The 56,285-nt window shown below is 67.2% G+C and carries 56 protein-coding genes (1 of these 56 running past the window's edge); 48 read left to right on the forward strand and 8 right to left on the reverse strand.

Annotation, left to right across the window (positions count from 1 at the left end; genetic code table 11):
- From Q0L94_RS00135 to Q0L94_RS00150, 4 genes are all read left to right on the forward strand, one after another.
- A partial coding sequence (locus Q0L94_RS00135; RefSeq protein ID WP_296748919.1) for a S1 RNA-binding domain-containing protein occupies window positions 1–414 on the forward strand: 414 nt, incomplete at its 5' end.
- Window positions 411–1,178, forward strand: coding sequence for a 23S rRNA (guanosine(2251)-2'-O)-methyltransferase RlmB (rlmB, locus tag Q0L94_RS00140; RefSeq protein WP_296748921.1), 768 nt, complete (start codon window positions 411–413; stop codon window positions 1,176–1,178). The genes Q0L94_RS00135 and rlmB, both read left to right, overlap by 4 nt.
- Before the next feature lie 40 nt (window positions 1,179–1,218).
- Window positions 1,219–1,452, forward strand: coding sequence for a hypothetical protein (locus tag Q0L94_RS00145; protein ID WP_296748923.1), 234 nt, complete (start codon window positions 1,219–1,221; stop codon window positions 1,450–1,452).
- 12 nt (window positions 1,453–1,464) lie between these two features.
- Window positions 1,465–2,466 carry a lipase family protein gene (locus Q0L94_RS00150; RefSeq protein ID WP_296748925.1) on the forward strand — a complete coding sequence of 334 codons (1,002 nt, stop codon included), beginning with the start codon at window positions 1,465–1,467 and terminating at the stop codon, window positions 2,464–2,466.
- Here Q0L94_RS00150 and Q0L94_RS00155 read toward each other — a convergent pair.
- From Q0L94_RS00155 to ycaO, 4 genes are all read right to left on the reverse strand, one after another.
- On the reverse strand, window positions 2,463–5,126 hold the full coding sequence (locus Q0L94_RS00155; RefSeq protein WP_296748927.1) for a phosphatidylserine/phosphatidylglycerophosphate/cardiolipin synthase family protein: 2,664 nt from the start codon (window positions 5,124–5,126) through the stop codon (window positions 2,463–2,465). The genes Q0L94_RS00150 and Q0L94_RS00155 overlap by 4 nt on opposite strands.
- Entirely contained in the window at window positions 5,123–6,043 is a 921-nt protein-coding gene (locus tag Q0L94_RS00160) for a metallophosphoesterase (RefSeq protein WP_296748929.1), read from the reverse strand. Before Q0L94_RS00160 ends, Q0L94_RS00155 begins: the two co-directional genes overlap by 4 nt.
- Before the next feature lie 142 nt (window positions 6,044–6,185).
- Complete coding sequence (locus Q0L94_RS00165) at window positions 6,186–7,034, reverse strand: PA4780 family RIO1-like protein kinase (protein WP_296748931.1); 849 nt, start codon at window positions 7,032–7,034, stop codon at window positions 6,186–6,188.
- Between the two features lie 9 nt (window positions 7,035–7,043).
- The gene (gene ycaO, locus Q0L94_RS00170) at window positions 7,044–8,762 is read right to left on the reverse strand and encodes a 30S ribosomal protein S12 methylthiotransferase accessory factor YcaO (protein WP_296748933.1); all 1,719 of its coding nucleotides are present in this window, start codon (window positions 8,760–8,762) and stop codon (window positions 7,044–7,046) included.
- Between the two features lie 62 nt (window positions 8,763–8,824).
- Between ycaO and Q0L94_RS00175 the strand changes: the two genes are divergently transcribed.
- Window positions 8,825–9,532: a tetratricopeptide repeat protein gene (locus Q0L94_RS00175; protein WP_296748935.1), complete on the forward strand. Its 708-nt coding sequence runs from the start codon at window positions 8,825–8,827 to the stop codon at window positions 9,530–9,532.
- A gap of 3 nt (window positions 9,533–9,535) precedes the next feature.
- Here Q0L94_RS00175 and senB read toward each other — a convergent pair whose 3' ends face one another.
- Entirely contained in the window at window positions 9,536–10,540 is a 1,005-nt protein-coding gene (senB, locus tag Q0L94_RS00180; RefSeq protein WP_296748937.1) for a selenoneine biosynthesis selenosugar synthase SenB, read from the reverse strand.
- Between senB and Q0L94_RS00185 the strand changes: the two genes are divergently transcribed.
- Window positions 10,539–11,318 (forward strand): RNA methyltransferase, encoded by a 780-nt coding sequence (locus tag Q0L94_RS00185; RefSeq protein ID WP_296748939.1) that lies wholly within the window; start codon window positions 10,539–10,541, stop codon window positions 11,316–11,318. The genes senB and Q0L94_RS00185 overlap by 2 nt on opposite strands.
- Window positions 11,319–11,344: 26 nt before the next feature.
- On the opposite strand, the gene Q0L94_RS00190 is transcribed toward Q0L94_RS00185, so the two are convergent.
- Both Q0L94_RS00190 and ppsR read right to left on the reverse strand, forming a co-directional pair.
- Window positions 11,345–13,357, reverse strand: a complete 2,013-nt coding sequence (locus Q0L94_RS00190) for an EAL domain-containing protein (RefSeq protein ID WP_296749071.1) — start codon at window positions 13,355–13,357, stop codon at window positions 11,345–11,347.
- A gap of 243 nt (window positions 13,358–13,600) precedes the next feature.
- On the reverse strand, window positions 13,601–14,377 hold the full coding sequence (ppsR, locus tag Q0L94_RS00195) for a pyruvate, phosphate dikinase/phosphoenolpyruvate synthase regulator (protein WP_296748941.1): 777 nt from the start codon (window positions 14,375–14,377) through the stop codon (window positions 13,601–13,603).
- Window positions 14,378–14,388: 11 nt separating this feature from the next.
- Between ppsR and ppsA the strand changes: the two genes are divergently transcribed.
- The 42 genes from ppsA (at window position 14,389) to galU (ending at window position 54,984) form a co-directional block, all read left to right on the forward strand.
- The gene (gene ppsA, locus Q0L94_RS00200) at window positions 14,389–16,725 is read left to right on the forward strand and encodes a phosphoenolpyruvate synthase (protein WP_296748943.1); all 2,337 of its coding nucleotides are present in this window, start codon (window positions 14,389–14,391) and stop codon (window positions 16,723–16,725) included.
- Window positions 16,726–17,230: 505 nt separating this feature from the next.
- The gene (locus Q0L94_RS00205; protein WP_296748944.1) at window positions 17,231–17,557 is read left to right on the forward strand and encodes a sulfurtransferase TusA family protein; all 327 of its coding nucleotides are present in this window, start codon (window positions 17,231–17,233) and stop codon (window positions 17,555–17,557) included.
- Between the two features lie 51 nt (window positions 17,558–17,608).
- Window positions 17,609–19,060 (forward strand): YeeE/YedE family protein, encoded by a 1,452-nt coding sequence (locus Q0L94_RS00210; RefSeq protein WP_296748946.1) that lies wholly within the window; start codon window positions 17,609–17,611, stop codon window positions 19,058–19,060.
- 47 nt (window positions 19,061–19,107) lie between these two features.
- On the forward strand, window positions 19,108–19,359 hold the full coding sequence (locus Q0L94_RS00215; RefSeq protein ID WP_296748948.1) for a sulfurtransferase TusA family protein: 252 nt from the start codon (window positions 19,108–19,110) through the stop codon (window positions 19,357–19,359).
- Window positions 19,360–19,362: 3 nt separating this feature from the next.
- Window positions 19,363–19,674, forward strand: a complete 312-nt coding sequence (locus Q0L94_RS00220) for a hypothetical protein (RefSeq protein WP_296748950.1) — start codon at window positions 19,363–19,365, stop codon at window positions 19,672–19,674.
- 9 nt (window positions 19,675–19,683) lie between these two features.
- On the forward strand, window positions 19,684–19,944 hold the full coding sequence (locus tag Q0L94_RS00225) for a hypothetical protein (protein ID WP_296748952.1): 261 nt from the start codon (window positions 19,684–19,686) through the stop codon (window positions 19,942–19,944).
- On the forward strand, window positions 19,941–20,126 hold the full coding sequence (locus Q0L94_RS00230; RefSeq protein WP_296748953.1) for a hypothetical protein: 186 nt from the start codon (window positions 19,941–19,943) through the stop codon (window positions 20,124–20,126). The genes Q0L94_RS00225 and Q0L94_RS00230 overlap by 4 nt, the downstream gene beginning before the upstream one ends.
- A gap of 163 nt (window positions 20,127–20,289) precedes the next feature.
- Window positions 20,290–21,774 carry a hypothetical protein gene (locus Q0L94_RS00235; RefSeq protein ID WP_296748955.1) on the forward strand — a complete coding sequence of 495 codons (1,485 nt, stop codon included), beginning with the start codon at window positions 20,290–20,292 and terminating at the stop codon, window positions 21,772–21,774.
- Between the two features lie 72 nt (window positions 21,775–21,846).
- A complete protein-coding gene (locus Q0L94_RS00240) occupies window positions 21,847–23,070 on the forward strand; it encodes a multiheme c-type cytochrome (protein ID WP_296748957.1) in 1,224 nt (407 codons plus the stop codon).
- Window positions 23,071–23,137: 67 nt separating this feature from the next.
- Complete coding sequence (locus Q0L94_RS00245) at window positions 23,138–23,695, forward strand: hypothetical protein (RefSeq protein ID WP_296748959.1); 558 nt, start codon at window positions 23,138–23,140, stop codon at window positions 23,693–23,695.
- Window positions 23,676–24,179 carry a hypothetical protein gene (locus tag Q0L94_RS00250; protein ID WP_296748960.1) on the forward strand — a complete coding sequence of 168 codons (504 nt, stop codon included), beginning with the start codon at window positions 23,676–23,678 and terminating at the stop codon, window positions 24,177–24,179. The genes Q0L94_RS00245 and Q0L94_RS00250 overlap by 20 nt, the downstream gene beginning before the upstream one ends.
- Before the next feature lies 1 nt (window position 24,180).
- Window positions 24,181–25,350, forward strand: coding sequence for a selenite/tellurite reduction operon porin ExtI (gene extI, locus Q0L94_RS00255; protein WP_296748962.1), 1,170 nt, complete (start codon window positions 24,181–24,183; stop codon window positions 25,348–25,350).
- 47 nt (window positions 25,351–25,397) lie between these two features.
- On the forward strand, window positions 25,398–26,891 hold the full coding sequence (locus Q0L94_RS00260) for an ATP-binding protein (RefSeq protein WP_296748963.1): 1,494 nt from the start codon (window positions 25,398–25,400) through the stop codon (window positions 26,889–26,891).
- On the forward strand, window positions 26,888–28,306 hold the full coding sequence (locus Q0L94_RS00265; protein ID WP_296748965.1) for a sigma-54 dependent transcriptional regulator: 1,419 nt from the start codon (window positions 26,888–26,890) through the stop codon (window positions 28,304–28,306). The genes Q0L94_RS00260 and Q0L94_RS00265 overlap by 4 nt, the downstream gene beginning before the upstream one ends.
- Window positions 28,307–28,462: 156 nt before the next feature.
- Entirely contained in the window at window positions 28,463–29,245 is a 783-nt protein-coding gene (locus Q0L94_RS00270; protein WP_296748967.1) for a type II secretion system protein N, read from the forward strand.
- A 13-nt stretch (window positions 29,246–29,258) separates the two neighbouring features.
- Window positions 29,259–31,316 carry a type II secretion system secretin GspD gene (gene gspD, locus Q0L94_RS00275; RefSeq protein WP_296748969.1) on the forward strand — a complete coding sequence of 686 codons (2,058 nt, stop codon included), beginning with the start codon at window positions 29,259–29,261 and terminating at the stop codon, window positions 31,314–31,316.
- 5 nt (window positions 31,317–31,321) lie between these two features.
- On the forward strand, window positions 31,322–32,827 hold the full coding sequence (gene gspE, locus Q0L94_RS00280) for a type II secretion system ATPase GspE (protein WP_296748971.1): 1,506 nt from the start codon (window positions 31,322–31,324) through the stop codon (window positions 32,825–32,827).
- Window positions 32,828–32,840: 13 nt separating this feature from the next.
- Window positions 32,841–34,058: a type II secretion system inner membrane protein GspF gene (gspF, locus tag Q0L94_RS00285; RefSeq protein WP_296748973.1), complete on the forward strand. Its 1,218-nt coding sequence runs from the start codon at window positions 32,841–32,843 to the stop codon at window positions 34,056–34,058.
- 33 nt (window positions 34,059–34,091) lie between these two features.
- On the forward strand, window positions 34,092–34,538 hold the full coding sequence (gene gspG, locus Q0L94_RS00290) for a type II secretion system major pseudopilin GspG (protein ID WP_296748975.1): 447 nt from the start codon (window positions 34,092–34,094) through the stop codon (window positions 34,536–34,538).
- Entirely contained in the window at window positions 34,526–35,014 is a 489-nt protein-coding gene (gspH, locus tag Q0L94_RS00295) for a type II secretion system minor pseudopilin GspH (RefSeq protein ID WP_296748977.1), read from the forward strand. Before gspG ends, gspH begins: the two co-directional genes overlap by 13 nt.
- The gene (gene gspI, locus Q0L94_RS00300) at window positions 35,011–35,385 is read left to right on the forward strand and encodes a type II secretion system minor pseudopilin GspI (protein WP_296748979.1); all 375 of its coding nucleotides are present in this window, start codon (window positions 35,011–35,013) and stop codon (window positions 35,383–35,385) included. The genes gspH and gspI overlap by 4 nt, the downstream gene beginning before the upstream one ends.
- Window positions 35,382–35,972 carry a type II secretion system minor pseudopilin GspJ gene (gene gspJ, locus Q0L94_RS00305; RefSeq protein ID WP_296748981.1) on the forward strand — a complete coding sequence of 197 codons (591 nt, stop codon included), beginning with the start codon at window positions 35,382–35,384 and terminating at the stop codon, window positions 35,970–35,972. Before gspI ends, gspJ begins: the two co-directional genes overlap by 4 nt.
- Complete coding sequence (gene gspK, locus Q0L94_RS00310; RefSeq protein WP_296748983.1) at window positions 35,969–36,883, forward strand: type II secretion system minor pseudopilin GspK; 915 nt, start codon at window positions 35,969–35,971, stop codon at window positions 36,881–36,883. The genes gspJ and gspK overlap by 4 nt, the downstream gene beginning before the upstream one ends.
- A gap of 20 nt (window positions 36,884–36,903) precedes the next feature.
- On the forward strand, window positions 36,904–38,145 hold the full coding sequence (gspL, locus tag Q0L94_RS00315) for a type II secretion system protein GspL (RefSeq protein WP_296748984.1): 1,242 nt from the start codon (window positions 36,904–36,906) through the stop codon (window positions 38,143–38,145).
- Window positions 38,142–38,627, forward strand: coding sequence for a type II secretion system protein GspM (gene gspM / locus Q0L94_RS00320; RefSeq protein ID WP_296748986.1), 486 nt, complete (start codon window positions 38,142–38,144; stop codon window positions 38,625–38,627). Before gspL ends, gspM begins: the two co-directional genes overlap by 4 nt.
- A 23-nt stretch (window positions 38,628–38,650) precedes the next feature.
- Window positions 38,651–39,403, forward strand: coding sequence for a type II secretion system protein N (locus Q0L94_RS00325; protein WP_296748988.1), 753 nt, complete (start codon window positions 38,651–38,653; stop codon window positions 39,401–39,403).
- Window positions 39,404–39,538: 135 nt separating this feature from the next.
- Window positions 39,539–40,156 carry a cytochrome c biogenesis heme-transporting ATPase CcmA gene (gene ccmA / locus Q0L94_RS00330; RefSeq protein WP_296748990.1) on the forward strand — a complete coding sequence of 206 codons (618 nt, stop codon included), beginning with the start codon at window positions 39,539–39,541 and terminating at the stop codon, window positions 40,154–40,156.
- 58 nt (window positions 40,157–40,214) lie between these two features.
- Window positions 40,215–40,883 carry a heme exporter protein CcmB gene (ccmB, locus tag Q0L94_RS00335; protein ID WP_296748992.1) on the forward strand — a complete coding sequence of 223 codons (669 nt, stop codon included), beginning with the start codon at window positions 40,215–40,217 and terminating at the stop codon, window positions 40,881–40,883.
- Window positions 40,884–40,886: 3 nt separating this feature from the next.
- The gene (locus tag Q0L94_RS00340) at window positions 40,887–41,621 is read left to right on the forward strand and encodes a heme ABC transporter permease (RefSeq protein ID WP_296748993.1); all 735 of its coding nucleotides are present in this window, start codon (window positions 40,887–40,889) and stop codon (window positions 41,619–41,621) included.
- On the forward strand, window positions 41,618–41,791 hold the full coding sequence (ccmD, locus tag Q0L94_RS00345) for a heme exporter protein CcmD (RefSeq protein WP_296748995.1): 174 nt from the start codon (window positions 41,618–41,620) through the stop codon (window positions 41,789–41,791). The genes Q0L94_RS00340 and ccmD overlap by 4 nt, the downstream gene beginning before the upstream one ends.
- A 25-nt stretch (window positions 41,792–41,816) precedes the next feature.
- Window positions 41,817–42,263: a cytochrome c maturation protein CcmE gene (gene ccmE / locus Q0L94_RS00350; RefSeq protein WP_296749073.1), complete on the forward strand. Its 447-nt coding sequence runs from the start codon at window positions 41,817–41,819 to the stop codon at window positions 42,261–42,263.
- 73 nt (window positions 42,264–42,336) lie between these two features.
- Window positions 42,337–44,316, forward strand: a complete 1,980-nt coding sequence (locus Q0L94_RS00355) for a heme lyase CcmF/NrfE family subunit (protein WP_296748997.1) — start codon at window positions 42,337–42,339, stop codon at window positions 44,314–44,316.
- Window positions 44,317–44,319: 3 nt separating this feature from the next.
- Complete coding sequence (locus tag Q0L94_RS00360; protein WP_296748999.1) at window positions 44,320–44,841, forward strand: DsbE family thiol:disulfide interchange protein; 522 nt, start codon at window positions 44,320–44,322, stop codon at window positions 44,839–44,841.
- Entirely contained in the window at window positions 44,838–45,305 is a 468-nt protein-coding gene (locus Q0L94_RS00365) for a cytochrome c-type biogenesis protein (protein ID WP_296749000.1), read from the forward strand. Before Q0L94_RS00360 ends, Q0L94_RS00365 begins: the two co-directional genes overlap by 4 nt.
- Window positions 45,302–46,582: a c-type cytochrome biogenesis protein CcmI gene (gene ccmI, locus Q0L94_RS00370; RefSeq protein WP_296749002.1), complete on the forward strand. Its 1,281-nt coding sequence runs from the start codon at window positions 45,302–45,304 to the stop codon at window positions 46,580–46,582. The genes Q0L94_RS00365 and ccmI overlap by 4 nt, the downstream gene beginning before the upstream one ends.
- A gap of 111 nt (window positions 46,583–46,693) precedes the next feature.
- Window positions 46,694–48,334 carry a CTP synthase gene (locus Q0L94_RS00375; protein WP_296749004.1) on the forward strand — a complete coding sequence of 547 codons (1,641 nt, stop codon included), beginning with the start codon at window positions 46,694–46,696 and terminating at the stop codon, window positions 48,332–48,334.
- On the forward strand, window positions 48,331–49,173 hold the full coding sequence (kdsA, locus tag Q0L94_RS00380; RefSeq protein WP_296749006.1) for a 3-deoxy-8-phosphooctulonate synthase: 843 nt from the start codon (window positions 48,331–48,333) through the stop codon (window positions 49,171–49,173). Before Q0L94_RS00375 ends, kdsA begins: the two co-directional genes overlap by 4 nt.
- 86 nt (window positions 49,174–49,259) lie before the next feature.
- Window positions 49,260–50,543 carry a phosphopyruvate hydratase gene (gene eno, locus Q0L94_RS00385; protein ID WP_296749007.1) on the forward strand — a complete coding sequence of 428 codons (1,284 nt, stop codon included), beginning with the start codon at window positions 49,260–49,262 and terminating at the stop codon, window positions 50,541–50,543.
- Window positions 50,521–50,865 (forward strand): cell division protein FtsB, encoded by a 345-nt coding sequence (gene ftsB, locus Q0L94_RS00390; protein WP_296749009.1) that lies wholly within the window; start codon window positions 50,521–50,523, stop codon window positions 50,863–50,865. The genes eno and ftsB overlap by 23 nt, the downstream gene beginning before the upstream one ends.
- Entirely contained in the window at window positions 50,858–52,015 is a 1,158-nt protein-coding gene (locus Q0L94_RS00395; RefSeq protein WP_296749011.1) for a cell division protein ZipA C-terminal FtsZ-binding domain-containing protein, read from the forward strand. Before ftsB ends, Q0L94_RS00395 begins: the two co-directional genes overlap by 8 nt.
- On the forward strand, window positions 52,015–54,090 hold the full coding sequence (gene ligA / locus Q0L94_RS00400; RefSeq protein WP_296749013.1) for an NAD-dependent DNA ligase LigA: 2,076 nt from the start codon (window positions 52,015–52,017) through the stop codon (window positions 54,088–54,090). The genes Q0L94_RS00395 and ligA overlap by 1 nt, the downstream gene beginning before the upstream one ends.
- 24 nt (window positions 54,091–54,114) lie before the next feature.
- Entirely contained in the window at window positions 54,115–54,984 is an 870-nt protein-coding gene (gene galU / locus Q0L94_RS00405; RefSeq protein ID WP_296749015.1) for a UTP--glucose-1-phosphate uridylyltransferase GalU, read from the forward strand.
- Between the two features lies 1 nt (window position 54,985).
- Here galU and Q0L94_RS00410 read toward each other — a convergent pair whose 3' ends face one another.
- Window positions 54,986–56,285 carry the 3' portion of an NAD(P)H-hydrate dehydratase gene (locus tag Q0L94_RS00410; protein ID WP_296749017.1) on the reverse strand. 95 nt of this gene lie beyond the right edge of the window, so only the last 1,300 of its 1,395 coding nucleotides appear in the window; its start codon lies off the right edge, out of view — the gene reads right to left on this strand; the stop codon is at window positions 54,986–54,988.

Consider the following 56,285-nt stretch of genomic DNA (forward strand, 5'->3'; position numbering starts at 1 on the left):
CGCCGCGCCGACGATGCCACCCGCGACGTCGACGCCTGGCTGAAAACCTATTTCATGCGCGACCGCATCGGCGACGAATACAACGGCACCGTGAGCGCGGTGACCAGCTTCGGCATGTTCGTCGCGATCGACGATATTTTCATCGAGGGTCTGGTTCACGTCTCCGAACTTGGCCAGGATTATTTCCACTACGACCAGGCCAAGCACATGATGCTCGGTGAACGCACCGGCAAGCGTTACCGCCTCGGCGACCGTGTGCGCATCAAGGTGATGCGCGCCGACATCGAGACCAGCAAGATCGACTTCAGCCTGGTCGAGCAGGAAAACTCCGCACTCGACATGCAGCGTGCGTTCGAGAAGCAGGAGCCGCAAAAGAAAGCCGGCAAGGCCAAAACGGGCAGCAGGAAGAAATGAGCGAGAAACCCGCCGGCAAGCATGCCGCTGAAAAACTGATCTACGGCTTTCACCCCGTGCTGGCGCGCCTGCGCCAGGACCCGTCGGGCATCTTCGAAATTTACCTCGACCTGACCCGCCGCGACGCCCGCGCGCGCGACCTGGTGCATCAGGCCAAGGACAACGGGGTCAAACTGGCGCAGGTCGAAGCCGACCGGCTGACTCGATTAGTGGGCAAGACTGCCAAGCATCAGGGCGTGGTCGCCCGCGTCAAACCGGTTGCGCTGACGCATTCGCTCGACGAAGTGCTGGAGAACATCCAGGGCCCGCCGCTGCTGGTGATCCTCGACGGCGTCACCGACCCGCACAACCTCGGCGCGATCCTCCGATCCGCGGACGCCTTTGGCGTCCACGCCGTCATCGCGCCGAAGGACAACGCCGTCGGCATCAACGCCACCGTCGAAAAGGTCGCCTCGGGCGCCGCGGAGAGCGTGCCCTACCTCATGGTCACTAACCTTGCGCGCACCATCGAGGATTTGAAGGAACACAACATCTGGGTCATCGCCGCCGACATGGACGGCGACAAGCCGCTGTCCGGCATCGACGCCAGGACCGGCATCGCCTGGGTGCTCGGCGCCGAAGGCGCCGGCATCCGCCGCCTGGTCAAGCAAAGCTGCGACCAGGTCGCGCGCATCCCCATCGGCGGCACGGTGGAAAGCCTCAATGTGTCGGTGTCGGCGGCGCTGTGCCTGTATGAGACGGCGAGGCAACGCGCGGCAGGCTAGAATGAATGGCGTTTCAACGGGTTTCACAAGGCGTCAACCCATGCGAACCGTCAAACAAATCGTCCACGATATTGCTGACCACTTGCCAGATCAGGCGAGCTTCGACGATGCCATGTATGCCCCCTACGTGCGCCAGAAACTGGAGCGCTCGCCCGCGCTCCGGAGGGCGGCGCGGGCGAGCGCTCCGTTTCCTGCCCCCGGAGGAATGACCATGCACCACGACATCGAGACCCGACCCGCAAATTTCGTGGCCGGCGGTGCGCCGCGGCCCTGAATGGACACCTGAATGGACATCGAGCGAGTCGCAGGCGGCAACTGCACGCCGCCTTTCCCCGTCCACGAAGCGCTTGCCGATGCGTTCGTCGCGGCACACGCGACGCCGTCGGCCGGGCGCGATACGACCGTGGCGCATGCGCTCGGCGTCTGCGCGGGCTTCGCCTACGCCGATGCGGCGACCGTCGCGCTGATGATGACGCGGCTCGGGCTCGAGGCCAGCGCCTGCATGCGCATCGCGCAGACCGTCGATGCGATGTACGTCTACTCGACGGCCTACCTTGTGCAGAGCCGCTGCGGACGGGTGGCGATTCTCGCCTACCGTGGCACCGAGACGACCAACCTCGGCCACTGGATCGGCGACGGCGACGTCGGCTCGGACTCCTCGCAGCTGCTGACCGGCACCGGCGAGTCGCTGCGTGTGCACGCGGGCTTCTACCGCAACCTGCGGCTCACCCGCCTCGCGGTGGTCGACGCACTCGAACTCGCACTGCACGGCAAGTCGCTGCTCGATCCATCGAAGCGGCTCGAACATTCACTCGAAGCCCTGTATGTGACCGGGCACAGCCTCGGCGGCGCCATGGCCGCGCTGTTCGCGCTCACGCTCGGGCGCGACGACCGGGAACGCGCCCTGCTGGCGCGGCTGCGCGCGATCTACACCTACGGCCAGCCGATGGCGATCGGCGGCCCCCTGACGCCGGCGGTGGACGCGGTTGCCCGCCGGCTGCATCGCCACGTGCTGCCACGCGATCCCGTGCCGGCACTGCCGCCGACCGCCTGGGGGCGTTTCGCGCACTTCGGCCACGAGTACGTGTACAGCGATGGCCAATGGGCACAGTCGAAGGCGCCGGTGGCGCAACTGAAGAGCGCGACCGGCATCCCGCGCGCGCTGCTGGCCATCTTCGCGACCGAGAAGCGCCGCGCGAGCCACCCGCTCACGGCCGCCGACCACGGTCCGCACCAGTATCTCGCGGCCTTGCGCCCGCCCGGACGCGTGAACGAGCTCGGCGACTAGATCGACAGCACGCCCGGCCAGTGGCGCATCCATTCACGGCTCCTGGCGATCGCCTGCCATTGCGGGTCGTCGCGTTCGACCCGCATCGAGCCGGCGATCAACGCGTCGATCCGCGTTTCGAGCGCAGTCGCGATCGCCGCGTCGGGGACGACGAGCATCAGTTCGCTCTCCCAGTAGCCGGCGGTGATGTCCAGGTTGGCGCTGCCCACCACGCAGGCGCGGCCGTCGGCGCTCATCACCTTGGCGTGCACGTGCGAACCGACGACGCCGATGCCCGGCGCCCACGACGGACGCCGCTTCACCTGGAACAGGTAGCCCTCGCCGCCCGCGGCGATCAGCGCATCCATGCGCGAGTGCACCAGTGAGGTCGCCGCGGTGCGCGCCGTCGACCAGGGGCCGCCGAACGGCACGCCGTCGTGCGTCGGCGTCAGGTTGCCGAACAGCATGCGCACCCGCACACCGCGCCGCAGTGCGCGCAGCAGCGCGTGCTGGATCTCGAGGATCAGCGGGAAGCCGTTGACGACCTCGATGTGCGACTGCGCCGTTTCGATCAGCGCGATGTAGGCCTCGAGCGTGTAGGCGTCGTGCAGGCCGCGATGGATCACGACGCGCACCGGCGTCGATCCCGCAGGCGGGCTTGCCACGATCTCGAAAGACTCGCCGCCGGCTTCGCGCCAGGCATCGTGGAACGCGCGCTCGAGCACGTCGAGCGCCGGGCCCTCCACGCGTGAACCGCCATCGAGCCAGGGCACTTCGCGCCACATCGAATCGGGCGAGAGCGCGACTTCGTCGAAGCCCGTGTAGTACTCGTGCGAGACATTGCGGCCGCCGACGAGCGCGACCCGATTGTCGACCACGACGAGCTTGCGGTGGTCGCGCCGCTTGAGGTCTTCGAGCGACGGCAGGCTGGTGATCGGCCGCGAGACGCGCAGTTCGACGCCCGACTGCGCGCCGAGGCGCTCGAGCAGCGGATTGCGCGCGCCGAGCGAGCCGTGCTTGCCGTGCAGCGAATCGACCAGCACGCGCACCGTCACGCCGCGCGCGGCCGCCTGCGTCAGCGCGGCCTCGATCTTCCGGCCGATGTCGTCGTCGGCGGCCATGTAGGTCTGAAAATGCACGCGCTGCGTGCTCGCCGCGATCGCGTCCAGCAGCCAGGTGCGCGCCTTCACGTTGTCGAGTTCGAGTTCGACGCGATTGCCGGCGATGACCTGCGATCCGGTGGTGGCGTCGAGCCGGTCGGCGAGAGGCACGGGCCGCGCGAGCCGCGGCGGCGCGGGCAGCGCGGCCGCCGACAGCTCGCCGGCGCGCAGCGCGGCGAAGCCGGTGGTGGCGGGTCGGCGCGTGCCGCGATGGACGATTGCGGCGACCGGATAGCCGACGCTGCGCAGGCGCGCTGCGGCGCGCGCGAGGCGCACGGCATCCGCCTCGCCCGGCACGTCGAGCGCCTGGCCTTCGTCGAGCACCAGGCCGACGTCGATGACGCACGGCACCAGCCCGTGCGCCTGCAAGCGCGCGCGCAGCGAACGGCAGCTGCGCATCGCACGCACCCGCACGGCGAGCACCTCGCAGGCGTCGCCGAGCGCGCGCACGGCTGCCAGTCCGTGCTCCGACAGTTCCGCGTCGAACAGCACGAGTGGCGATGTGCCGGGGCGGACGACGCGGATCGTCTGCCGCACCGCGAGCACAGGATCGTCCGGCGCGGGGCCGGCGACGCGATAGGCGCCGTAGCTGGCGGCGCGGCAATCGGCCGGGAGTTCCGCTTCGCCGTCCCGCGTATCGAGCAGCGTCACGACGCGACCTTCGGCGACGAGCGCGATCTGCTGGTCCGGGATCGGCGTGCGGCGGCCCACGCCGGTGGCGTACTCGAAGCGCGCACGCAGCGGACCGCCGTCGTCGATCAGGTCCGGCGTGTCGAACTCGCGCTCGGTCAGCGGGCTCGCCGGGCTTGCCGGCGGCAACAGCAGGCTCGGCACGGGCCAGTGCTCGCGCAGCAGCCAGGTCACCGGCAAGCGGGCGAACACCAGCAGGTCGACGTCGCCGCGGCCGACGCTGGCGGCCAGCCAGTCGCGAACCTGCGCCGCGGGTTGCGCGACCAGCCGCAGCGTGGTGCGGATAGCCGCGACGCCGCGCGCCGCGTCGAAATCCTGTGGCAGCGCCGCCGCGGCGTGCAGCACGGTGACGTCCATGTCGGTGCGGCCGTGGTCGCGCAGGAAGGCGTTCATCACCACGCTCGCCCCCCGCTCGGTGACGACGCAGGTCAGTCTCGTGGCGGCACCCGGGTGCGGCGCGGCCACGTCGGGCGGTGCCCACAGCACCGCGAGCGCATGGCGCCGGCGCAGTTCGGCGAGGAGCGGCAATGCGGCGAGCGGCAGCGCGTCCGAGACGAGCAGATCGGCCTGCAACAGCGCCACGAACTCGGCAAGCCCCTCGCCGTCGAGGTCCGGAACGAGGCGCACCTCGGCGCTGGCGGCGCTCTGCGCGGCGAGCGCGCGCAATTCATCGAGGGCGCTGTCGACGGACGACAATTGTTGTTCGTCGGGGCGCCAGTGCACGAGCACGACCAGCTGTTCGAGGGCCGGCGCAAGCGTGCGCAGGCGAGCCAGCGCGGCACGCGCGCCGCCCTCGAGCGTGCTCACGAGCAGTACACGGCGGTAGTTCATGAACGTCTCCTGTCGACGATCGCGGCCCGTGTCACCGCAGTGCCCGACTCGTCGACCATCCAGGCCTGCACGGAAGCAATCGTGCCATCGTCGTCGATGTCGTAGAGGTTGAAGCCCGCGCGAACCGACGCGCGCGGATCGTCGAGTGCACCGCCGCTTGCGCTCACCACATCGAGACCACCGGCCGGGGTGGGCAGCACGCGCCGCTCGCGTTCGTGGATGTGCCCGTAGAGCACGAGTCCGCGCGCGAGGCCCGCGACACTGCGCCCGAACGCGGTGGCGTCGACCAGTCCATCGCGCAGACGTACGACGCGCGGTCGATGATCGACCGGCGGGTGGTGAATGAGCAGCACCGGCGTACGCCGCGCGACTTCCGGGTGGGCGAGCACCGCCTCGAGGGCGGCAAGCTGTTCGCGGCCGAGCACGCCCGCGGAGACGAAGGGCGGCCGCGGCACCGCGCTGGTGAGCGCGATCAAGGCCACCGGTCCGCGCAGCTTCACGCAGGGATAGCGGCCCGCTTCGAGGTCGCGCGCAAGCTCGGGCAGGTCGCTCTGCAGGAAGGGATCGAAGTGACGCACGAAGTCGCGCTCGCGAAAGATGGCCGGCAGATAGACGTCGTGGTTGCCCGGGACGACCGTGACTTCGGCCGTGCGCGCCACGTCGTCGAGCAATGCGCGCGCCGCAATGTATTCACTCTCGAGCGACAGATTCGTGATGTCGCCGGTGACGACGACCTGGTCGGCGCGTGCGGCGGCCTGCGCCAGCACCATCCGCAGATACTCGCGGCGATAGACGCGACTCCTGCGCATGACGAGGTTCACATGACCGGTGATGCGCTTGTTGAAGAGAATGCGCCGCCACTCGACGCCGGCGGGCGAGAGTACATGCAGGTCGGAGACATGGGCGATGCGCATCATCGGTCGGCGAGCGGTCCGGCAACCCTGACGTGAAGGGCCTCTACTCCCACCCGATTATCAGTCTGCATGAATAAAACAAATAAAATCATACGGATACCGAATGACTATCCTGTAATTCAGGACAGGCCCCAGCGGCAGTAACTCACGCCAGTTCCTGCAAACGCAACAAGCGCGCAGCCTCTTCCTCTCGCGCGTCATCAATTTCCCGCATCACCCCCTCCAGATCGACCGGCGGCTTGTCGCATACGAACCGGCCGGTGAGTTCGGTCTCGGGATTCAGATTGCCGTGTTCGTACAGCGCCCAGATTTCCTCGGCGTACTGCGTCGCCAGCAGTGCCGGCGCGAACTGGCCGAAGTAGGTTTTCAGGTTGTTGACGTCGCGCGCCAGCATGGCCTGCGCGTGGTTGTTGCCGGCGGCGTCGACCGCCTGCGGCAGGTCGATGATCACCGGGCCGTCGGCGCCGACGAGGATGTTGAACTCGGACAGGTCGCCGTGGACGACGCCGGCGCACAGCATGCGCACCACTTCGCCGATCAATGAGCGGTGGTGGGCGAGGGCTTCGGTTTCGGTGAACGACACGTCGTTCAGCCGGGGCGCGGCATTGCCCTCCAGGTCGGCCACCAGTTCCATCAGCAATACACCTTCATGGAAGTTGTGCGGCGTGGGCACGCGCACGCCGGCAGCAGCCAATCGATACAGCGCGTCGACTTCGGCGCTTTGCCAGGCGGCTTCCTGCATTTCGCGGCCGTATTTGCTGCCCTTGGCCATGGCGCGCGCCTGCCGGCTGTTCCTGGTCTTGCGGTTTTCGGTGTAGTCGACGGCTTGGCGGAAGCTGCGCTGGTTGGCTTCCTTGTAGACCTTGGCGCAGCGGATGTCGTCGCCGCAGCGGACGACGAAGACCATGGCTTCCTTGCCGCTCATCAACTGGCGCACGACGCCGTCGATGAGGCCGTCTTCGAGCAGGGGTTGGAGTCGCTTGGGGATTTTCATCGGAGCCCTCTAGCCGCGCACCTTGCGGTACGCCTCCAGCAGGCGCCGGTGCATCGCGCTCCCCTCGAAGTCGCTGCCCAGTGTCGTCAGCCCGAAGAAGCGTTCGTCCTGATTGAGCAGCGCGAACGCCTGCTCCAGCGTCTCGCGGCCGTACAGCAGGGCCAGCGCGGGCTCGAAGTAGGTAGGCGCGTCGAGCTGCGCGAGGTCGGCGATGCAGCGGTAGACCTTGAGGCGCGCTTCGCCGCGCTGGCCGTACTGGGCGATCCAGGTGCAGCCTTCGAGGATCGCTTCGTCGTCGCCCAGGGCCAGCGCGAGCAGCAGCTTGAGTTCGCCGACGCGCAGATCGGTCCACGGCGAATCGGCATCCGGCGCCAGGCCGATCAGCACCGGCACCAGGCGGTCGTCGGCCAGCTCCAGTTCGATCATCAGATCGAGCAGCTCGGCGCATTCGTCGTCGGAGAGCTCGGGCAGGCGCGCGAGCGCCGGGCGGATCAGGTTACCGATGCTGTTGTTCTCGAATTCGAGCTCATCGACCGGGTAGATCTCGGACACGCCGGGCACCAGGATGCGGCAGGCGTAGACGCCGAGATGGGTGAAGTCGGCGATGTAGATGTCATGCCCGTCGGCGTGCAGGGCGCCGCACGACCACGCGTAATCCTCTTCGGTGGTGGTGCCGAAGTTCCAGTCGACGAATTCGAAGTCGGGGGTGTCGCGCAGGAACTGCCAGGAAATCACGCCGCTGGAATCGACGAAGTGGATTTCCAGGTTCTGCGGGTCGGCAATTTCGGCCGGGTCGAAGCCGGGGGCGGGGAAGCCTGCCAGCGAATCGAGCGCGCGGCCTTGCAGTAATTCAGTCAACGCGCGCTCCAGCGCCACTTCGAAGCGCGGATGCGCGCCGAAGCTGGCGAAGCAGCCCTGGTCCCCGGGGTGCAGCAGGGTGACGTTCATCACCGGATACTGCCCGCCGAGCGAGGCGTCCTTCACCAGGATGCCGAAGCCGGCGCAGCGCAGCGCGCGGATGCCGGCGGCGATGTGCGGATAGCGGGCGATCACGTCTTCCGGCACGTCGGGCAGGCACAGGCCCTCTTCGATGATGCGGAACTTGATGTGGCGTTCGAAGATTTCGGACAGCGCCTGGGTGCGTGCCTCCATCGGCGTGTTGCCGGCCGACATGCCGTTGCTGACGTAGAGATTGCCGATCAGGTTGACCGGGAAGTACACGGTTTCGCCGTCGCGCAGACGCTGGTAGGGGATGGCGCAGATGCCGCGTTCGATGTTGCCGGAATTGAGATCGACCAGCTGGTCGGCGCGCACGCTGGCTTCCGGGTTGTAGAGGCCGTGCAGCGCGGGCGTCAGCAGGCCGCTTGGCCAGGCATCGTCGCCGTCGTCGAGCGCGAACCAGCGCTCGGCGGGATGGTGGACGTAGGCGCGATTGGCAATCGTCTCGCCCAGATAGAAGTGGGTCCAGAAATAGTTGCTCGACAGCCGCTCGAAATATTCGCCCAGCGCGCTCGCCCGCGCCGCCAGCTCCGAGGCGCCCTTGCCGTTGGTGAACAGCAGCGGGCAGTCGCGGTCGCGGATGTGTACCGACCATACGCCTTCCACCGGATTGAGCCAGGAGCGTTCCTCGATGTGGAAGCCGATCGCTTCGAGCCTGGATTGCAGGGTGGCGATCGACGCTTCGAGCGAGGCATCCTTGCCGGGAATGAAGTGTTCGGTGGCGTGCATGAGGCGACTCTTTTCTGAACAGCGAACAGCATAAGCGATGCGTCAAGTGCGGCGTAAAATGAATGCCGACGATCCGTAATCTTGCCGGCTGTCTCCTGCCCATGCCCAACCGCCTCTCCTGCTTATTGTTGTTGCCCGGCCTTGCGCTTGCAGGCCCGGCGGCCGCGGCCGCCCAGACCTTCGGTCTGGACAACGGCCAGGCCGCGCTGGCCGCCCGTCCGCAGGCCGAGTGGGTGCGGCAGGCGCAGGCGCTGGAAAAACGCGCCGACTGGCCGGGCCTGCTGGCGTGGGGGCAGGCCTGGGCGCAGGCCGACGCGAAGAGTGCGCTGGCCTGGTTCGTTCAGGGACGCGCGCTGGGCGAACTGGGGCGGTTCGCCGAAGCGATCGTGGCGTATCGGCGGAATCTGCACCTCGACCCCGGCGATGTGCATGCGCGCAACAATCTGGGCAATGCCTGGCGCGACAGCGGGCGCCCGCGCGAGGCGATGCAGGCGTATCGCGCGGCGGTGGAGATCGACCCCGACTACGTCCAGGCCTGGCACAACCTGGGGCTGACGTTTTATCTGACCAAAGGGCAGGACGGGGTGGCGCAGGCGCTGCATAAGCTGCAGGCCACCGACCCGGCGCTGGCCGAGGTCTGGCGCGCGCTGGCGGTCGAATATTCGATCACGCGCGACGTACGGGTGGCGCGCGCAGCGGTACGGGTGCTGCGCGGCCTGAGCGCAGCCGAACGCGCGCGCCTGTTCGGCATCCTGTTTGCCGACGGCTGACTGTCACCCCGCGCTCTGCTCGAACTCCGCCACCGCCTGCCGCAAGCGGCTGGCTTCCTGTTCCGGCCGCATCAGGCCGCGCCGGGCACGCGCACGACCGAGCAAATCGGCATAAAAGCCGGGATCGTGCTCGGCTAGCGACAGCAGCTCGGCCAGCCGCCTTTCGTCGCCCACCGGAAAATAGCCGGGGTAATCCTCGCCCAGCATGCCGACGTTGCCGGGCATGCGCGAAGCCAGCACCGGCACCTCCGCCGCCAGGGCCTCGCAGATCACGTTGGCGCCGCCTTCCATCACCGACGGGATGACCATGAGCTGCGCCCGCGCCAAGCGCTTCAGCACCGTCTTGTGCGGCACCTCGCCGAGCCAGTGCCAGCGCGGCAGCTTGCTTTGCGCCAGCGCCGCGGTGTCGGCCATCTCCTTGCTCAAGGCGCTGCCCAGATGCGTCACCTGGATGTGCGAGTGCGCGGGCAGGTAGGCGGTCGCCAGCGCCGGCCGGAACGGATCTTTTTCCGCACGCAGGTGGCCGATCACCAGCACCTCGAAGGTGTGGGCAGGCGAGGGCAGGCGGGCAATGTCGGGCGACGACTGGTAAATCACCCGCGTCTTGGCGGCCAGATGCGGGGCCAGCTCGTCGACTCCGCGATCCTGCAGCACGATCAGCCGGTGCGCGAGCTCCAGCGCCTGCTGGGCGTCGCTGTCTTCGTGGATGTCGCGATACAGGTCGGTGCCGGTCAACGCCAGCAACAGGGGGCGGCTCGGAAAGCGTTCGGCAAAGGCGCGGATCGAGGCGAAGCTGCGCCGCGCATGCAGCGCCAGCATCAGATCGGCCGCGCGCCCATCCCATTCCACCTGCACCTGCACGCTGTGCCCCGCCTCGCGCAGAAAATGCGCCCAGCGTGCGGCGGTGTGCCAGTTGCCGTTGCGGTGTTCGCGGCCATACGGCGTGATGAGGACGATGCGCATCGTGTGAGTGTAGCTTGCCGGATGGATCGCGGATAATCTGCGCATGACCGAAATCCCCATTACTTCACGCGACAACGTCATTTTCAAGCGGCTGAAGAAGCTCGCCGAGTCTGCCCGCGCGCGGCGCGAGGCGCAGACGACGCTGCTCGACGGCGAGCATCTGCTGGCGGCCTATCTCGACGCCGGCGGCCAGCCGCACACACTGGCGCGCGCCGCCTCGTTCGGCAGGGAGCGATTCGTGCAACTGACGGCGCGCTGTTCCCGCGCCAGGGCCATCGTGTTGCCCGATGCGTTGTTTGCCGAACTCGCGCCGGTCGCCACGCCGACCGGCTTGCTGGCCGAAGCGGCCTGGCTCGCGCCGCCGCAGCCGGACGGTATGCCGCTCGTCATCGTGCTGGAGGACATCCAGGATCCCGGCAATCTCGGCGCCATGCTGCGTACCGGCGCCGCGGCAGGGGCGACGCTGGCGGTGCTGTCGAGGGGCTGCCACGATCCCTGGTCGCCCAAGGCGTTGCGCGGCGGACAGGGCGCGCAGTTCGTGCTGCCGATGCGGCTGGGGGCGGACCTGGTGGCGTGGCTGCAAGGCTTTGCCGGCCGCAGCGTCGCGCTCGCCCCGGCCGAGGACAGCGATTTCTATGCGCTCGACCTCGGCGGGCCGCTTGCCCTCGTCGTCGGCAACGAAGGCGCGGGGCTGTCCGCCGCGGTGCGCGGTGCGGCGCAGCTGAGCGCGCAGATTCCGATGGCGGGCAGGATCGAATCGTTGAATGCGTCGGCCGCGCTGGCGGTGGCGCTGTTCGAGGCCGCGCGGCAGCGCAGGCGCTAGGCGGCCTGCGCCGCCGGGTGCGCGCCTCAAGCCGGGCCGAACTCCTGCAGCCAGTCGCGGCCCAGCAGCGCGACGACCTGCTCCGCCGCAACCGGCCGGCTGATGAAATATCCCTGCACGATGCGGCAGCCGAGTTTGCGCAGCGATTCGAGCTGCTCCCGGTTTTCCACCCCCTCGGCGACGGTGCCGAGATGCAGCCCCTTGCAGAGGGCGAGAATCGAGCCGATGAGTGCTTCGTTGACCGGGGCGTGCTGAATGTCCTTGACGAAATAGCGGTCGATTTTCAGGACGTCGAGCGGGAAGCGCTTCAAGTGGGCCAATGACGAATAGCCGGTGCCGAAGTCGTCGACGGCCACGGCGATTCCCAGCGCCTTCAAGGCGAGGATTCTCTCTACGGCGGCGTCGACGTCTTCCATGAAAATGCCTTCGGTCAGTTCGAGCTGCAGCGATTGCGCAGGCAGGCCGGACTGCTCCAGCGCGTCGCGCACGCTTGCGAGCAGCGATTCGTGCCAGAACTCCTTGCTGGAGACATTGACGGCAACGCCCAGGTCGGCGAACCCGGCGGCGTGCCAACTGGCGGTCTGACGGCACGCCGCCAGCAGAAGCGACCGCCCGATGCCGACGATCCCGCCGGACTCTTCCAGCAGTTCCAGAAAAACAGCCGGGCCGAGCAGGCCCTTGTCCGGGTTGTTCCAGCGGATCAGCGCCTCGACGCCGTGGATGCGCCCGGTTTCCAGGTCGAGCTGGGGCTGGTAATGAAATACGAACTCGTTGCGCTGCAGCGCATAGTGCAGTTCGGTTTCCAGCTGCAGTCTTTCTTCCGCCATGGCGTTCATCGCCGCGTCGTAAAGCTGGAAGCGGTTTCTGCCGCCGCTCTTGGCGGTGTACATCGCCGTGTCGGCATTCTTCAGCAGACTGCCGGAGTCGGCGCCGTCGTTCGGATAGACGCTGACGCCGATGCTGCAGCGGGCAAAAATCTCGCGCCCGGCGATCAGGTAGGGCTTGCCTGCCACGGCAAGGATTTTTTCCACCACCTGCAGGATATGGCTGACCCTGGCGGCATCGATGACCACGACGAACTCGTCGCCGCCCAGCCGCGCCACGATGTCCTCGGCGCGCGTGGCTGTCCGCAGGCGCTGGGCCACCTCGCTGATGAGCGTGTCGCCCATGGCATGTCCGAGGGTGTCGTTGACGCGCTTGAAGCGGTCCAGATCGATGAATATGACGCCCACCAGCGTTTTGCGCCGCTGCGCACGCACCAGCGCCTGCTCCAGCCGATCCATGAACAGCATGCGGTTGGGCAGGCCGGTCAGGCTGTCGTGGGTGGCGAGATGCTCGCGTTCGCGGCTGGCGCGATGGGTGTAATGAATGACGGCCGCAGCGACGAAGATCCCCAGCAGCAGGGCAATGCCGGACAGCAGATACATCCAGAAACGCGCCACCTCGTGCGCCTGATGCGCCTCGCGGCTGGCCGCCAGCGCGATTTTCTGGGTTTCGGCGTCGAGTTGCGCGAGCACGGCCAGGACATTGTTCTGCGCCGGGATGGCATCGGCGAGAATCCGTTCTTCGGCGTTCCGGCCGGCGTCGTTGCGGAACGTGTCGACAATCCGGTTGTGAATCTGCATGGCAATGCCGGTCAACCGTCCCTGCAGGGCAATCAGCTCGCGTTCCCGGCTGCTCAGGGGCATGCTCAGCAGCGCTGTCCGCGCATTGGCAAAGTCCGAGCCGCCGGCGTCGAACTGCATGAAAAACGCGTCCCGCTCGAACGGGTCGTCGCTTTGCGCCAGCCTGAGCATGCTGAGCGTGCGTTCGCGGGCGGCACTCATCATGGTCTTGGTGAGGCTCAGCTTGCGCATGTGGACATCGACAACCGTGCCGAGGTTGTCGGCGGTCGTCCTGAGCTGCTGCAAGCCGATGGCAGTAACGAACAGGATCAGCAGCAACTGGCTGACAAAGCCCGCGAACAGCGCGCGCCGCCAGGCTGAGGGGAGGGCAGGACGCAGCCCTGCCTTCGCATCGGCGGCGATCTCGGTGTGCATGGGGTTCAAACTGCGATTTTCCGGGTGAAATTCCCGGTGCTTGCGGTCGTCAAGCCGTCCGCAAACCTGCTGTGGCGGCGCGTGAACGGGGGTTCGATAAATGGCCGGACATCTGAAAACTCCTGGTGTTTGAACAAGGGCAGGGATGCGCACCGCAGGCTGCATCGACGCCAAGACGCCTGTTCAAACGGTCGGGCGGCGGAAAACTTGAGAGCGGGCGGACTGGCAGCCGGCCGGCGCCGTTCAGGGGTGCCGCAGGCGCGCCGCGATTTCCTCCACCGACATGCGGGTGGTATCGAGGACGGGAAGGGCATGGCGTTTGAAGAGCGCCTCGGCGGCAACCAGCTCTGCGCGGCATTGTTCTGGACTGGCGTAGCGGCTGTCGGGGTAGCGCGCCTGGCGGATGGCGGCAAGGCGCCCGGCCGACAGGGTCAGGGCGCGCAGCCGCGGCAGATGGGCGAGCAGGACGCCGGGCAGCGTGGGATGGGCAAGGTCGTCCGGGGTGAGCGGATAGTTGGCGACGCGCAGGCCGTATTGCAGGGCGAGGTAGAGCGCGCTGGGGGTTTTGCCGACGCGCGAGACGCCGACCAGGATGAGGTCGGCCTGGCCGAGACGTTCGGGGCTGAGGCCGTCGTCCAGGTTGAGCGCAAAGTTGACGGCGTCCATGCGCGCCTCGTAGTCGGGCGCCATGCCGTGGGTGCGGCCGCCGCTGGGGATGGCGGTCTGGCCGAGCGAGGCCTCGACGGCGGGCGCGACCAGTTCGAATACGTCGAACAGGCCCGCACCTGCGCTGCGCAGGACGCCGCGCAGCGCAGGGTCGGTCAGCGTGGAAAACACCAGGGCGCGGGGCGCGGCGGCAATGCGCGCGGCAGCGGCCTGGGCTTTCCCGGCGCTGTCGACGAAGGGCAGCGTAATCAGGCTAAACTCAAGACGCGGGAACTGCGCCAGCACGCTCTTGGCGACGGCTTCGACCGTCACGCCGGTGTGGTCGGACACGCAAAATACGCTGCAATCATTCATGGAGATCACCTATGTCTGCTGACTATATTGTGCCGCTGGACGCCTTGTCGATCGCGGATGTGCCGCGCGTGGGCGGCAAGAATGCCTCGCTTGGCGAAATGATCCGCCATCTGGCGGGCGCGGGGGTCAAGGTGCCGGGTGGGTTTGCCACCACCGCCCAGGCGTTCTGGGATTTTCTCGACCATAACGATTTGCGCGCGCGCATCCATGCGCGGTTGGCGGCGCTCGACGTGGCAGACGTGACGGCGCTGGCCGCGGCCGGCGCGGAGATTCGCGCCTGGGTGGAAGCGGCCAGCCTGCAGCCCGCGCTGGAGAGCGGCCTGCGCGCCGCCTACGCGGCACTCGGCAACGCGGTATCGGTGGCGGTGCGCTCGTCGGCCACCGCCGAGGATCTGCCCGACGCCTCGTTCGCCGGCCAGCAGGAAACCTATCTGCACGTGCGCGGCGAAGACGCGCTGCTGGCGTATGTGAAAAAAGTGTTCGCCTCGCTCTACAACGACCGCGCCATCGCCTACCGCGTGCACCACGGCTTCGACCATGCCGAGGTGGCGCTGTCGGCCGGCGTGCAGCGCATGGTGCGTTCCGACATCGCGTGTTCGGGGGTGCTGTTCACGCTGGACACCGAATCCGGGTTTCGCGACGTGGTGTTCATCACCGCGGCTTACGGCCTCGGCGAAACCGTGGTGCAGGGTTCGGTCAACCCGGACGAGTTCTACGTGCACAAGCCGACGCTGGCGCAAGGCTTTCCCGCCGTGGTGCGGCGCGAACTGGGCGAGAAGGCCATCCGCATGGTGTGGCGCGACGGCGCCACCGCGGTCGAGGATGCCCCGCCGGAACTGCGCCGGCAGTTTGCGCTGACCGACGCCGAAGTGCTGGAACTGGCGCGCCAGGCGGTGCAGATCGAACGCCACTACGGCCGGCCGATGGACGTGGAATGGGCCAAGGATGGCGAGACCGGCGAGCTCTTCATCGTGCAGGCGCGGCCGGAAACGGTGAAGGCGCGCGAGACAAGCGGCGGCGAGCGCTACGTGCTGGAGGCCGCCGGCGAGGTGCGCATCAGCGGCCGCGCCATCGGCCAGAAAATCGGCGCCGGCGTGGTGCGGGTGATCGCCAGCCCGGCGGAAATGAATCGCGTGCAGCCGGGCGACGTGCTGGTGAGCGACATGACCGACCCCGACTGGGAGCCAGTGATGAAGCGCGCCGCGGCGATCGTCACCAATCGCGGCGGCCGCACCTGCCATGCCGCGATCGTCGCGCGCGAACTGGGCATCCCCGCGGTGGTGGGCACCGGCGAGGCAACCACGGTGCTGAAGGACGGCGAGACGGTGACGGTGTCGTGCGCCGAGGGCGACACCGGCACGGTCTATGCGGGCAAGCTGGCGTTCACGGTGGAAACGCTGGCGAGCGAAACCCTGCCCGAGCCCCCGGTGAAGCTGATGATGAACGTCGGCAACCCGGAGCGCGCCTTCGAGTTCGCGCAGATCCCGAACCACGGCATCGGCCTCGCGCGCCTCGAATTCATCATCGCGCGCATGATCGGCGTGCATCCGCTGGCGCTGCTCGACCATGCCGGCCAGCCGCCGGCCCTGCGCGACGAAATCGACCGGCGTACCGCGGGCTATGCCGACCCGGTGTCCTTCTACGTCGACAAGCTGGCCGAAGGCATCGCCACGCTGGCGGCGGCGTTCTGGCCGCAGCCGGCGATCGTGCGGCTGTCCGACTTCAAATCCAACGAATACGCCAACCTGCTCGGCGGCGAGCGCTACGAGCCGAAGGAGGAAAATCCCATGCTGGGGCTGCGCGGCGCGGCACGCTACGTGTCGGCGCTGTTCCGCCCGGCGTTCGAACTGGAGTGCCGCGCGCTGAAAAAGGTGCGCGAGACCATGGGATTCGGCAACGTCGAGGTGATGATCCCCTTCGTCCGCACCGTCGAGGAATGCGCGGCGGTGGTGAAGCTGCTGGAGGAAAACGGCCTCAAGCGCGGCGACAACGGCCTGCGCCTGATCATGATGTGCGAGATTCCCTCCAACGTGCTGCTGGCCGACGACTTCCTGCAATACGTCGACGGCTTTTCCATCGGCAGCAACGACCTGACGCAACTCACTTTGGGCATCGACCGCGATTCCGGCCTGGTGGCCGAAGGCTTCGACGAACGCAACCCGGCGGTGAAAAAGCTGCTGGCCGAGGCGATTGCCGCGTGCAAGCGGCACGGCAAATACATCGGCATCTGCGGCCAGGGGCCGAGCGACCACCCCGATCTGGCCGACTGGCTGGTCGAGCAGGGAATCGGCTCGCTTTCGCTCAACCCGGATACCGTGGTGGCGACCTGGCGGCGGCTGGCTACCTGACGCCCTGCGCCTTGGGCGATAGCGCCGCGCCGCTGAACCCTGTAGGAGGGCCGCCTTTATGCCCGTTCTTTGGGTACCCGGCCCGATGCCGTGGTCGTTGCGACGGCACGACAATCGCGGCGAGCACCCGAAGGGCATAAAGGCGCCGCTCCTACATACAGGGGCCCGCTGCCTTGGCCGTCGCGACGGTGCGAACATCGCGGCGAGGCGCCGCTCCCACATGCAGGGGCGCGCCCACATGCAGGAGCCCGATGCCGTCGAGTGGGCAGCCGCTGCGGAAACCCGAACCCCGTAGGAGGGCCGCCTCGGCCCGCTGCCGTGGCCGTTGCGACGACACGGCAATGGCCTGTTGCAAAAGACACCCGTGCCAAACCCGAAAACCGGTGTCGTTGCATTTTTCATTGACCCGAAAATCGCTGATTGGGGCAACACTATGTTTATAAAGACAAATTCAATTTGGCACGCAACGTGCTTAATACTGCGTGTCGCCAAGCGGAGGATGGGTGTGCACGTTGCCAGTTTGCTCGATCTGTTTCATGACCGGCCGGTCGGCACGAGCAGCCCGGTCGTCAAGGATGTCGATATTCCCGATCTGGGGCGTGTGCATGTGGTGCATGCGGTCGATTGCCTGGGGGCCATGTGCCCGCGGCCGCAGTTGCTGACCCTGAAGGTGTTGGGCGAAACCGGGCCGGGGCAGGTCGTCGAGGTGATGCTCGACAATCCCACGGCAGTCGAGGGGTTTCCTGCGCTGGCGCAGACGCTTGGCTGTACGCATCTCGCCACGGTGCGGGATGCCGATTGTTGGCGTGTTTACCTGCGCAAGGGTTTGTAGGCATTGTGGAGCGGCCTGCCAGGGCCGCCGGTCTGATTGAGGAGAGTGTGAGTGAACGTAGCGTCGACGAGTATCGCAACTGAAACGCACTGGCTGCTTCGCAAAAGCAGCGTGCAGGCGCTGGGGGTTTTTCTGTTCGTTGTCCTTGGCTCGCTGTGGGCGCTGGCGCAGGACACGCGCTTCGCCTACCTGCTGGTTTATGTCTGGTTCGGCCTCGCCTACGGCGCGCTGCTGCAATACGGCCGCTTCTGCATGGCGTCGGCGGTGCGCGACCTGTTCGCGGTGAAGGTGCCGCGCATGGCGGTCGGCGTGATGATCGCGGTGGCGCTGTACGCGGTGGTGGCCGCCATCGTTTCCCTGGCCGGCTTCAGCACCTTCCATCCCAACGCAATGGGCTGGCACATCGTCATCGGCGCCGCGATCTTCGGCTTCGGCATCGTCTTCACCGGCGGCTGCGCGTCCGGTTCGCTGTACAAGGCGGGCGAGGGCAACATGAACTCGATGCTGGTGATCATCGCCATCTCGTTCTCGCAGGCCGTCGTCGTCAGCGCCAGCGGCTGGTGGGATGCGCTGGTGCCGCAGTCGTGGCTCGATGCCGCCGCGGCCCAGGACATGCCGGCCGAACTGACGATCACCGAGGGCTGGTTCGACATCTTCACCGCCGGCTACATCTGGGGCCTCAAGGGCACCACCATGGCCGAGGTGCTGGGCATGGCCGAGACCGCCCGCGGCATCATCCTGGCCAATACGCTGCTGACCGCGATTCTGCCGGTCATGATCATCCTGGTCGCGCTGTATGTCCTCTACTACCGCAAGAGCTACCTGCGCCGCTCCGGCAAGGCCAGCCCGACGCTGCGCGACGAATTCGCCGGCATGTGGGCCATGTGCACGTCGTCCAGGAATACCGCCCTGGCCGGCATCGGCCTCGGCATCCTTGCCGGCCTGCACATGTACGTGACCGGCGCATTGCGCGAGCACTACGGCATCTTCAACTTCGGCGAACTGCTGGTGGCGATGGGCTACACCGACGGCCTGTCCATCCAGGACACCGTGTTCGATCCGGGTTACTGGTACATCACCACCCAGGAAGCACAGTGGGGCGGCTGGGTCATGCAGAAGCTCGGCATCGACAGCATGGACAGCATCTTCTTCGGCCTCGACAACGGCTTGCCGAATCCGCTCTTGAACGCGCCCGGCTTCATGTCGATCGGCATCATTCTCGGCGCCGCCATCATGGCGCTCTCCCGCCGCGAATTCAAATGGAAGATGCCGAGCTGGGAAACCGCCTTCTTCGCCATCGTCGGCGGCACCCTGATGGGCATCGGCGCGCGCCTGGCGATGGGCTGCAACATCGGCGCCTTCTTCGCCACCGTGACCAACGGCGACCCTAGCGGCTGGGTCTTCCTGATCGGCATGACGCTAGGCGCCTACGTCGGCGTCAAGGTGTTCACCTGGTGGATGGACTGGAGCACCGCCCGCAAGGCAGGCGAGTGCGGCCTGTAAGGACGCGCCCGCAGATTTTCGACACATTGGATTAAGGAGCAATACCCATGGCCATGAGTTTCAACAAGACCGGCGACCACGAATGGGAGCTGAACGTGTGCGGCTACACCTGCCCGCATCCGCAGATGTACACCAAGAAGGCGCTGCAGAAGATCGAGAGCGGCGACGTGCTGTCGCTGGTGTTCGACAACCCCTCGTCGGGCGAGTCGATCATGGCGATGTGCGAAGCGGAGGGCAGCGACCTCATCGACCGCCAGGACGCCGGCGGCTCCTTCGTCTGGAAGATCAGGAAGGCCTGAGCGATGCAGCTGGGCATAGTCATCACCGACGAGCGCCACCTCGCGCACGCCAACGGCCTGCTCGACGCCGCGCTCGCGCGCGGCTGGGATCCGCAGTGCTTCCTCACCGACAGCGGCGTCAACCTGCTCGCCGACGTGGGCTTCGTCGGGCGCGCACGGGCACGCCCGAACAGCGTCTCGCTGTGCGAGCACAGCGCCGAGCGCTATGCCGAGGGGCGCTTTGAACTGAATTCGCTCGCCGACTTCGTCATCGTCGGCGGCCAGTACCAGGATGCCGAACTGGTGAAGAAGTGCGACAAGGTTCTGGTTTTCTGAGGACGCGACATGGCAGATCAAAAACACATTCTGATGGTGGCCGTGCAGAAGCCGGCCGAGGCGCTGCGCATGGCGAGCGGACTCACCCTGCTCGATGACGCGGTCGCCATCGCCGCCTGGGGCAAGCTTCCGGGAGGGGCCGAGGTGGCCGAACAGATGGAGGCGCTCGAATTCGCCGACGTGCCGGTGGTCGAGCTCGACCCCGCGCAGGACGCGCTGGCGGCGCTGGCGCGGCAGATCATCGACAACGACGTGGTGTATTGCGTATGAGCACGGAAAAACGGGTTTTGCTGATCAATCCCGTGGCGGTGCCGGCGATGCCGGGCCTGGCCGAAGCCTTGCGCGCCGCCGGCGCGCAAGTGCGGGAAACGAACATGGACGATTACGGCGCTTTGCTCGACGCGCTGGAACAGGACTGGATGCCCGTGGTGCTGAAAGCGCCGCTGGATTGAAAGTGTTTTGCCCGCGGCCATGGTCGCGGTAGAGGCTGTGCATGGCTGGGGCCGGGTTTTTCGCCTTCCCCAGCGGGCCGGCCGCTATGGGTGCGTCGTCTTGCCAAACGGCAAGGCTGGCGCGGGCTTGAAAATGGACGGAGGATTCTGGATGAATAAGCATATGAACAGGGGATGGGCTGGCGCGGCCGTGCTGTCCCTGATGTTGGGCCTGCAGGGATGCGGCGGGGGGGGCGGCGAGGATACGACCGCCCTGGTGAAGCAGATCCCGGTCAATACGCCGGCGGCGATCGCCCAGGTCTCGGACGACAACTACGACAACAACGTCAATGGCCTGATCACCGCGGCGACGCTGAAAAGCTGGAAGGACGACTGGCTCGCCAATCGTCCGGCGGGGATTACCGGCAAGCTGGTGATCCTGCAGGCGTCGGCCGGCCCGGCGGGCTCCGAATACGTCAAGCCCAACGGCCTCAACGTCTTCACCTATCTTTCGCCCAGCAGCGAGTGGATCCAGACGCGCAGCAACGGCGTCATCGAAACGCCGAGCATGGTGCCGGACGGCGCGGGCATGGACGCGCTGCTGAAGAAATTCAACATCGACCCGAAGAACGACATGATCGTCGCCGCCATGGGCACCGGCAGCACCGGCAATGCGATGGCGCAGGGCCGCATCTGGTACGCGCTGCGCTACTGGGGCGTCGACAAGAAGAACCTGGCGATCCTCAACGGCGGCAACCAGTGGATCAACGGCAACGGCATGGTCGCTGGCGACTTCCAGGCAGCCGCCAGCGCGGCGCCCGGCACCGGCCACGCCTCGGTCAAGGATCTGCTGGTCGACAACACCGCACTGCAGGCCACGGTGCAGGACCTGCTGGCTGCGGTGGTTCCGTCGGGCGACAGCAACGTGAAGAACGACGGCGTCTTCATCTGGGATGCGCGCAGCCTCGGCCAGTACAGCGCCGGCGAAATGGTGGAACTCAGCGAGGATACCAATTCCGATCTCGCCGGCAACCAGGCGTGTGCGACTGCATACTGCGCGCCGGTCAACCCGGCCAACTACATGTGGAGCTTCCAGAACGGCGGTTCGCGCCAGGGGCACCCGTGGGGCACGCTGCAGCTCCAGTACACGCACATGCTTGACTCCACCAAGGGCTTTGCCTACCGGCCCAAGGCGGAACTGGCCGCGCTGCTGGCAGGCGGCACCAACGCCCAGGGCGTTGGGTTCGTCGGCGCCGACTATGCGCTGGTCGGGGCGGGTAACGCCTACCAGGATGGCGACACCGTCTACGCTTACTGCGAGACGACTTTCCGCGCGATGATCACAGGCGTGGCGAGCGGGGTCATCCTCGGCAAGCCGACCCGTTTCTACGACGGTGCGATGGTTGAGTGGAACTCGCTGACCGGCGCAAGCGTCATGACCGATGCGACGGGCGCTGCGATCCTGCCGGACAATTCCGAGTGGCGCACCGACGTGAAGTCTTTCTACCGCGCCGCAACCAGCAACACCCTGGTGGCCCAGCGCTACGTCACCGATGCGCACGCCAAGTCGGCCAATGCCATCGTCAACGCCGACAAGGCCTACAAGTACGGCGAGATCATCCCGACTGCCGGGGCCAACGCGCCGCCCGCCAACCCGTGCGGCGGCTGACAAGCATCTGAACTATTGCCTCTCCTCCTCTGGCCCACGATACTCTCGTGGGCTTTTTTATATGGAGTCTCGATGTTGAAATTCGCTTCGCATGCGGGTCCGCTGCGGCTGCTGGCGGTCTGTGCGCTCGCGCTGCTGGCGGGCTGCGGCGACAAGCCGGAGGCCGCGGTCGAGGCTTTCCTGGAACGCCACTGGGCCGAGCCGATGGCGCCGCAGGGCGCGCCGCCGGCGGCGTTCTCGCCGCTGGAGGCGTCGCTGGATCCAGCGGCCTGCGGGCAATGCCACGCCGAGCAGTACGCGGCCTGGCGCACCAGCCTGCACAGCAAGGCGATGGGGCCTGGCTTGCGCTGGCAGCTGCTGCTGATGGATCAGGAGCAGGGCAACCGCTGCCTGCGCTGCCATACGCCGCTGGCCGAACAGAAAGCGCTGCTGGCACTGGAGCACGGCTGGCCGAACGCGCCGAAGCAGCCGCCGCCGGATTTCGTCCCGGCCGACCTCGGGCATCAGGGCCTCGTCTGCGCGGCCTGCCACGTGCGCGGGCACCAGCGCTTCGGGCCGCCGCGCGGCGAGGCGGTCAAGGACGGCCCGCATGGCGGCTTTGTCGTGGCCGAAGCCTTCCAGGACAGCCGCTTCTGCGCGCATTGCCACCAGTTTCCGGACAACGGCCCGCGCATCGCCGGCAAATTGCTGGAAGATACCTACCGGCAATGGTTTGCCAGTGCGTACGCCAAAGAGGGGGCCGGCAAGCAGACCTGCCAGTCTTGCCACATGCCGGATCGCCAGCATCGCTGGCGCGGCATTCACGACCCCGAAATGACGCGGCGCGCGATCGAGGCGTCGCTGAAACTGCATGCGCTTGGCGACGGCCGCTACGAGGCGCGGGCGAACGTCCGCAACAGCGGCGCCGGCCACCATTTCCCGACTTACATGGTGCCCAAGGTCGAGCTCGTGTTCTACCGCCGCGATGCCGACGGCGGCCGCGTCGAGCTGGGGCGCCACGTCATCGGCTGGAACGTCGACACGCCGATCACGCGGGAGCTGTCCGATACCCGCATTGCCGCCGGCGAGGCGAGTGAATTCCGTCAACCCTTCGTAGCGCCGGGCGGCGGCGGCTGGCGCGTGGAACTGGTCATGCGGGTGCTGCCGGCCGAGCATTACGAGCGCATCTACCGCGACGCGCTGGACCGCGCCGGCCAGTTGCCGGCCGCGGCGGTGCCGCTGTTGCGGCGCGCGCTCGACGAGGCCGTGGCAACGCGCTACGAGTTGTTGCGCATCGAGGCCAGGGCGGAACCTTGAGGATGGCCTTTTCATCGTTATCCGCCGGCGTTGCGCCGCCCTGGAGCGGCGCCTTCATGCCCTCCGGGTGCTCGCCGCGATCGCGGGCTTCAACAACCGGCGGCGGCATCGCCTTGAGGACAGAACGGCCGCGTTTCTGCATGCCGCAAGGGCGGGAATGCGGGGGTTCGGCTGTGCCCCGGCGCTTGCCCCGCACGATTGCAATTTGAAAGATTGCGGTTTGTTCCGCTTGTTGTGCAATCGAATCGGGCGGATGGTTTTTGATAAGCCGTTGTTACAAAAGAGCAATGGATGTGGGCACGATACGTGCTTTAGTTTGGATGTCGATATGACAGAAGGGGACCGGAAGCCCATGCGATCAACTGGCGTAGTCACTGCGATGGCCCTTGCCCTGCTGCTGGCGGCACCGGCCGTCGAAGCGGCCGAGCCGGGGCAGCCCAGGCTCAAGTACCGCGGCAAGGCGCTGGCGTGTACCTGTGCCACGGGTACGAGCGAGGCGGAGATCAGCAAGGCATGGGACGCCCGGTTCAAGCAGTCGGAAGGTGCCCGTCTGGATAGTCTGGACGGGCTTCCCGCAACGCGTGACGAGCAAAGGAGAAGGGAAGATGAAGCGCAACCAAGGTAAGGGCAGTCTGTTGGGAAAAATCTGGCGTGGCGGTGTCATGCTCTCGCTGCTGGGTCTGGGTGTCGCGGTGCTCGCCGGTCTGGCCGGCAGGCACGCCGAAGATTCGGCCGGGCTTGCGGCCGCGGGCTGGGGCGGTGAAGCAACGGTGGCGCTGGCGGAAGGGGTGGCGCAACTGTCGCCGATTGCGCTCGCCAATGCCTGCGGCCTGGGGGCGTCGAGCTGCTTCAAGTGCCATAACGGCAAGCGCGCCGCTGCGCCGGAAATGGATGCCGCCAAGGCGCCCTGGCATGCGCAGCATTCCAAGGTGAACAACTCGTGCGTCGGCTGCCACAAGGGGAACTCGCGCATCATGAAGGAGGAGGTGGCGCACGCGAAGATGCTCGCCAAGCCTCGCGACAACACGGCCGAGGCCTGCGGCAGCTGCCACAAGGGTGATCTTGCCAAGGTGCAGGGCGCATACCACACCATTCCTGGAGCGAAATAATATGAAGCTTTCATTGTCCCGCGCCCGTGCGCTTGGTCTCCTCGCCGGTTTGCTGCCGCTGAGCGCGGTTGCCGGCCCCACTATCGAGTTCGGCGAGCAGGGTTCGCTCACCTTTACCTATGCCCTGCAGGGCTGGCTGCAGCACAAGGGGTTCACCTCGACAAGCGACAACGGCTCGTCGAACGACGCCTTCTTGCGCCGGAACCGGCTGACCTTTTCCGGCCAGTACAACGACTACGTGGGGTTTTATGCCCAGATCGAGGCCGGCAACGACAGCAAGCTCGGCAACGACGACAAGAGCGTCTATTACCGCGATGCGTACGTGACGCTGGACTACCGCGACGACCTGCGCTTTATTGTCGGCCGTTTCAAGAACACCTTCTCGCGGGAGAACCTGGAGGCGTGCCTTGAGCCGCTGACGCTGGATCGCGCGGAAGCGCTGGCCTACACACCGTTCGGCGGCAGCCGCGACACCGGCCTGGCGGTCTGGGGCAATCTGCTGGACGCCAAGTTCCAGTATCGTTTCATGATCGCCGACGGCCGCGAGGGCGACAATGTGGCCAAGGACAATCCCCGTCTGACGGGCCGCGTGCATTACAGCTTCTGGGAGCCGGAGTTCAGCTACGGCTATCTGGGTACCTATCTGGGGACGAAGAAGGTGCTGACCATCGGCGCCGGCTACGACATGCAGAAAGACGTTGTCTACGGCAACTTCGTGGGGCGCAGCGATATCAAGGATTACAAGGCATGGACCGTCGACGCGTTCATGGAATATCCGACCACGAGCGGGGTCTATACGCTGTCCGGTGCGAGCTTCAAGTACGACACCGACGGCGCCACCAATACCGCGTCGCCCGATCCGACCCTGCCGGTTGGCGCCGATCTCAAGGGCTATTACGTCAAGGCCGGCTACATGCTGCCCAACAAGGTCGGCACCGGCCGCCTGCAGTTCTTCGCGCGTCACGAGAAGTCCGATTACGGCGTCAAGACCGGCAGCGCCGAGTATTTCGACCAGAAATGGAATAGCGTGGGTGCGAACTACTATCTCGACGGACAGCGCCTGAAGATCAGCTTCGAGTACGCGGACATCGCCTTCGATACCGAGCATCCGACCAACCCGGCGCTGCAGGATTACAATCAGGCTACACTCGGCCTGCAGTTCATTTTCTGACCGGTCCCTTGCAGTCGTTATGTACGGCCGCCGGGTGACTGGCGGCCGTGCTTTTTTGTGATGCGTCGATCAAACAGCCAAGAGGTGTCGCCATCAAATCGCTGAGCTTGCGGGGGACGGCCAACCGGCGCCCCTCGATCCCGTTTTTTCCCGGCTACCCGTTGCCGGCTGCGATTGCGTTGTCGCTCGGCGCGCTGTATGCCGTGTTCGGCCCGTTCGGGGACGAGCCGCACCTGCTCTTGTTGTGCGGCGCCCTGCTCGCCTATCTGGCGGTGCGTCTGCGCGGCGAACGGGCCGCGCTCAGGCGGCTCGAACTGGGCATCCTGCGCGCGCGCGAAGGCCTGATGGAGCCGACGCCGGTCGGGCCGTACGCATGGACCAGCGTCGGCCGTCTCATTTCCGAATACAACACCACGATCGCCAACCTGAGCCTGATGTTTCAGACCGTGGAGGAATGCCAGGGGCGTTTTCTCAACGAGCGCAACCGCAGCAACACCATTCTGCAAAGCCTGCCCGGCGCCTTGCTGAGCCTGGCCGACGATTTGCGCGTCACCATCGCCAACCGTCAGGCGGACGCGCTGTTCGGCGTGCGGCCGGGCGCGTTGATCGACGCAAACCTGTTCGAGCTGCTCGATATCAACGAACGCGACCGCGAACTGCTGCGCGATGCATTTCTTTACAAGCATGCCATCCGCAACCAGGAAATCGCTCTCAACGTCGGCGGCGGCAAGCGCTTTTTCTCGCTCAATCTCGCCTTCTACAGCGACGAGGAAAACGACATGGGCGGCGTGCTGATCCTGCAGGACATCACCGAGCACCGGCAACTGATGGAGAGCGTCGCGACGCGCGAGAAACTGGTGGCGATGGGCCAGCTGGCGGCGGGCGTCGCGCACGAATTGAATACGCCTCTCGGCAATATCCTCGGCTATGCGCAGCTGCTCGACCGGGGCGCGGCCGAGCATCCGAAACTGGCGGGATATGCCCGCATCATTGCCGACGAGACGCAGCGCTGCTCGCGTGTGGTGCAGGAATTGCTCGACTACGCGCGCAAGGACAAATGCAGCGGCGAGACCTGCGATCTGAACCATCTGGCGCAGGAGTTGATCGAGACCTTCATCAACTGCAGGCTCAAACGCTACCGTATCGAAATCGTGCTGGATCTGTGCCCGGAGCCCCTAGTTGTCGAGGGCGGGTGCGGCCAGCTCGATATCGTCCTGAGCAATCTGCTGGCCAATGCCATCGACGCGCTCGACAAAACACCGTCGCCGCGCATCGTCGTGCGTACCCGGATGGAAGACACCTATGCCGCCGTCTCCATTGCGGACAATGGCCCGGGTGTGCCGCTGGATATCCGCACCCGCTTGTTCGACCCGTTCTTTTCCACCAAGGACGTCGGGCAGGGGTCGGGGCTCGGCTTGTCCATCAGCCAGGCAATCGTCGCAAAACGCGGCGGCTTCATCGCTTACGATGCCGCGCAAGGCGAAGGTGCGTGCTTCGTCGTCAAACTTCCGGCAGTCGACCTGGAGCGTGCACAATCATGAAACAGGATGCCTCCGCCCTTCGCGACGACGGCAAGGACGCCGGCATGGCCGGCGCCATGCCGACCATTCTTGTCACCGAAGACGACCGCAACATGCGCGAGCTGATCCTTGCCGTGCTGGCCGAATCGTCGATGGCTTTCAGGGTGGCCAGCGCCGAGAACGCGCACGAGGCGATGGATTTTCTCGAAAACAACGACGCCGCCGTCGTTCTCACCGATCTTCGCATGCCGGGTGCCGATGGCCTTGAGCTGCTCAAGTTCGTGAAGTCGCGGAATCCGCAGACCCAGGTCGTGCTGGTTACCGGTTATGCCACGGTCGAGTCGGCCATCGACGCCCTCAAGGAGGGGGCCTACGATTACGTCCAGAAACCGTTCGACACCATCAAGCTGCGCTCCGTGGTGGAAAAGGCGCTCGATTATTTCCTGATCTCGACCGAGAATCGGCGCCTGCGCCGGCAGACGCGCGCCTACGAGGAAAGCGGCGAAATCATCGGCCAATCGCAGGCGAAGGAACGCGTCGACCGCCTGATCGACGCCGCCGCCGCTTACGACTCCAGCGTGCTGATCTTCGGCGAAAGCGGCAGCGGCAAGGAACTGGTGGCACGCCAGATCCATCAGCGCGGCAAGCGCAGCGGCAAATCCTTCGTCGCCATCAACTGCGCGGCGATCCCGGAAAACCTGATTGAAAGCGAGCTGTTCGGCTTCCGCAAGGGCTCGTTTACCGGTGCCGAGCGCAACAAGCCCGGCCTGTTCGAGATCGCCGACGGCGGCACCCTGTTCCTCGACGAGATCAACAACGCGCCGATGGCCCTGCAGGCCAAGCTGCTGCGCGTGCTGCAGGACGGCAGTTTTTACCCGACCGGCGCCACCGAACCGGTTCATGTCGACGTCCGCGTGATCGCCGCCAGCAACCGGCAGATTCACGAACTGGTGGAAGCCGGCCAGTTCCGCGAAGACCTCTTCTATCGCCTGTCGGTCATGGAGATCAGCGTCCCGCCGCTGCGCGAGCGGCGCGAGGACATCGCGCTCCTGACCTACTACTTGCTGAACAAGCATACGCTGCGCCTCGGCAAGCACATCGGCGGCGTCAGCACCGCCGTGCTCGGCGCGCTGATGCGCTACGACTGGCCCGGCAACGTGCGCGAACTGGAAAACATCGTTCAGCGCATGATCATTCTCGCCGAGTCCGACCATATCGATGCCTCGGTGCTGCCGGCGCGACTGACCGAGCAGAAGGATCCGCGCGGCCGTGCCCTCGACTATCTGCCGCCGCAAAGCCTGGACGAGGTGGAAGCCTATTTCATCCGCAAGACCCTGCGCGAGACGCACGGCGACCGCGCCCTGGCAGCGGAAATCCTCGGCATCGACAAATCGACCCTGTGGCGCAAGGTCAAGCGCTATGGCATCGAGGAGTAAGACAGTGGGAGACTCCCCGCGTCATGTCGGGTTTTGCGATGTTTCCGGCTCGCGCCCCTGCGACGGCACGTCCATCGCGGCGGGCACCCGAAAAGGGCATAAAGGCGCCGCTCCCACATGCTGGGGCCCGCTGCCGAGGTTTGCAGGTTGAACGCGATGCCGCCTGACGCCGTTGCAAACTCGTTGCGCCGCGTTCGCTGGCTGGGCGCGCCGCTGAATCTGCTGCTTCTGCTGGGGCTGGCCGCCTTGCTGGCGCACTGGACCTGGCGTTTTGCCGCGCCTGTGCCGCCGCTGCCGGCAAACAGTGCGGATGCCGACATCAAGCTGGACGCGCAGCTGGCGTCGCTGCATGCGGCGCAGCTGTTCGGCGCGGCGCCGGGGCGGGCGGATGCGCCCGCCGGGCAGGCGACCTCGCTTGACCTGAAGCTGCGCGGGGTGTTTGCCGCATCGGCCGGCAAGGCGATGGCGATCGTCGGGGTGGACGGGCAGGATCAGGCGGTCGCCCTCGGCGATGAAGTCGTGCCGGGCGTGGTGCTGGACGCGATCGCGCCCGACCACCTGATACTGCTCAACCGCGGGGTGCGCGAACGCCTCGATCTGGATGCGGCGGGGCGGCCGCTGGCGGGGGGCGATGGCGATACGCCGGTCTCGCGCCAGGAGTTCGAGCAGGCATTGGCCGATCCACAAAGCCTCGGCGTACAGGCGCGCGCCGAGAGCGGTCCGCTATCCGGCCTGCTGCTGACCTCGGTGGCCAGCGACGGGCTGGCGGCGCGGCTGGGCCTGCAGAGCGGCGACACGCTGCGCATGGTCAATGGCATGCCGGTTGCCAATGTGCTGGATTTCGCGCGGCAGCTATCCGGCACGACCAGCATGCAGCGCGTGACCGTGGTGGCGGAGCGTCAGGGCCAGCCGCTTATTCTTTCTTACAGGCTGCAGTGAAACGATGAACGACATGAAAAAAACACGATCGGTCTTTTCTCGCCGTCTGGCCTTGGGCGTGCTGTGGGTCGCGCTGGCCTGGCCTCCCATGCAGGCCCAGGCCCAGGCTCAGGCCCCGCGCGACCCGGTGGTGCTCAATTTCGTCAATGCCGACATTCCCTCGGTGATCAAGGCGGTGGGCGAGCTGACCGGCAAGAACTTTGTCGTTGACCCGCGCGTCAAGGGCACGGTGGTCATCACCTCGGCCAGGCCGGTGCCGCGCGCCCAGGTATATCCGATCCTGCTGTCCGCGCTGCGCATGCAGGGGTTCGCCGCGATCGAGAGCCACGGCATGGTGAAAATCGTGCCGGAGGGCGACGCCAAGCAGGATTTCAGCGTGACCCGGGGCAAGCAGATGAACGACAGCGGCGACCGCATCGTCACCCAGGTGTACCCGCTGCAGTACGAGTCCGCCGCCCAGCTGATGGCGGCGCTGCGGCCGCTGATCAGCCCCAACAATGCCGTCGCGGCACTCGCCAGCAGCAACACCCTGGTGATCACCGACTACGCGGACAACGTGCGGCGCCTGAACGCGATCATCGCGGCGGTCGACCAGCCGGGCGCCAACGACACCGCCTTGATCCGGCTGAACCACGTGTCGGCGGTGGACGTGGCGCAGTCGCTGGGACGGCTGATGAGCGACGGCGCGGCGGCGGCGGGGCAGCCGGGCAGCGCGCGGCTGCTGATCGTGCCGGACGTGCGCTCGAATTCGCTGCTGGTGCGCAGCGACAATCCCGCGCGCATCCAGACGCTGCGCGGTCTGGTCGCCGGGCTCGACGTGGCGGGGGCGGCGGGCGGCAACATTCATGTGGTGTATCTGCGCAATGCGGAGGCGACGAAGCTGGCTGAAACGCTGCGCGGCATTCTGGCGGGCGAGGCGCCGGCCGCGCTGGAGCGTGTCGGCGCGGCGGCCACCACGCCGGCCGCCAGCCCGGTGCCGGCCATCGCGCCGGTCTCCGGCGCCGCGGGCGGCAGCATGATCCTTGCCGACGCGGCCACCAACTCGCTCGTCATCAGCGCGCCGGACGTGACCTACAACGCCCTGCGCGCGGTGATCGACAAGCTCGACGCGCGCCGCGCGCAGGTGTTCGTCGAGGCGCTGGTGGTGGAGATCACCGCGGAGAAGGCGGCGGAATTCGGCATCCAGTGGCAGGACCTGCGCAACCTGCGCGATAGCGGCACCAACTTCATCGGCGGCACCAACCTCGGCGGCCGCAATACCGGCAGCAACATCCTCGACGCCGCGGTCAACCTCGGCACCGTGGGGCAGGGGCTGAACATCGGCGTCGTCAGCGGAACGATCAACATCCCTGGTCTTGGCGAGGTGCTCAATCTCGGCGTGCTGGCGCGCGCGCTCGAGTCGGACGCCAATGCCAACATCCTGTCGACGCCCAATCTGCTGACCATGGACAACGAGGAGGCGAAAATCGTCGTCGGCCAGAACGTGCCGTTCATCACCGGCCAGTATGCGCAGACCGGTTCCACCACGACGCCCAGCCCGTTCCAGACCATCGAACGCCGCGACGTCGGGCTGACGCTCAAGGTGCGTCCGCAGGTGTCGGAAGGCGGATCGATCAAGATGCAGATCTACCAGGAAATTTCCAGCCTGCGCCCGACCACCACGGCGACCGACGTGATCACCGACATGCGCTCGATCGATTCCACGGTGCTGGTCGACGACGGCCGCATCATCGTGCTCGGCGGTCTGATCCAGGACAGCATGCAGGATGGCGTCGACAAGGTTCCGGTGCTGGGCGACATCCCGCTGCTCGGCCATCTGTTCAGGTCGGAAAAGCGCAAGCGCATGAAAACCAATCTGATGGTGTTCCTGCGGCCGCACGTGCTGCGCGATACGGCGAGCGCCGATGCGACGACCGGCGAACGCTACGATTTCATCCGCCAGAAACAGGCCGAGTTCCGCATGCAGCCGCATTTCGCCCTGCCCGACATGCAGATGGACCCGTTGCCCGAGCTGACCAATCCGCCGCTGCCCGCGCCCGCCGGCCAGCCGCAATCGCCGGCACCCCGATGAACGCCATGGACACAGCCGCGACCCCCGTTCCGGATCTGCAGCTTGCCATGCTGCTGCCCTACGGTTTTGCCCGGGCGCGCGGAGTGGTGGTGGGGCGGCGCGTCGGCGATGAAATGGAGATATGGCTGCGCGAGGGGGCCGAGTCGGCGACGCTGGCCGAGGTGCGGCGCATCCTGAAGTGCCCGTTGCAGCCGCAGGTGCTGACGCCGGAGCGGTTCGAGCAGGTCCTGGCCCAGGCCTATGCGCGCGGCGAAAACCAGGCGGCCAATCTGGTCGACGATATGGAGCAGGGGATGGATCTGCGGCAGCTGGCGCAGGACATTCCCGAGGTGGCCGACCTGCTGGAAAGCGAGGACGACGCGCCGATCATTCGCCTGATCAATGCGTTGCTGACGCAGGCGCTGCGCGAGAACGCGTCCGACATCCACATCGAGCCGTTCGAGACGCGTTCGGTGGTGCGCTTCCGCATGGACGGCGCGCTGCGCGACGTGATCGAGCCGAAGCGCGCGCTGCACGCGGCGATCGTGTCGCGCATCAAGGTGATGGCGCAGCTCGACATCGCCGAAAAGCGCCTGCCGCAGGACGGCCGCATCACGCTGCGTCTGGCCGGACGGCCGGTCGACGTGCGGGTGTCGACGCTGCCTACCGGCCATGGCGAGCGCGCGGTGCTGCGCCTGCTCGACAAGCAGGCGGGGCGGCTGGAACTGGGGCGGCTCGGTATGAACGAATCCACGCTCGCCGGACTCGACGCGCTGATCCACCGGCCGCACGGCATCGTGCTGGTGACCGGGCCGACCGGCTCGGGCAAGACCACCACGCTGTATGCGGCGCTGTCGCGGCTCGACGCCGGGGCGCTCAACATCATGACGGTGGAGGATCCGATCGAGTACGACCTCGACGGCGTCGGCCAGACCCAGGCCAATCCGCGCATCGACCTGACTTTCGCGCGCGCGCTGCGCGCCATCCTGCGGCAGGATCCGGACGTCATCATGATCGGCGAAATCCGCGACCTGGAGACTGCGCAGATCGCGGTGCAGGCCTCGCTCACCGGCCATCTGGTGCTGGCGACGCTGCACACCAACGACGCCGCCAGCTCGGTGACGCGCCTGATCGACATGGGGATCGAACCCTTCCTGCTGGCGTCGAGCCTGCTCGGCGTGCTGGGCCAGCGCCTGGTGCGCCGGCTGTGCCCGCTGTGCCGCCAGCCGCACGAAGCGGGCGACAAGGAAATTGCGGCGCTGGGGCAGCCCGCTCCGAACGGACCGCTGTACCGGGCGGTCGGCTGCCCCAACTGCAACTCGACGGGTTACCGCGGCCGCACCGGGATATACGAACTGTTCGCCGTCGACGAAACCCTGCGCCGCATGATTCACGACGGCGCCGCCGAACAGGATCTGCGTGCCTACGCGATGGCGCACGGCATGGTCAGCCTGCGTCAGGACGGCATGCGCTGGGTGCGCGCCGGCGACACCGCGCTGGAAGAAGTGCTGCGCGTGACGCGCGAGAGCTGAGGGGGGCGGGCGCATGGCTGCATTCCGCTACGAGGCCTACGATGCCGCCGGCCGCCTGCACAAGGGCGTACTGGAAGCCGACACCGCGCGCCAGTTGCGCGCCCGGCTGCGCGAGCGGGGCTGGCTGGCGGCCGAGGTGGCGGGCGTGTCCGCAGAGTCGATGGGGCGCGGCGGCAGCCGCTGGCGCTGGCGGCGCGGCCTGTCCGGCACGCAGCTCTCCCTGGTCACGCGGCAGTTCGCCACCCTGCTGGCCGCCGGCCTGCCGGTGGAGCAGACGCTCAATGCCCTGATCGAGCAGGCCGATACCGATTATCAGCGCCAGGTGCTGGCCGGTGTGCGCGGCGAGGTATTGGCGGGGCATTCGCTGGCGCGCGCGCTGCAGAAGTATCCGCGCGTGTTCCCCGAGCTGTACGTCACCCTGGTCGCGGCGGGCGAGCAGTCCGGACGGCTGGGCGACGTGATGGAGCGGCTGGCCGACTACACCGAATCGCAGCAGGCGCTGCGGCAAAAGGTCGGGCTGGCCTTCGTCTATCCGGCGATCGTCACGCTGGTGGCGGGCGCGGTGGTGCTCGGCCTGCTGACTTACGTGGTGCCGCAGGTGGTGAACGTGTTCCAGAACACCCAGCAGACCTTGCCGTGGCTCACCCGCGCGCTGATCGGGCTGAGCGATTTCCTGCGCGCCAGCTGGTGGCTGTGGCTGGCCGCGATCGGCGCGGCGACGTGGGCGGCGCGGCGCGCGCTGGCCCGGCCGCAGTCGCGCCTGCGCTTTCATCGCTGGCTGCTGCGGCTGCCGTTGGCGGGGACGTTGGTGCGCGGCGTCGACAGCGCGCAGCTGGCGAGCACGCTGGCCATCCTGGTCGGCAGCGGGGTGCCGTTGCTGGCGGCGCTGCAGGCCGGCGCCGGGGTGGTGAACAACCTGCCGATGCGGCAGGCGGTGGAGGAGGCGGCGCGCAAGGTGCGCGAAGGCGGCAGCCTCTCCCGCGCGCTCGCCGCTGCCAGACTGTTTCCGCCGATGCTGGTGCACATGATCGCCAGCGGCGAGGCGAGCGGCCGCCTGGTGCACATGCTGGAGCGCGCCGCCGCGCAGCAGAGCCGGGAAATGGAGAACCGCGCGATGGGGCTGACCAGCCTGCTGGAGCCTTTGCTGATCGTGGCGATGGGTGGGGTGGTACTGGTGATCGTGCTGGCGATCCTGCTGCCGATTTTCGAGATGAATCAACTGGTGCATTGATGTGCCAGCCAGCACGCACATAAAGGACATGGCATGAAACTCAGACTTGCTCATCCACCCCGCGCCGCGCGCGGCTTCACCCTGATCGAGATCATGGTGGTGGTCGCGATTCTCGGCATTCTCGCCGCACTGGTGGTGCCGAAGATCATGGGCCGCCCGGACGAGGCGCGCATCGTCGCCGCCAAGCAGGACATCGCCGCGATCAAGCAGGCGTTGAACCTGTATCGCCTCGACAATGTGCGCTACCCGACCACCGAGCAGGGGCTGCAGGCGCTGGTGGAAAAACCGGTCTCGGGCCCGATCCCCGGCAACTGGAAAACCGGCGGCTATCTGGAGCGCCTGCCCAACGATCCCTGGGGGGCGCCGTACCAGTACCTCAACCCCGGATTGCGCGGCGAAATCGACATCTTCAGCCTCGGCGCGGACAGTGCGGCGGGCGGCGAGGGCAACAACAGGGACATCGGTTCGTGGGAGTTGTAGGCCAGCGCGGCTTCACCCTGATCGAGATTCTCGTGGTGCTGGCGATCATCGGCATCATGGTGGGCCTGGCAGGGGTGCGCATGATGCCGGACGACGATCGCGCGGTGCGCGGCGAGGCGCAGCGGCTGGCGCTGCTGCTCGAGCAGGCGCGCGACCAGGCGGTGGCGTCGGGCGAGCCGATCGGGTTTTCGGTGGAACAGCGTGGTTACCGCTTCTGGTCGCTCGACGCCGACAACCAGTGGGTGCCGCACGGCGGCGACGAATTGTTGCGGGACCGCCCGCTGGCGGACGACGTGCGGCTGGCAGCGCTGCGGGTGAACCAGGCCAGCCTGGCGGCAGGCGAGCGCCTGCTGTTCCTGCCGTCCGGCGGCAACGCGCCGTTCACCGCCGATCTGGCGCTCAATGCGGCGCATGCGCGCATCCGCGGCGACAGCCTCGGCCGGGTGCGGATCGAACATGCGGAGGCGGCGCAGTGAGGCGGCAGCGCGGCTTCACCCTGATCGAGGTGCTGGTGGCGCTGGCCATTCTGGCGGTCGCGCTTGCCGCCGCCAGCCGGGCAGCGGCCATGATGGCGGACAGTTCGGCCGAGCTGCGCGTGCGCCTGCTGGCCGGTTGGGTGGCGCAGAACCGTCTGGCCGAGTTGCAGGCGCGGCGCGCCTGGCCCGATGCCGGTATCCGCGAAGGCGAGGTGGAGCAGGCGGGGATGAAGATGATCTGGCGCGAGGCCGTCAGCGCCACGCAGAACCAGGCGTTTCGCCGCGTCGAGATCAGCGTGGCTGCGGCCGGGCGCGACGCCCATGCGCTGGCCCGGCTGACCGGCTATCTGGCCCGTGCCGAGGGCAAATGAGACAGCGCGGCTTCACCCTGGTGGAAATGCTGGTGGCGCTGACGATCTTCGCGCTGATGTCGGTGCTGGCCTACCGCGGGCTGAACGCAGCGCTGCAGACACGCGCGCATCTGACCGAGGACAACCGGCGCTGGCGCGACATTGCGCTGACGCTGGCGCAACTGGAGCAGGACATGGGGCTGGCGGTGGATCGTCCGGTGCGCGGCAGCGGCGGCCTGCCGTTGCCCGCCTTCATCGGAAGCCCGCAGGCTCCCGGTGTCGACGATGTTCAGCTCGGCTTCAGCCGCATGGGGATGGCATGGCAGAGCGGCGTGCTGGCCGACGTGCAGCGCTACGGCTACCGGCTCAACAAGGGCACGCTCGAACAACTGGTGTGGCCGGTGCTGGATCAGGCGCCGCGCAGCGAGCCCGCGGTGCATCCGTTGCTGGAACGGGTGCGCCGCTTCGAGTTGCGCTACCTCGACGGCAGCGGCAACTGGCAGTCGCGCTGGCCGCTGCCCGGGCTGGCGGCGCTGCCGGCGGCGCTGGAGGTGGTGCTCGAACTCGACGGCGGCGTCGCGGTGACGCGGGTGTTTGCCCTGCCATGAGGCGCCAGCGCGGCATGGCCGTCATCACCGCCATCCTGGTGGTCGCGCTGGTGGCGAGCGCGGCTTCGTTCATGGCGTGGCAGCAGCAGTTGTGGCTGCGCCAGGTGGAAAACCTCAATGCGCAGGCGCAGAGTCGGGCGGTGGCGCTGGCGGCGCTGCAGTGGGCGCGTTCGGTGCTGGCGCAGGACGCGCGCAGCAACAGCGTGGACCACCTGGGCGAGGGCTGGGCGCAGGCGCTCTCGCCGCTGCCGGTGGAAGGGGGCGAACTGACCGGCGGGCTGAGCGACCAGCAGGGGCTGTTCAACCTCAACAGCCTGGTGCGCGGGGGCAAGACCAGCGCGACCGATCTGGCGGCGTTCCGCAAGTTGCTGGAACTGCTGCAGTTGCCGCCCGGCCTCGCCAGCGCGGTGGCCGACTGGATCGACCCCGACGCCGAGGTGACACACCCAGGCGGCGCCGAAGACATGGATTATCTGGCGCTGGATCCGCCTTACCGCGCCGCCAACCGGACGCTGACGACGGTGGACGGCCTGTATCGCATCAAGGGTTTCGACGCGGCGACGGTGGCGCGCCTGCGCGCCTTCGTGACGGCGCTGCCGCAAGCGACGCCGGTCAACGTCAACACCGCGCCGGCGGAAGTGCTGGCGGCGGCGATCGCCGACCTGTCGCTCGACCAGGCGCAGGCGCTGACGGCGGCACGCAAGGGCCGGCATTTCGTGGATCTCGCCGATTTCCGCACGCGCCTGCCGCCGACGGCGACGCAGCTGAACGAAACGCTGCTGAGTGTCGGCAGCCGCTATTTTCTGGTGACCGGCCGCGCCCGTTTCGGCCGCGCGAAAACGGGCTACCAAGCCCTGCTGGAACGCGAAGCGACCGCCTGGCCGAAGCTGGTGTGGCAAAAGAATATCTGAGACCCGATCGAACCCCGACCATGAGCCTGCTGCGCATCCATATTCCCTCTTCCTGGCCGGACGCCGAGCCGGACGCCCTGCTGCCCTGGTGCAGACTTGGCGCACGCGGAGAACAACTCGGCGCCGGCCTCGCCGCGCTCGCCGACCTGCCGCGCAGCGAGGCCTGCGAACTGGTGCTGCCGGCAGACGCCGTGCTGCTGACCCGTGCCAGTCTGCCGCGCGGCAGCAAGCAGAAACTGCAGCAGTTGCTGGCTTACGCGGTCGAAGACCGGCTGGTGGCGGAACCCGATACGGTGCATGCGGCCGCCGGCCCTGCGCCGGTCGCCGGCCAGACTGCGCTGGCGGTGGTCGACAAGGCCTGGCTGACGCGGGTGCTGGCGCGTTTCAACGGGGCCGGCCTGCGCCCGCGCAGCGCCTGGCCGGAAACCCTGCTGCCCGCGTTGCCGGCCGATGGCTGGGTGATGGTGTGGGATGGTCATGGCGGCTTTCTGCGCAGCGGCGAGCATGCGGGCATGAGTCTGGACGGCGGCTCGTCCGTGCAGCCGCCCGCCGCACTCGTGCTGAGCGCGGCGGAAGCGCGTGCGGCGGCAGGCTTGCCGCATCGCCTGTTGTTGCGCCTGCGCGAAGGCACGCCGCCGCCCGACGTCGACGCCTGGAGCCAGGTGCTGGGCGTGGCGGTCGAGTTGGGGGCGGAATGGGCGCCGCTGCAGCATCCGGACGCCATCCGCGGCGGCATCGATCTGCTGCAGGGGGCATTCGCGCCGGCGGGCGCGGTGCGCGGCGGCTGGCCCGGTTTGCGGCTGCCGCTGATTCTGGCCGGACTGATCGTCGTGCTGCAGATCGGGGCGACGACGGCCGAGTGGTGGCTGTTGAGCCGCGAAAAGCAAAGCCTCCAGGCGGCGATGGAAAAGCACTTCCGCGAGGCCTTCCCCGACGCGCGCGTGGTCGTCGACGCGCCGCTGCAGATGCAACGCAAGCTGGCCGAACTGCGCAGCGCGGCCGGCCAGATGTCGCCGACCGATTTTCTGCCCCTGCTGTCGCGGACGGCCGCTGCGCTCGACGCCGGCAGCCGCGGCGGTCTGCGCGCGATCCACTACGAAGCCGGCCAGCTCCGTCTCGACGTGCCGGTGGCCGACCGGGCGGCGGCCGAGCAGTTGTCGAAGCGGCTGAGCGATGCCGGCCTGAGCAGCCAGCTGCAAGGCGTCAGCGGCACGGCGCCGCAATCCATGGCGCGTATCGCGGTTACCGGGAGCCGGCCATGATGGATGCGCTGATTCGATTCTGGCGCTCGCGCGTGCCGCGCGAGCGCCTGGTCCTGGCCGGCGCGGCGCTGCTGGTGCTGGCCCTGGGGTTCGCCTACGGCTGGCTGCCGCTGCAGCGCGAGGCGGCGCAACTGCGGCAGACGCTGCCGCAGTTGCGCGCGCAGGCCCAGCAGCTGCAGCAGGAGGCGCAGGAAGCCGCCCGCCTCAGGGCGCGGCCCGCGGCGAACCCGGGGACGGGCAGCCCGGCGTCCGCCGTCGAGCAGCGCGCGCTGGCGATGGGACTGCGCGGGCAAATCGAATCCATCGTGCCGCAGGATGCGGGCCGTGTCCGCGTCGTGCTGCCGCAGGTGGCGTTCGACGCGTGGATCGGCTGGCTCGGCGAACTGCAGGCGCGCGATGGGGTACGGGTCGAGTCGGCGCAAATCGAGGCTGCCGGCGTCGCCGGGATGGTCCGGGTCGACGCGGTGCTGGCGGGCGGATGACGGCGGATCGCGCGCCCTTCCGTTTGCGCCGACGCCACTACCTGCTGGCCGCGCTGGTGTATCTGGCGCTGCTGCTGGCATGGGCGCCGGCCAGCCTGCTGGCGTGGGCGCTGCCGCACTTCACCCGGCAGGCGGTGTCGCTCGAACAGGCGACGGGGAGCGTGTGGCGCGGCCAGGCTGCGGGGCTGCGGGTGCGCGCTGCGGGTTTGTCCGGCGACCTGCAGCTTGGCCGCGTGAGCTGGAGCGTGCGGCCGCTCGACCTGTTCGCCGCCCGTCTCGGCTATCGGCTGCAGCTGGCCGGCACGGGCATCCATGCGCAGGGCGTGGTGCGCGCAGGCGCGAACAGCGTGGAGTTGCTTGAAACCCGGATCGAAATGCCGGCAACGCGGCTGGCGCAGCTGGCGCCCGACTTCGAATGGTGGCAGCCGGCCGGCCGGCTGGTTTTGACGACCGAGCGCATGGCCTTCAGCCCGACGGAAGCCCGGGGCGAAGCCGCGCTGCGCTGGCTGGATGCTGCCTCGGGCCGGGCGCGGTCGCGGCTCGGCAGCTACCGCGCGGATATCGAAGGCGCGGAACGCGGCTTGAGGTTCACGCTGTCGACCGAGTCGGGCCCCCTGACCCTGCAGGGACAGGGCAATTGGGACCGCAAGCGCGGCGTGGTTTTCAATGGCGCGGCCCGTGCCGCACCGGACAGCAGGGCGGAACTGGGCGGGCTTTTGAACCTGATCGGCCCGGCCCGGCCGGACGGCGACCGCGCGATCCGCATCGGGAGTTGAGACATGGCCCGTGTGTTCCGGCACGAAGCCGCGCCAATGCGGCGCATTCGGCAGCAGCGCCCCGAAATCGCCATGCTCAATGGCGTATGTTTACGATAAGCTCCGGGTGACATTTGACGAGCCATGATCCCAAGTATGTTTTCTGCCAATGAACTGGTTTGCGAGCGCGGCGAACGCCTGCTGTTCAGGAATCTGGGCTTTGAACTGGAGAGGGGTGAGGCTTTGCTGGTGGGCGGGGGCAACGGCCGCGGCAAGACCAGCCTGCTGCGTATCCTTTGCGGCCTGTCTGCGCCTGCCGCCGGCACGGTGCGCTGGCGCGGCGAAGCCATCGGCCGGACGCGCGAACGCTATGCCCGCGAGATGGCCTACCTCGGCCATGCCAACGGCATCAAGGACGACCTCTCCCCAATGGAAAACCTGCGCATCGCGGCGGCGCTGAACGGGCGCGCACTGGATGCCGCGGCGGCGACAGCTGCGCTGCAGCGGGTCGGCCTGTCGCGTTGCATGGATCTGCCCGCCCGCGTGCTGTCCTTCGGCCAGCGCCGGCGCGTCGCGCTGGCCGGGCTGATGACGGCCGGCGCGCTGTTGTGGATTCTCGACGAGCCCCTGACCGGACTCGACGTCGAGGGGGTCGCGCTGGTGGAGCGGATGATCCGCGATCACGTCGCGGCGGGCGGCCTGGCGGTCATGACGACGCATCAGCCGCTGGCGCTCGACGGCCTGACGCCGAAAACCCTTTCGGTCGGGACATGAGCAGGATCGTTGACGCTGCGGCGGCTTTACGGGCATGGCCGCTTGCGGGCGGCCCCCGATGCTGACATTCCTGTTCACCGTCGTTCGCCGCGACGTGTTGCTGGCGGCGCGGCGGCGCGGCGACTGGCTGACCGCGCAATTCTTCTTCGTCATCGTGGTGAGCATGTTTCCGCTCGGCATCGGGCCGGAGCCGGGCATGCTGCGCAGCATCGGGCCGGGGGTGGTGTGGGTCGCCGCCTTGCTGGCCTCGCTGCTGTCGCTGGACCGGCTGTTCGCCGACGATTATCGCGACGGCAGCCTGGAACAAGCGATGCTGTCGCCTTGTCCCATTGCACTGCTGACCCTGGGAAAGGCCATCGCGCACTGGGTCGTCAACGGGGTTCCGCTGTTGCTGATCGCGCCGCTGCTCGGGGTTCAGTTCAATCTGCCGGCCGAGGCGCTATGGATTCTGGTCGCGTCGCTTGCCATCGGCACGCCGATCCTGTCGCTGCTCGGCAGCATCGGCGCCGCGCTAACGCTGGGCCTGCGCGGCGGCGGCGCGCTGGTCACCCTGCTGATCATGCCGCTTTATGTGCCGGCCCTGATTTTCGGTGCCGGCGCGGTGGAGGGCGTGCTCTCCGGCAGCGGCTCGGAAGCGCATCTTTCGCTGCTGGGGGCGTTTCTGATGTTGTCGCTGTTGCTGGCTCCCTGGGTGAGCGCAATGGCCCTTAGGGTTTCTGTGGAGTAGCTTTTGAATTTATATCACTACGCTTCGCCGTCGACTTTTTATCCCCTGGCCGGGAAGCTGATCCCGTGGTTCGCGGCGTCGGCGTTCGTCCTGGCGATAGCGGGGCTCTACCTCGGCTTCTTCGTTGCGCCGACCGACTTCCAGCAGGGCGAAGGCTATCGCATCATTTTCATCCATGTGCCGGCGGCCTGGATGTCGATGTTCATCTACGTCGTCATGGCCTTCTGGTCGGCCATCGGTCTGGCCTTCAACACCCGCCAGTCCTTCGTCATGGCGCGCGCGCTGGCGCCCACCGGGGCCATGTTCACCTTCGTCGCGCTGTGGACCGGCGCGTTGTGGGGCAAGCCGATGTGGGGCGCCTGGTGGGTGTGGGATGCTCGTCTCACTTCGGAACTGATCCTGCTGTTTCTCTATGTCGGCGTGATGGCCCTGCAGGCCGCGATCGACGACCCGCGCCGCGCCGACCGCGCCGGCGCGCTGCTCAACCTGGTCGGCGTCATCAACGTGCCGATCATCTACTTTTCGGTCAAATGGTGGAACACCCTGCACCAGGGCTCTTCGGTCAGCCTCACCCGCGCGCCCTCGATGGCGCAGACTATGCTCTGGGGCATGCTGATCATGGCGCTCGCCGCCTGGATGTACACCGTCGCCGTCGCCCTCGCCCGCGCGCGCACGCTGACCCTTGAACGCGAGCGGCAGACGGAATGGGTGCGCGCCCGGCTGGAGGGGCAGCCATGAACTGGGAAAGCTGGCAGGCCTTCTGGGCCATGGGCGGCTACGGCCTCTATGTCTGGGGCTCGTTCGGCATGACGCTGCTGTGTCTCGTCGGCGAGGTCGGGCTGCTGCGCCGCCATCGCCTGCAAGTCTGGCGGCGGCTCAAGCGCATGCAAACATGGGACTCGCAATGATTTTTCATCTGGAAACAGCATGGCAATGAAACCACGTCACAGAAAACTCGCCCTGATCTTCCTGGTCGTCGCCGCCCTTGGGGTTGCGGTGGCGCTGGTGCTCAATGCCTTCAACAGCAATCTGGTGTTCTTTTTCTCGCCCACCCAGGTCGCCAATGGGGAGGCGCCGACCGGCCGCGCTTTCCGCATCGGCGGCCTGGTCGAGGCGGGCAGCGTCCGGCGCGAGGCGGATGGGCTCACCACGCATTTCGTCGTCACCGATACCGCCAAGTCGATACCGGTGGCCTATACCGGCATCCTGCCCGACCTGTTCAAGGAGGGCAAAGGCGTGGTGGCCGAAGGCAGACTCGGCGCCGACGGACTGTTCGGCGCCACTCAGGTGCTGGCCAAGCACGACGAGAATTACATGCCGCCAGAAGCCGCCAGTGCCATCGAACAGGCGCAGAAGGCGCAGCTTACGGTCGCGGAGTGAGTGCACCCCGGCGCTTCATGCATAACGTTTTCTGCTGCGGCAGAACCCCATGGTTTAACTTGAGGTAGGCACCATGATCCCCGAACTCGGTCATTTCGCCCTGATTGTCGCGCTGCTGCTGGCGTTGACCCAGGCCATCCTGCCGCTGTATGGCGCGCAGCGCGGCAACTTCGCGCTGATGGCGGTGGCGCGGCCTGCCGCGCAGGGCCAGTTCGCGTTCGTCGCGGTCGCCTTTGCCTGCCTGGCCTATTCGTTTCTGGTCAACGATTTCTCGGTCGAGAACGTGGCGCGCAATTCGTTCTCGCAGTTGCCCGAGGTCTACCGCCTGACCGCCACCTGGGGCTCGCACGAAGGCTCCCTGCTGCTGTGGGTGCTGATCCTCGCCTTCTGGAGCACCGCGGTGTCGGTGTTCTCGCGCCACCTGCCGGAAGACATGGCGGCGCGCGTGATCGGCGTTATGGGCCTGATCTCGGTCGGCTTCCTGGTTTTCCTGCTCACCACGTCCAATCCCTTCGAGCGCCTGCTGCCCGCCGCGCCCGACGGCAACGACATGAATCCGCTGCTGCAGGACTGGGGCATGATCATCCACCCGCCGATGCTGTACATGGGCTACGTCGGTTTCGCGGTGGCCTTCGCCTTCGCCATCGCCGCGCTGCTGTCCGGCAAGCTCGACGTCGCCTGGGCGCGCTGGTCGCGGCCGTGGACTACCGTGGCGTGGGCCTTCCTCACCCTCGGCATCGTGCTCGGCAGCTGGTGGGCCTACCGCGAACTGGGCTGGGGCGGCTGGTGGTTCTGGGATCCCACCGAGAACGCCTCGTTCATGCCGTGGATCGCCGGCACGGCGCTGATGCACTCGCTCGCCGTCACCGAAAAACGCGGTGCCTTCAAGGCCTGGACCGTGCTGCTGGCGCTGACCGCGTTCGCGCTGTCGCTGCTCGGCACTTTCCTGGTGCGTTCCGGCGTGTTGTCATCGGTGCATGCCTTCGCCACCGACCCGGCGCGCGGGGCTTTCATCCTCGGTTTTCTTGCCGTGGTGATCGGCGGTTCGCTGGTGCTGTATGCGTGGCGCGCGCCGAAAATGATCACCGGCGGCGGCTTTACCTGGTTCTCGCGCGAGTCGCTGCTGCTCGCCAACAACGTGATCCTGATCGCGGCGCTGGGTTCGGTGCTGCTCGGCACGCTCTATCCGCTGTTCATGGACGCCATGGGACTGGGCAAGATCTCCGTCGGCCCCCCTTATTTCAACGCGGTGTTCGTGCCGCTGATGGCGCCGGCGCTGTTCCTCATGGGCGTGGGTCCGCTGGCGCGCTGGAAGGAAGCCAGCCTGCCGGACATGGTCACCCGCCTGAAGTGGGCGCTCGGCGTGGCGCTCGCCGCCGGCCTGTTGTTGCCGCTGACGCTAGAGGGTTTCAATGCCTGGGCGAGCCTGGGCTTTTTCCTCGCCGCCTGGATCGCGCTGACGGTGGTCGTGGCGTTCATCGACCGGCTCAAACATGGCCAAGGCGGCTTGCTGCAGAAGCTGGCAACGCTGCCGCGCGGCTTCTGGGGCATGCAGCTGGCGCACTTCGGCATGGCCGTCGGCGTCGCCGGCATCGCCGTGGTCGCCAACTACTCGGCTGAGCGCGACGTGCGCATGGAAGTGGGAAGCGAGGCCGAACTCGCCGGCTACACCTTCGTCTTCCGCGGCGCCGCCGCGCACGAGGGCCCCAATTACCGCGCCGCCCGCGGCACCGTGGAGGTCAGCCGGGACGGCAAGCCGGTGGCCACGCTGCACCCCGAAAAACGCATCTACAACGCGTCGGGCATGGGGATGACCGAGGCCTCGGTGCATCCGAACATCTTCCGCGACATCTATGTCGCCATGGGCGAACCGCTCGACGGGTCGGACGGCGCCTGGACCGTGCGCCTGTTCTACAAGCCGTTCATCAACTGGCTCTGGTTCGGCGCCCTGTTGATGGTGGCGGGCGGATTCGTGGCGGCCGCCGACAAGCGCTACCGCATCGCGCTGCGGCGCAGCGAAGTGCCGAAGAATCTCGCGGCGCAGGGAGCCTGAATCATGAAGCGCTGGCTGCCGCTCGTCCTTTTCCTTGTCCTCGTCGGCTTTTTCGCCAAAGGCCTGTTTCTCAATCCGCGCGAGGTGCCTTCGCCGTTCATCGGCCGTACGGCGCCCGCCTTCACGCTGCCATTGGTGGGGAATGCCGGCGCGTCCTTCAGCCCGGCCGACATGAAGGGCAAGGTCTGGATGCTCAATATCTGGGCGCCCTGGTGCGTGTCGTGCCGCCAGGAGCACGGCTTCCTGATGCAGCTTGCACAAAGCGGCCGCATCCCCATCGTCGGCCTCAACTGGAAGGATGCGGATCGCGAAGCGCAGGCGTTGCTGGCGCGTACCGGCAGCCCCTATGTTGCCGTGCCGGACGATCCCGACGGTCGCGTCGGTATCGATTACGGCGTCACCGGTACGCCCGAGACCTACATCATCGACCGGCAGGGCGTCGTGCGGCTGAAGCACGTCGGCCCGATCGGCCCCGACGTATGGCAGACCAAGTTCGAACCGAAACTCAAGGAGCTGGGCGCATGAAACCGGGCCGCATCGAGTCCATCCTGCTGGCCGTCCTGCTGACGGTTTCGCTGCCGGCGCAGGCCGACGAAGCGGCGCAGCCCAACGCGGACGACGCCGTCATCGAGCAGCGCCTGGTCGATCTGGCGGAAGACCTGCGCTGCCTGGTCTGCCAGAACGAGTCCCTGGCCGGCTCGCAAGCCGCGCTGGCGGAAGACCTGCGGCGCGAGATTCGCGCGCAGATGAAGGCCGGCAAAGACGACCGCGAGGTCGTCGCCTATCTCACCGAACGCTATGGCGATTTCGTGCTGTACCGTCCGCCGTTCAAGCCGGTGACCTGGTTGCTCTGGCTGGGCCCCGCGCTGTTCCTGGGCATCGGCGGCGGCGCCTGGGTCATGACTCTGCGGCGACGCCGCGACATGCAGGCCGCCCCGCTGGACGAGACAAAACGCGCCGCCGCCGCTCAACTTCTGGAAGAAAAATGAACCCGTTCTGGACCGTGTCCCTGTTCTGGATTGCCGCCGCCGTCTGCATCGTCGTTGCCCTGGCCTTCGTGTTGCCCCCCTTGTTGCGCGCGCGGGGCGGGGCAGGCAAGGCTGCCCGGCGCGACGTCAATATCGCCGTTTACCGGGACCAGATGAAGGAAATGGAAGCCGATCGCGCCAGCGGCCTGCTGCCCGAGGCGCAGTACCAAAGCGCCAGGCTGGAACTGGAAACCCGCCTGGCCGACGATGCCCTGGGCGCGGAAGAGCGTCCCGAACCCGCCCCGTCCGGCAGCCGCACGCTGGGGTATGCCCTGGGCGCCGTGTTGCCCGCCGCCGCCTTCGCGCTCTATTACTGGCTGGGCAACCCCGCGTCCCTGCTTGCCATTGCCGATGCGCAATCCGCTACGGCCCATTCCGCCATGGCCGGCGCGGCGAACGGGCATGATTTCATGGACCTGATCCGCAAAGTGGAAGAAAAAACCCGGGCCAATCCGGCTGACGGCGAGGCATGGTCCATGCTGGCCCGCTCCTACGCGGCGACGGAGCGCTGGCCCGAGGCGCTGCAGGCATACGAAAGGGCGGCCGGCCTCTTGCCGCGGGATGCGTCGGTGCTGTCCGGCTATGCCGAGGCGCTGGCCATCGCCAACCGGTTCGTGCTGGCAGGCAGGCCGATGGAACTGGTGCGGCAGGCGCTGGAGATCGATCCCGAAGACCTCAAGGCCCTGGAAATGGCCGGCTTCAATGCCTTGCAGGAAGGCGACTTTCCCCGGGCCAGCGTGTATCTGAAGCGCATGCATGGCTTGCTGCCGCCGGAATCGCCGGTTGCCGAGAGCGTCCTGGCCGCGCTGAGGGAAGCCGAACGGCTGGCCCAGCCGGGGGTGCCTGGAGCGGCTAGTCCGCCTCCCGCCGACGGCGGGGCGGTGCCGATTGCCGCGGGCGCAACGATCCGCGGCAGCGTCGACGTCGCTCCGGCGCTCAAGTCCGGCCTCGCGGAGACGGACGTGCTTTTCCTCTTCGCGCGTTCGGACCCGGGCGGCCCGCCGGTTGCCGCGATCCGCGCGAGCGCCGGCCAGCTGCCGCTGGAGTTCGAACTCGACGACAGGTCGGCGATGAATCCCGGCAATACCCTTTCGCAACACAGGCAGGTGACGCTGGTGGCGCGCCTTTCCCGATCCGGCAACCCGATGGCCCAGCCGGGCGATCTGGAGGGCGCCGCCGCCAACGTGACGGTGGGCGCGAGCGGCGTGAAAATCCTGATCGACCGGCGCCGCCCCTGACGTGCTCCAAAGCCATACCCGGCCGCGGATCCGGGCCGCGGCGGCCGACGCGTCATTGAGCCGTAGCCGGCGATGGAGTAGAATCCGCCATCACCCGCCCCCGCTTACAAAATGACGAAGTATGTGTTTGTCACCGGCGGGGTGGTTTCTTCCCTCGGGAAAGGGATCGCCTCCGCTTCTCTCGCTGCGCTGCTCGAATCGCGCGGTATCCGTGTCACCCTGTTGAAGCTCGATCCGTACATCAACGTCGATCCCGGCACCATGAGTCCGTTCCAGCACGGCGAGGTGTTCGTCACCGACGACGGCGCGGAAACCGACCTCGATCTCGGCCACTACGAGCGCTTTTCCAGCGCGCGCATGAGCCGGCGCAACAACTTCACCACCGGCCAGATCTACAAGTCGGTGATCGACAAGGAGCGCCGCGGCGACTACCTTGGCGGCACGGTGCAGGTGATCCCGCACATCACCGACGAGATCAAGCGCTCGATCCGCGAGGGCGCGAGCGGCGCCGACGTCGCGCTGGTCGAGATCGGCGGCACCGTCGGCGACATCGAATCGCTGCCCTTCCTGGAGGCCATCCGCCAGATGGGCTTCGAGGACGGCCCCGAGAACACCTGCTTCATCCATCTGACGCTGCTGCCCTACATCGCTACGGCCGGCGAGCTGAAGACCAAGCCGACCCAGCATTCGGTGAAGGAGCTGCGCGAAATCGGCATCCAGCCCGACATCCTGCTGTGCCGCGCCGACCGCGAGATTCCCCTGGACGAGCGGCGCAAGATCGCGCTGTTCACCAACGTGCGTCCCGAGGCGGTGATCGAAGTGCTCGACGCCGACTCGATCTACAAGATCCCGGCGATGCTGCACGAGCAGATGCTCGACGAGATCGTCTGCCACAAGCTCAACATCCTGGCGCGCGCAGCCGACCTCTCTGTATGGAAGAACCTGGTGCACGCGCTGGAGCACCCGCAGCACACCGTCGACATCGCTTTCGTCGGCAAGTACGTCGACCTCACCGAATCCTACAAGTCGCTGTCGGAAGCGATGATCCACGCCGGCATGCACACCAGGAGCCGGGTGAAGATCCATTACATCGATTCCGAGCAGATCGAAAAGAGCGGCGTCGACTGCCTGAAGGGCATGGACGCGGTGCTGGTGCCCGGCGGCTTCGGCAAGCGTGGGGTCGAAGGCAAGATCGCTGCCATCCGCTACGCGCGCGAGAACAAGGTGCCGTATCTGGGCATCTGCCTCGGCATGCAGCTCGCGGTGGTCGAATTCGCGCGCGACGTCGCCGGCATGGCGGATGCGCAATCAACCGAATTCGACCCGGCGACCACGCATCCGGTGATCGGCCTCATCACCGAATGGCTGGATCGCGGCGGCCAGGTGGAAAAGCGCAGCGAGCAGTCGGACCTCGGCGGCACCATGCGCCTCGGCGGCCAGCCGTGCGAGCTCAAGGACGGCACCCTGGCGCGTGAAGTGTATGGTGCTGCCAGCATCGTCGAGCGCCACCGCCACCGCTACGAAGTCAACAACACCCTGCTCGCCGATCTGGAAGCGAAGGGACTGGTCGTCGCCGGCCGTGCGCCGGGCACCGATCTGTGCGAGATGGTCGAATTGCCGCGCGACGTCCATCCCTGGTTCGTCGGCTGCCAGTTCCATCCCGAATTCACCAGCAACCCGCGCAACGGCCATCCGCTGTTCATCGCCTTCGTGCAGGCGGCGCTGGCGCACCAACAGGAGCGTGGCAAATGAAACTGTGTCATTTCGAAGCGGGGCTCGACCAGCCGCTGTTCCTGATCTCCGGTCCCTGCGTGATCGAGTCCGAGCAACTGGCGATGGACACCGCCGGCACGCTGAAGGAAATGTGCGCCGGACTGAACATCCCGTTCATCTACAAGTCCTCGTTCGACAAGGCCAACCGTTCGTCGACCCAGTCCTTCCGCGGACTCGGGCTGGACGAGGGACTGCGCATCCTGTCCGAGGTCAAAAAACAGATCGGCGTGCCGGTGCTGACCGACGTGCACGAAGACACGCCGCTCGAAGAGGTCGCGTCGGTGGTCGACGTGCTGCAGACGCCGGCCTTCCTCTGCCGCCAGACCAACTTCATCCAGAACGTCGCGCGCCAGGGGCGCCCGGTCAACATCAAGAAGGGCCAGTTCCTGGCGCCGTGGGACATGCAGAACGTGGTCGACAAGGCGCGCGCGGTGGGCAACGAGCAGATCATGGTGTGCGAGCGTGGCGTGAGCTTCGGCTACAACACGCTGGTGTCCGACATGCGGGGGCTCGCGATCATGCGCGGCACGGGGTGTCCGGTGGTGTTCGACGCCACCCATTCTGTCCAGCAGCCGGGCGGGCAGGGCACGTCGAGCGGCGGCCAGCGCGAGTTCGTACCGGTGCTGGCGCGCGCGGCCGTGGCTTCGGGCGTGGCCGGCGTGTTCGCCGAGACGCACCCCAACCCTGAATGCGCATTGTCCGACGGCCCCAACGCGTGGCCGCTCGGCATGATGAAGGAACTCCTGGAAACGTTGAAGGAAATCGACGCGCTGGTGAAACAGCGTGGCTTTATTGAACACCGATTGATGAAAACCTGATCCGCGACGAGGCGAAGCAACGTGAAGATCATTCGTCGTGAACTTCGCACCCTTCGCGGACAAAAATTGAATTTTGAGGATACAAAGTGAGTGCAATCATTGATGTCGTCGCCCGGGAAATCCTCGATTCCCGCGGCAATCCCACGGTCGAGGCGGATGTGCTGCTGGAATCCGGCGTGATGGGGCGCGCGGCGGTACCGTCGGGCGCGTCGACCGGCAGCCGCGAGGCGATCGAACTGCGCGACGGTGACAAGTCGCGCTACCTGGGCAAGGGCGTGTTGAAGGCGGTCGAGCACGTCAACACGGAAATTTGCGAAGCCATCATCGGGCTCGACGTCGAGGATCAGGCCTTCATCGACAAGACCATGATCGAGCTCGACGGCACCGAGAACAAGTCGCGCCTTGGTGCCAACGCGCTGCTGGCCGTGTCGATGGCGTGTGCCCGGGCCGCCGCCGAACAGGCTGGCCTGCCGCTCTACCGCTATCTTGGCGGTGCTGCGCCGATGGCGCTGCCGGTGCCGATGATGAACATCATCAACGGTGGCGCGCACGCCAACAACAACATCGACATGCAGGAATTCATGGTGATTCCGGTGGGGGCGCCGAGTTTCCGCGAGGCGCTGCGCTATGGCGCCGAGGTGTTTCACGCGCTGAAGAAGCTGCTCGACGACGCTGGCATGACCACTACCGTGGGCGACGAGGGCGGCTTCGCACCCAACCTGGAATCGCACGAGGCAGCGCTGAAGCTCATCGTGCAGGCGATCGAGAAGGCGGGCCTGCAGCCCGGTATCGACGTCGCCATCGGTGTCGACTGCGCCAGCTCCGAGTTCTACAAAGATGGCTTCTACCATCTTGAATCCGAGGGCCTGAAACTCACCGCCGAGAAATTCACCGACTATCTCGCCGCGTGGTGCGACAAGTACCCGGTCATCAGTATCGAGGATGGCATGGCCGAGGGCGACTGGGAAGGCTGGAAGCTCCTGACAGACAAGCTGGGTCGCCGCGTGCAGCTGGTCGGCGACGATCTGTTCGTCACCAACACCAAGATTCTGAAAGAAGGCATCGACAAGGGCATCGGCAATTCGATTCTCATCAAGGTCAACCAGATCGGCACGCTGTCGGAAACCTTCCAGGCGATCGAGATGGCGAAGCAGGCCGGCTACACGGCGGTGATCTCGCACCGTTCGGGCGAGACCGAGGACACCACCATTGCCGATCTTGCCGTCGCCACCAACGCGCGCCAGATCAAGACCGGTTCGCTGTCGCGTTCCGACCGCATGGCCAAGTACAACCAGCTGCTGCGCATCGAGGAAGAACTCGGCGAGGCGGCGAGCTACCCCGGACGCGATGCGTTCCGCCAGCGCGGCTGACTGGATCGCTCGCATACGCAGCCAGGGCCTGACCTGGGCGCTGGGCGCCGCCATCGTGCTGCTGCAGTATCCGCTGTGGCTGGGCGAGGGCGGCTGGCTGAAGGTGCGTACGGGCGCACGGCAGATCGAGGTGCAGCAGGTGCTCAACCAGCGTCTGCAGATCCGCAACGCCGGGCTCGTCGCCGAGCTGGGCGATCTCAAGCAGGGGCGCGACGCGATCGAGGAACGCGCACGCAATGAGCTGGGCATGGTGGCCCCGGACGAATGGTTCGTCCGCGTGGTGCCGGCTACAACCGTTCCGTCAGGAAACAGGCATGAGTGAATTGCAAATCTGGTTGCTGGTGCTCGGGGCCGCCGTTGTGGTGGCAGTGGTGCTGTTCAACTGGGTCCAGGAACGACGCTTTCGCAGGCAGGCCGAGGCCGCCTTTCAGGCACCCTCCGTCGATCCGCTGGCACAGCCGGTGGTGACACCGCGCGAGTCCCAGGGACGTGTCGAGCCGGCGCTGCGCGAGCCGTCGTTCGACGCCGCTGCGGTGCCCGAGGTGGCCGAGGCCAGCGAGCCGCGGCTGCATATCGACATGGAACCGGTGCCCGAGACGCTGGCTCCGCGCACGCCAGTGCCACCTGCCGCGGCGCCCGCGGCGAACGTGCCGCCCGCACCCTACGACGAGCTCATCGAATACCGTGTTCGCCTCGGCTGCGATGGCGCGCTGGCCAACGTCTTCGCCGACGCCTTCAACCAGTCGCGGGTCCTGGGCAAGGCAGTGCGCTGGTCCGGACTGCCCGTTGGCGCCAGCAACTGGGAAGAGGTACAGCCCTGGCGCGATGTGCATTACCAGCAGGCGGTCGTGACCATGCAGCTGGCCGATCGCAATGGCGCGGTGCAGGCCGAACAGCTGGGTTCACTGTGTGAGTTGCTGCAGGCGACGGCGCAGGCGCACGGCCTGCGCATCGCCTGCGACGACGTCGCCGAGGCGATCGAGCGCGCGCAGGCGATCGACCGTTTTTGTGTCGACGTCGACGTGCTGATCGGCTTGAACGTCATGGCGCGTGGCGAAGGCACAGTCAACCTGGCACGCATCATCGCCGAGGCGACGGCCAATGGTATGGTGCTCGGCGCCGATGGTGTTTTCCAGTTGCTCGATAGCCGTAGCGAACCCTTGTATGCCCTGTGCAACCACGACGCCGAGCCTTTCACGGCCGACGTGCAGGAGGGCCAGGCGTCGCAGGGCGTGACGCTGCAGTTCGACGTGCCGCGGGTGCCCGATGGTCTCAAGGTGTTCGACAGCATGGTTGCGTTCGGGCGTAAGCTCGCCAACGAGGTCGGCGGCATCCTGGTCGACGACAACCTGCGTCCGCTGACCGACACGGGTATCGAGAAAATCCGCGTCCAGCTCGCGCAGATCTATGAACGCATGGAAGCGCGCGGCGTTCCCTCCGGCTCGCGGCGGGCACTGCGCCTGTTCGCCTGATGGCTTCGCCCGACATCCTGGCGCGCGCTGCGGCGCTGCGCCAGGAGATCGAGCGACACAACTACGCCTACTACGTTCTCGACGCCCCGACGGTTCCGGACGCGGAATACGACCGCCTGTTCCGCGAACTGCAAGCGCTGGAAGCCGAATACCCCGAACTCGCCACGCCCGATTCACCGACCTGTCGCGTCGGCGGTCAGCCGCTCGACGAATTTCCCAAGGTGCGCCATGCAGTGCCGATGCTGTCGATCCGCACCGAGACGGACACGACCGCGGCGGGCGCGCGCGCGTTCGACGCGCGGGTGCGCAAGGAACTGGGACTTGCCAGCGATGACGCGCCGGTTGAATACCATGCCGAGCTGAAGTTCGATGGGCTCGCCATCAACCTGCGCTACGAGCAGGGCGTGCTGGTCGCCGCGGCCACCCGCGGGGACGGCGAGACCGGCGAGGCAGTCAGCCAGAACGTGCGCACCGTGCGCGCCATTCCGCTGCGCCTGCATACCGACACCCCCCCGGCGGTGCTCGAGGTCCGCGGCGAGGTTTACATGCGGCGCGACGATTTCGAGCGCTACAACGCGAAGCAGCGCGAGGCGAGCAAGCCTACCCTGGTGAACCCGCGCAACGGCGCGGCCGGCAGCATCCGCCAGCTTGATCCGGCGATTGCCGCGCAGCGCCCGCTGTCCTTTTTTGCCTACGGCCTGGGCGAGGTGCAGGGCTGGCGCGATGCGCCGGCGACGCACAGCGCCACGCTCGACGCCCTGGTGAAGCTGGGCGTGCCGGTATGTGCCGAGCGCCGGGTTTGCCGCGGCGCGGATGAGCTGGTCGCCTTCCATGCCGAGATTGCGGCACGCCGCGACCAGTTGCCTTTCGATATCGACGGTGTGGTGTACAAGGTGAACCGTCTCGATCTGCAGCGCGACCTGGGCTTCGTTACGCGCGAGCCGCGCTGGGCGGTGGCGCACAAATATCCGGCGCAGGAGGAGCTCACTGTGGTCGAGGCGATCGAGGTGCAGGTCGGCCGCACCGGCGCACTGACGCCCGTCGCGCGGCTCGTCCCGGTGTTCGTGGGTGGCGTGACGGTGACCAACGCCACGCTGCACAACCAGGACGAGATCGACCGCAAGGACGTGCGCGTGGGTGATACGGTCATCGTGCGGCGTGCCGGCGACGTCATTCCGGAAGTCGTCGCCGTGGTGCTGGATCGGCGGCCGCAGCCGGCGCCGCCGCGCTTCGATATCCTGCAAAGCCATCCGGTCTGTCCCGAGTGCGGCTCGCATGTCGTGCGCCTGGAGGGCGAGGCCGCTGCGCGCTGCACCGGCGGCTTGTATTGCCCGGCGCAGCGCAAGCAGGCCTTGCTGCATTTCGCATCACGCCGCGCGATGGACATCGAGGGCCTGGGCGACAAACTGATCGAGCAACTGGTTGACCGTGGGCTGGTGCGCACACCCGCGGATGTGTATCGTCTTGATGCGGAAACGCTGTCCAGACTTGATCGCATGGCGGAAAGGTCCGCGGCCAACCTGCTTGCAGCGATAGAAGCCAGCAAGTCCACCACGCTGGCGCGCTTTATTTTTGCATTGGGGATCCGCAATGTAGGAGAGGCCACTGCCAAGGATCTGGCACGGCACTTCGGCGAACTCGACAGACTGGTCGCGGCAACGGCCGAAGACCTGATGACGGTGCGGGAGGTGGGCCCCATTGTGGCCCAATCCATCGTCCAGTTCTTCGCCGAACCGCACAACCTCGACGTGGTGGGGCGACTGCGCGCCGCGGGTGTGCACTGGCCGGAATCCGCGGGGGTGCAACAATCGGCTGGTATCCTTGCGGGCAAGACACTGGTGCTGACCGGCACCTTGCCGACGCTGACGCGCGAGGTTGCCAAGGAACGCATCGAAGCCGCGGGCGGCAAAGTGGCGGGCTCGGTGTCGAAGAAGACCGACTACGTGGTGGCGGGCGAGGACGCGGGCAGCAAGCTGGCGAAGGCGCAGGAACTCGGGGTGACAATCCTCGACGAGGCGGCGCTGCTGGCCTTGCTGGAACCCGACAACAGAACACAACAGCAATTTGATTTCTGAACAAGAGGAATGTAGGGAAGAGACATGAAAAAAGTAACCAAAGCCGTATTTCCGGTCGCGGGGCTGGGCACCCGCTTCCTGCCGGCCACCAAGGCCAGCCCCAAGGAAATGCTGCCCATCGTCGACAAGCCGCTGATCCAGTACGCGGTGGAGGAGGCGATGGAAGCCGGCATCACCGACATCATCTTCATCAGCAGCCGTACCAAGCGCACGGTCGAAGACCACTTCGACAAGGCTTACGAACTGGAAACCGAACTGGAAACGCGCGGCAAGAAGCGGGTGCTGGAACTCGTGCAGTCGATCCGCCCAAACCACGTCAACTTCATCTACATCCGCCAGGCCGAGGCGCTGGGGCTGGGCCATGCGGTGCTGTGTGCGCAGCCTGTGGTCGGGAATGAACCCTTTGCGGTCATCCTCGCCGACGACCTCATCGATGGCAATCCTCCCGTGATGAAGCAGATGGTCGACCAGTACAGTTATTACCAGTGCTCGGTGCTCGGCGTGCAGCAGGTGGCCCCGGAGGAGACGGCATCCTACGGCATCGTCGATGCCAGCCCCATGGCGGAGCGGGTGTCGCGGGTGAATGCCATCGTCGAGAAGCCGAAGCCGGAGGAGGCACCGTCGACACTCGGCGTGGTGGGGCGCTACATTCTCACCCCGCGCATCTTCCACCATATCCAGCATCTCAAGCCCGGTGCGGGCGGCGAGTTCCAGTTGACCGACGCCATCGCGGCGCTCTTGAAGGAACAACAGGTTCTGGCCTACGCCTACGACGGCATCCGCTACGACTGCGGCAGCAAGCTCGGCTACCTGCAGGCGACGGTGGAATACGCCCTCAAGCACAGCGAAGTCAGCGAGGACTTCGCTGCCTACCTGAAACAACGCGTTTGCTGAATCAGCCGCCGGGCTGGCCGTGCAGCCAGACGGCAGTTTCGAGCGCGTCGCCCGCAGCCAGCCCCTGCGCGATCAGCGCCGCCGCCATGCCGGCGAGGCGGTCGCCGGAGCCCGCCTGCGCCAACCACGGCCCGCCCGTGGTGTTGATCGCATAGCGGCCGTCCGGATGGGTGATCACGGTCCCCACGCCCTTGAGCGCGATGTGCGCACGGTACTGTGTGCTTAGCCGCAGCGCCGCTTCGATCCGGCTTTCCTGAATCGCCGCGACCGAGGTGCCGAGCAGGCGCGCCGCTTCGCCTGGATGCGGGGTGAGCAGCGTGGGCGCAGTGCGGTGTGCGACGTGCCCTGCGAGTTCGGCATCGATGGCGAGCAGGTTGAGCGCGTCGGCGTCCAGCAGCAGGGGGCCGGGCGCATCGAGTGCGGCGGACAGCAGCGCATGCGCGCGCGTTGTCTGCGCCAGCCCGGGGCCGATCACCAGTACGCCAGGCGGAGTGGCGGCCAGCGACTCCGGTGTGGCGAGCATCAGCCGCGGCTCGCCGTAATCGACGACGAGGCGCTCATCGAGCGTGCCGACCGTCACCATCCCGGCGCCCTGTGCCAGCGCCGCGCGGCCGGCGATGAGGCAGGCGCCGACCATCCCCGGCGCACCACCGATCACGCCGACATGGCCGAACGACCCCTTGTGGCTGTTCTTCAGGCGCGGTGGCAGCCGATGGCGGCGCTCCAGTTGGGTCAGCGCGATACCGGGTGTAGCGGGCAGGGTGTCGACGCCGAGCGTGTCGAGATGCAGCGTGCCGGCATGGTCCGGACCGTCGGCGGTGAGCAGGCCGGGTTTCAGGCCGAGAAAAGTGAGCGTGTGGTCGGCGCGCACGGCGCAGCCGCGCACCGTCCCGGTGTCGGCGTCGAGCCCGCTCGGCGCGTCGAGCGCGAGGGTCGGGCAGTCCATGGCGTTGACCGCGGCGATCCAGCGCGCCAGCTCGCCTTCGATATTGCGTTCGAGGCCGACGCCGAACAGCCCGTCGACGACCAGGCCGAAGCGCTGCGTGCCGGGAATGTCCGGCAGCACTGTACCGCCATCTTGCAGCCATCCGGTCCACGCGCGCGCAGCGTCCGGTGGCAGGCGCGCGGGGTCGGCACGGCTCACCAGCACCACGCGAAAGCCCTGGGTCCGCAGCAGCCGGGCCGCGACCACCGCGTCGCCGCCATTGTTGCCCGGCCCCGCCAGCAGCAGCACCGGCTCGCCGGTGTCGGCGGCGAGCGCGGCGGCGAGTTCGGCCGTTGCCGCGCCTGCGCGCGGCATC

The sequence above is a fragment of the Thiobacillus sp. genome (assembly GCF_024708915.1).

Bases quoted from the DNA above. Each gene is read 5' to 3' on its own strand.
- rlmB (WP_296748921.1), top strand. From the start codon at position 411: ATGAGCGAGAAACCCGCCGGCAAGCATGCCGCTGAAAAACTGATCTAC.
- Q0L94_RS00145 (WP_296748923.1), top strand. From the start codon at position 1,219: ATGCGAACCGTCAAACAAATCGTCCACGATATTGCTGACCACTTGCCA.
- Q0L94_RS00150 (WP_296748925.1), top strand. From the start codon at position 1,465: ATGGACATCGAGCGAGTCGCAGGCGGCAACTGCACGCCGCCTTTCCCC.
- Q0L94_RS00155 (WP_296748927.1), bottom strand. From the start codon at position 5,126: ATGAACTACCGCCGTGTACTGCTCGTGAGCACGCTCGAGGGCGGCGCG.
- Q0L94_RS00160 (WP_296748929.1), bottom strand. From the start codon at position 6,043: ATGATGCGCATCGCCCATGTCTCCGACCTGCATGTACTCTCGCCCGCC.
- Q0L94_RS00165 (WP_296748931.1), bottom strand. From the start codon at position 7,034: ATGAAAATCCCCAAGCGACTCCAACCCCTGCTCGAAGACGGCCTCATC.
- ycaO (WP_296748933.1), bottom strand. From the start codon at position 8,762: ATGCACGCCACCGAACACTTCATTCCCGGCAAGGATGCCTCGCTCGAA.
- Q0L94_RS00175 (WP_296748935.1), top strand. From the start codon at position 8,825: ATGCCGACGATCCGTAATCTTGCCGGCTGTCTCCTGCCCATGCCCAAC.
- Q0L94_RS00185 (WP_296748939.1), top strand. From the start codon at position 10,539: ATGACCGAAATCCCCATTACTTCACGCGACAACGTCATTTTCAAGCGG.
- senB (WP_296748937.1), bottom strand. From the start codon at position 10,540: ATGCGCAGATTATCCGCGATCCATCCGGCAAGCTACACTCACACGATG.
- Q0L94_RS00190 (WP_296749071.1), bottom strand. From the start codon at position 13,357: ATGCACACCGAGATCGCCGCCGATGCGAAGGCAGGGCTGCGTCCTGCC.
- ppsR (WP_296748941.1), bottom strand. From the start codon at position 14,377: ATGAATGATTGCAGCGTATTTTGCGTGTCCGACCACACCGGCGTGACG.
- ppsA (WP_296748943.1), top strand. From the start codon at position 14,389: ATGTCTGCTGACTATATTGTGCCGCTGGACGCCTTGTCGATCGCGGAT.
- Q0L94_RS00215 (WP_296748948.1), top strand. From the start codon at position 19,108: ATGGCCATGAGTTTCAACAAGACCGGCGACCACGAATGGGAGCTGAAC.
- Q0L94_RS00220 (WP_296748950.1), top strand. From the start codon at position 19,363: ATGCAGCTGGGCATAGTCATCACCGACGAGCGCCACCTCGCGCACGCC.
- Q0L94_RS00225 (WP_296748952.1), top strand. From the start codon at position 19,684: ATGGCAGATCAAAAACACATTCTGATGGTGGCCGTGCAGAAGCCGGCC.
- Q0L94_RS00230 (WP_296748953.1), top strand. From the start codon at position 19,941: ATGAGCACGGAAAAACGGGTTTTGCTGATCAATCCCGTGGCGGTGCCG.
- Q0L94_RS00235 (WP_296748955.1), top strand. From the start codon at position 20,290: ATGAACAGGGGATGGGCTGGCGCGGCCGTGCTGTCCCTGATGTTGGGC.
- Q0L94_RS00240 (WP_296748957.1), top strand. From the start codon at position 21,847: ATGTTGAAATTCGCTTCGCATGCGGGTCCGCTGCGGCTGCTGGCGGTC.
- Q0L94_RS00250 (WP_296748960.1), top strand. From the start codon at position 23,676: ATGAAGCGCAACCAAGGTAAGGGCAGTCTGTTGGGAAAAATCTGGCGT.
- extI (WP_296748962.1), top strand. From the start codon at position 24,181: ATGAAGCTTTCATTGTCCCGCGCCCGTGCGCTTGGTCTCCTCGCCGGT.
- Q0L94_RS00265 (WP_296748965.1), top strand. From the start codon at position 26,888: ATGAAACAGGATGCCTCCGCCCTTCGCGACGACGGCAAGGACGCCGGC.
- Q0L94_RS00270 (WP_296748967.1), top strand. From the start codon at position 28,463: ATGCCGCCTGACGCCGTTGCAAACTCGTTGCGCCGCGTTCGCTGGCTG.
- gspD (WP_296748969.1), top strand. From the start codon at position 29,259: ATGAAAAAAACACGATCGGTCTTTTCTCGCCGTCTGGCCTTGGGCGTG.
- gspE (WP_296748971.1), top strand. From the start codon at position 31,322: ATGGACACAGCCGCGACCCCCGTTCCGGATCTGCAGCTTGCCATGCTG.
- gspF (WP_296748973.1), top strand. From the start codon at position 32,841: ATGGCTGCATTCCGCTACGAGGCCTACGATGCCGCCGGCCGCCTGCAC.
- gspG (WP_296748975.1), top strand. From the start codon at position 34,092: ATGAAACTCAGACTTGCTCATCCACCCCGCGCCGCGCGCGGCTTCACC.
- gspJ (WP_296748981.1), top strand. From the start codon at position 35,382: ATGAGACAGCGCGGCTTCACCCTGGTGGAAATGCTGGTGGCGCTGACG.
- gspK (WP_296748983.1), top strand. From the start codon at position 35,969: ATGAGGCGCCAGCGCGGCATGGCCGTCATCACCGCCATCCTGGTGGTC.
- gspL (WP_296748984.1), top strand. From the start codon at position 36,904: ATGAGCCTGCTGCGCATCCATATTCCCTCTTCCTGGCCGGACGCCGAG.
- gspM (WP_296748986.1), top strand. From the start codon at position 38,142: ATGATGGATGCGCTGATTCGATTCTGGCGCTCGCGCGTGCCGCGCGAG.
- ccmA (WP_296748990.1), top strand. From the start codon at position 39,539: ATGTTTTCTGCCAATGAACTGGTTTGCGAGCGCGGCGAACGCCTGCTG.
- ccmB (WP_296748992.1), top strand. From the start codon at position 40,215: ATGCTGACATTCCTGTTCACCGTCGTTCGCCGCGACGTGTTGCTGGCG.
- ccmD (WP_296748995.1), top strand. From the start codon at position 41,618: ATGAACTGGGAAAGCTGGCAGGCCTTCTGGGCCATGGGCGGCTACGGC.
- ccmE (WP_296749073.1), top strand. From the start codon at position 41,817: ATGAAACCACGTCACAGAAAACTCGCCCTGATCTTCCTGGTCGTCGCC.
- Q0L94_RS00355 (WP_296748997.1), top strand. From the start codon at position 42,337: ATGATCCCCGAACTCGGTCATTTCGCCCTGATTGTCGCGCTGCTGCTG.
- Q0L94_RS00360 (WP_296748999.1), top strand. From the start codon at position 44,320: ATGAAGCGCTGGCTGCCGCTCGTCCTTTTCCTTGTCCTCGTCGGCTTT.
- Q0L94_RS00365 (WP_296749000.1), top strand. From the start codon at position 44,838: ATGAAACCGGGCCGCATCGAGTCCATCCTGCTGGCCGTCCTGCTGACG.
- ccmI (WP_296749002.1), top strand. From the start codon at position 45,302: ATGAACCCGTTCTGGACCGTGTCCCTGTTCTGGATTGCCGCCGCCGTC.
- Q0L94_RS00375 (WP_296749004.1), top strand. From the start codon at position 46,694: ATGACGAAGTATGTGTTTGTCACCGGCGGGGTGGTTTCTTCCCTCGGG.
- kdsA (WP_296749006.1), top strand. From the start codon at position 48,331: ATGAAACTGTGTCATTTCGAAGCGGGGCTCGACCAGCCGCTGTTCCTG.
- ftsB (WP_296749009.1), top strand. From the start codon at position 50,521: ATGCGTTCCGCCAGCGCGGCTGACTGGATCGCTCGCATACGCAGCCAG.
- Q0L94_RS00395 (WP_296749011.1), top strand. From the start codon at position 50,858: ATGAGTGAATTGCAAATCTGGTTGCTGGTGCTCGGGGCCGCCGTTGTG.
- ligA (WP_296749013.1), top strand. From the start codon at position 52,015: ATGGCTTCGCCCGACATCCTGGCGCGCGCTGCGGCGCTGCGCCAGGAG.
- galU (WP_296749015.1), top strand. From the start codon at position 54,115: ATGAAAAAAGTAACCAAAGCCGTATTTCCGGTCGCGGGGCTGGGCACC.